The organism is Lutispora sp. (genome assembly GCF_041687175.1).
Lineage (GTDB): Bacteria > Bacillota > Clostridia > Lutisporales > Lutisporaceae > Lutispora.
In genome coordinates, this window is record NZ_JAWLCK010000012.1 from 1 (window position 1) to 41,665 (window position 41,665).

Annotated in this window: 40 protein-coding genes, 7 tRNA genes and 1 riboswitch; of the genes, 43 read left to right on the forward strand and 4 right to left on the reverse strand. The window is 36.6% G+C overall.

All coding sequences use genetic code 11. The features are described from left to right. From ACESM9_RS03550 to ACESM9_RS03640, 19 genes are all read left to right on the forward strand, one after another. Positions 1–861 (forward strand): MFS transporter (locus ACESM9_RS03550; protein WP_372995359.1); only part of this gene is annotated, 861 nt, incomplete at its 5' end. Positions 862–879: 18 nt separating this feature from the next. Further along, a complete protein-coding gene (locus ACESM9_RS03555; RefSeq protein WP_372995361.1) occupies positions 880–2,055 on the forward strand; it encodes a M20 family metallopeptidase in 1,176 nt (391 codons plus the stop codon). 8 nt (positions 2,056–2,063) lie between these two features. Continuing rightward, positions 2,064–2,903: a threonine/serine exporter family protein gene (locus ACESM9_RS03560; protein WP_372995363.1), complete on the forward strand. Its 840-nt coding sequence runs from the start codon at positions 2,064–2,066 to the stop codon at positions 2,901–2,903. Between the two features lie 23 nt (positions 2,904–2,926). Then, complete coding sequence (locus tag ACESM9_RS03565) at positions 2,927–3,385, forward strand: threonine/serine exporter family protein (RefSeq protein WP_372995365.1); 459 nt, start codon at positions 2,927–2,929, stop codon at positions 3,383–3,385. A 187-nt stretch (positions 3,386–3,572) separates the two neighbouring features. After that, positions 3,573–4,271 carry a VanR-ABDEGLN family response regulator transcription factor gene (vanR, locus tag ACESM9_RS03570; protein WP_372995367.1) on the forward strand — a complete coding sequence of 233 codons (699 nt, stop codon included), beginning with the start codon at positions 3,573–3,575 and terminating at the stop codon, positions 4,269–4,271. Then, positions 4,249–5,385: a vancomycin resistance histidine kinase VanS gene (gene vanS, locus ACESM9_RS03575; RefSeq protein ID WP_372995369.1), complete on the forward strand. Its 1,137-nt coding sequence runs from the start codon at positions 4,249–4,251 to the stop codon at positions 5,383–5,385. The genes vanR and vanS overlap by 23 nt, the downstream gene beginning before the upstream one ends. A 93-nt stretch (positions 5,386–5,478) precedes the next feature. Beyond that, positions 5,479–6,510 carry a D-alanyl-D-alanine carboxypeptidase family protein gene (locus ACESM9_RS03580; protein WP_372995371.1) on the forward strand — a complete coding sequence of 344 codons (1,032 nt, stop codon included), beginning with the start codon at positions 5,479–5,481 and terminating at the stop codon, positions 6,508–6,510. 114 nt (positions 6,511–6,624) lie between these two features. After that, a complete protein-coding gene (locus ACESM9_RS03585; protein WP_372995373.1) occupies positions 6,625–7,308 on the forward strand; it encodes an ABC transporter ATP-binding protein in 684 nt (227 codons plus the stop codon). After that, the gene (locus ACESM9_RS03590; RefSeq protein WP_372995375.1) at positions 7,305–9,302 is read left to right on the forward strand and encodes an ABC transporter permease; all 1,998 of its coding nucleotides are present in this window, start codon (positions 7,305–7,307) and stop codon (positions 9,300–9,302) included. The genes ACESM9_RS03585 and ACESM9_RS03590 overlap by 4 nt, the downstream gene beginning before the upstream one ends. 172 nt (positions 9,303–9,474) lie before the next feature. Next, the gene (locus tag ACESM9_RS03595) at positions 9,475–10,224 is read left to right on the forward strand and encodes a 4Fe-4S binding protein (protein ID WP_372995377.1); all 750 of its coding nucleotides are present in this window, start codon (positions 9,475–9,477) and stop codon (positions 10,222–10,224) included. Positions 10,225–10,343: 119 nt separating this feature from the next. Then, positions 10,344–11,894: a PAS domain-containing sensor histidine kinase gene (locus ACESM9_RS03600; protein WP_372995379.1), complete on the forward strand. Its 1,551-nt coding sequence runs from the start codon at positions 10,344–10,346 to the stop codon at positions 11,892–11,894. Continuing rightward, entirely contained in the window at positions 11,891–12,346 is a 456-nt protein-coding gene (locus tag ACESM9_RS03605; RefSeq protein ID WP_372995380.1) for a response regulator, read from the forward strand. The genes ACESM9_RS03600 and ACESM9_RS03605 overlap by 4 nt, the downstream gene beginning before the upstream one ends. Positions 12,347–12,552: 206 nt before the next feature. Beyond that, a complete protein-coding gene (locus tag ACESM9_RS03610) occupies positions 12,553–13,152 on the forward strand; it encodes a TetR/AcrR family transcriptional regulator (RefSeq protein ID WP_372995382.1) in 600 nt (199 codons plus the stop codon). 12 nt (positions 13,153–13,164) lie between these two features. Next, the gene (locus tag ACESM9_RS03615; protein ID WP_372995384.1) at positions 13,165–13,353 is read left to right on the forward strand and encodes an aspartyl-phosphate phosphatase Spo0E family protein; all 189 of its coding nucleotides are present in this window, start codon (positions 13,165–13,167) and stop codon (positions 13,351–13,353) included. Between the two features lie 4 nt (positions 13,354–13,357). Further along, the gene (locus ACESM9_RS03620; protein ID WP_372995386.1) at positions 13,358–15,346 is read left to right on the forward strand and encodes a methyl-accepting chemotaxis protein; all 1,989 of its coding nucleotides are present in this window, start codon (positions 13,358–13,360) and stop codon (positions 15,344–15,346) included. Positions 15,347–15,524: 178 nt separating this feature from the next. Then, a complete protein-coding gene (locus tag ACESM9_RS03625) occupies positions 15,525–16,538 on the forward strand; it encodes a DUF4434 domain-containing protein (protein ID WP_372995388.1) in 1,014 nt (337 codons plus the stop codon). Between the two features lie 226 nt (positions 16,539–16,764). Next, the gene (locus ACESM9_RS03630; RefSeq protein WP_372995390.1) at positions 16,765–17,364 is read left to right on the forward strand and encodes a nitroreductase family protein; all 600 of its coding nucleotides are present in this window, start codon (positions 16,765–16,767) and stop codon (positions 17,362–17,364) included. Between the two features lie 30 nt (positions 17,365–17,394). Further along, a complete protein-coding gene (locus ACESM9_RS03635; protein ID WP_372995392.1) occupies positions 17,395–17,712 on the forward strand; it encodes a MazG-like family protein in 318 nt (105 codons plus the stop codon). 48 nt (positions 17,713–17,760) lie between these two features. Continuing rightward, positions 17,761–17,853: riboswitch (THF riboswitch) on the forward strand. A gap of 61 nt (positions 17,854–17,914) precedes the next feature. Further along, positions 17,915–18,436 carry a folate family ECF transporter S component gene (locus ACESM9_RS03640; RefSeq protein ID WP_372995394.1) on the forward strand — a complete coding sequence of 174 codons (522 nt, stop codon included), beginning with the start codon at positions 17,915–17,917 and terminating at the stop codon, positions 18,434–18,436. Between the two features lie 44 nt (positions 18,437–18,480). On the opposite strand, the gene ACESM9_RS03645 is transcribed toward ACESM9_RS03640, so the two are convergent. Then, positions 18,481–19,584 carry an aminopeptidase gene (locus ACESM9_RS03645; RefSeq protein ID WP_372995396.1) on the reverse strand — a complete coding sequence of 368 codons (1,104 nt, stop codon included), beginning with the start codon at positions 19,582–19,584 and terminating at the stop codon, positions 18,481–18,483. 114 nt (positions 19,585–19,698) lie between these two features. On the opposite strand from ACESM9_RS03645, the gene cwlD reads away from it, so the two are divergent. The 7 genes from cwlD (at position 19,699) to ACESM9_RS03680 (ending at position 27,861) form a co-directional block, all read left to right on the forward strand. Continuing rightward, positions 19,699–20,421: an N-acetylmuramoyl-L-alanine amidase CwlD gene (cwlD, locus tag ACESM9_RS03650; RefSeq protein ID WP_372995398.1), complete on the forward strand. Its 723-nt coding sequence runs from the start codon at positions 19,699–19,701 to the stop codon at positions 20,419–20,421. A 333-nt stretch (positions 20,422–20,754) separates the two neighbouring features. Continuing rightward, the gene (gene trkA, locus ACESM9_RS03655) at positions 20,755–22,161 is read left to right on the forward strand and encodes a Trk system potassium transporter TrkA (RefSeq protein ID WP_372995400.1); all 1,407 of its coding nucleotides are present in this window, start codon (positions 20,755–20,757) and stop codon (positions 22,159–22,161) included. Continuing rightward, positions 22,112–23,563 (forward strand): TrkH family potassium uptake protein, encoded by a 1,452-nt coding sequence (locus ACESM9_RS03660; RefSeq protein WP_372995402.1) that lies wholly within the window; start codon positions 22,112–22,114, stop codon positions 23,561–23,563. The genes trkA and ACESM9_RS03660 overlap by 50 nt, the downstream gene beginning before the upstream one ends. A gap of 155 nt (positions 23,564–23,718) precedes the next feature. Next, entirely contained in the window at positions 23,719–25,326 is a 1,608-nt protein-coding gene (locus ACESM9_RS03665; RefSeq protein WP_372995404.1) for a spore germination protein, read from the forward strand. A gap of 21 nt (positions 25,327–25,347) precedes the next feature. Then, positions 25,348–26,451: an endospore germination permease gene (locus ACESM9_RS03670; protein WP_372995406.1), complete on the forward strand. Its 1,104-nt coding sequence runs from the start codon at positions 25,348–25,350 to the stop codon at positions 26,449–26,451. Beyond that, entirely contained in the window at positions 26,435–27,703 is a 1,269-nt protein-coding gene (locus ACESM9_RS03675) for a Ger(x)C family spore germination protein (protein ID WP_372995408.1), read from the forward strand. The genes ACESM9_RS03670 and ACESM9_RS03675 overlap by 17 nt, the downstream gene beginning before the upstream one ends. Next, positions 27,700–27,861, forward strand: coding sequence for a hypothetical protein (locus ACESM9_RS03680; protein ID WP_372995410.1), 162 nt, complete (start codon positions 27,700–27,702; stop codon positions 27,859–27,861). Before ACESM9_RS03675 ends, ACESM9_RS03680 begins: the two co-directional genes overlap by 4 nt. Before the next feature lie 118 nt (positions 27,862–27,979). Here the strand turns inward: ACESM9_RS03680 and ACESM9_RS03685 are convergent, their stop codons facing one another. After that, entirely contained in the window at positions 27,980–29,095 is a 1,116-nt protein-coding gene (locus tag ACESM9_RS03685; RefSeq protein WP_372995412.1) for a DUF362 domain-containing protein, read from the reverse strand. Positions 29,096–29,270: 175 nt separating this feature from the next. Between ACESM9_RS03685 and ACESM9_RS03690 the strand changes: the two genes are divergently transcribed. From ACESM9_RS03690 to ACESM9_RS03750, 13 genes are all read left to right on the forward strand, one after another. Then, a complete protein-coding gene (locus tag ACESM9_RS03690) occupies positions 29,271–30,443 on the forward strand; it encodes a M20 family metallopeptidase (protein ID WP_372995414.1) in 1,173 nt (390 codons plus the stop codon). A 109-nt stretch (positions 30,444–30,552) separates the two neighbouring features. Then, positions 30,553–31,482: a metal ABC transporter substrate-binding protein gene (locus ACESM9_RS03695; protein WP_372995416.1), complete on the forward strand. Its 930-nt coding sequence runs from the start codon at positions 30,553–30,555 to the stop codon at positions 31,480–31,482. A 110-nt stretch (positions 31,483–31,592) separates the two neighbouring features. Next, a complete protein-coding gene (locus ACESM9_RS03700) occupies positions 31,593–32,090 on the forward strand; it encodes a metallophosphoesterase (protein WP_372995418.1) in 498 nt (165 codons plus the stop codon). 60 nt (positions 32,091–32,150) lie between these two features. Then, positions 32,151–33,197, forward strand: a complete 1,047-nt coding sequence (locus ACESM9_RS03705; protein WP_372995420.1) for a GerMN domain-containing protein — start codon at positions 32,151–32,153, stop codon at positions 33,195–33,197. An 82-nt stretch (positions 33,198–33,279) separates the two neighbouring features. Beyond that, entirely contained in the window at positions 33,280–34,050 is a 771-nt protein-coding gene (rph, locus tag ACESM9_RS03710) for a ribonuclease PH (protein WP_372995422.1), read from the forward strand. Continuing rightward, on the forward strand, positions 34,025–34,639 hold the full coding sequence (locus ACESM9_RS03715; RefSeq protein ID WP_372995424.1) for an XTP/dITP diphosphatase: 615 nt from the start codon (positions 34,025–34,027) through the stop codon (positions 34,637–34,639). The genes rph and ACESM9_RS03715 overlap by 26 nt, the downstream gene beginning before the upstream one ends. 231 nt (positions 34,640–34,870) lie before the next feature. Beyond that, positions 34,871–34,944, forward strand: a tRNA-Gly gene (locus ACESM9_RS03720). Between the two features lie 5 nt (positions 34,945–34,949). Then, positions 34,950–35,026, forward strand: a tRNA-Arg gene (locus ACESM9_RS03725). Positions 35,027–35,040: 14 nt separating this feature from the next. After that, positions 35,041–35,117, forward strand: a tRNA-His gene (locus ACESM9_RS03730). A 12-nt stretch (positions 35,118–35,129) separates the two neighbouring features. Further along, a tRNA-Gln gene (locus ACESM9_RS03735) sits at positions 35,130–35,205 on the forward strand. 63 nt (positions 35,206–35,268) lie between these two features. Then, a tRNA-Leu gene (locus ACESM9_RS03740) sits at positions 35,269–35,352 on the forward strand. Between the two features lie 23 nt (positions 35,353–35,375). Further along, positions 35,376–35,450: transfer RNA gene (locus tag ACESM9_RS03745), tRNA-Gly, on the forward strand. A 38-nt stretch (positions 35,451–35,488) separates the two neighbouring features. Next, positions 35,489–35,565: transfer RNA gene (locus ACESM9_RS03750), tRNA-Arg, on the forward strand. A 199-nt stretch (positions 35,566–35,764) separates the two neighbouring features. On the opposite strand, the gene ACESM9_RS03755 is transcribed toward ACESM9_RS03750, so the two are convergent. Further along, a complete protein-coding gene (locus ACESM9_RS03755; protein ID WP_372995426.1) occupies positions 35,765–36,940 on the reverse strand; it encodes an ISL3 family transposase in 1,176 nt (391 codons plus the stop codon). A gap of 520 nt (positions 36,941–37,460) precedes the next feature. On the opposite strand from ACESM9_RS03755, the gene ACESM9_RS03760 reads away from it, so the two are divergent. From ACESM9_RS03760 to ACESM9_RS03770, 3 genes are all read left to right on the forward strand, one after another. Further along, complete coding sequence (locus tag ACESM9_RS03760; protein WP_372995428.1) at positions 37,461–38,615, forward strand: Fic family protein; 1,155 nt, start codon at positions 37,461–37,463, stop codon at positions 38,613–38,615. A 236-nt stretch (positions 38,616–38,851) separates the two neighbouring features. Then, entirely contained in the window at positions 38,852–39,466 is a 615-nt protein-coding gene (locus tag ACESM9_RS03765; RefSeq protein ID WP_372995430.1) for an N-acetylmuramoyl-L-alanine amidase family protein, read from the forward strand. A gap of 166 nt (positions 39,467–39,632) precedes the next feature. Continuing rightward, the gene (locus ACESM9_RS03770) at positions 39,633–40,154 is read left to right on the forward strand and encodes a PolC-type DNA polymerase III (RefSeq protein ID WP_372995432.1); all 522 of its coding nucleotides are present in this window, start codon (positions 39,633–39,635) and stop codon (positions 40,152–40,154) included. A gap of 91 nt (positions 40,155–40,245) precedes the next feature. On the opposite strand, the gene ACESM9_RS03775 is transcribed toward ACESM9_RS03770, so the two are convergent. Beyond that, positions 40,246–40,659, reverse strand: coding sequence for a hemerythrin domain-containing protein (locus tag ACESM9_RS03775; RefSeq protein ID WP_372995434.1), 414 nt, complete (start codon positions 40,657–40,659; stop codon positions 40,246–40,248). Between the two features lie 224 nt (positions 40,660–40,883). Here ACESM9_RS03775 and ACESM9_RS03780 point away from each other — a divergent pair. Beyond that, on the forward strand, positions 40,884–41,665 hold a 782-nt coding region (locus ACESM9_RS03780), incomplete at its 3' end, for a M24 family metallopeptidase (protein WP_372995436.1).

Consider the following 41,665-nt stretch of genomic DNA (forward strand, 5'->3'; position numbering starts at 1 on the left):
GCTTTAATGGTTGGATTCGCAGGAATAGCTGCAAACCTTGGAGCAATACTTGCTCAAACTCCACTTGTTATAGCAGCAAGCACCTTTGGATGGAGAAATACATTCATTTATTTAGGACTGGCCATGGTAGTTTTTGCTATATTAGTAGCCATACTAGTCAGGGATGATCCTACAGATATGGGCCTTCCGGGCATGGATGAACTTGAAGGCAGACCTGCAACTGCTTCAGATATAAAAGTTAGTGAAGCCTTAAAGTCGGTTATGGCAAATAAAAAAACCTGGATTATATCATTAGTATATACTGGTTTGTATACCGGATATATTGTACTCCTGGGTACCTATGGAGTATCATATATCATGGCACTTTATGGATTATCTAAGATAGATGCCGCAAACCTTATTATATCTGCGGTTGTTGGTACTATGGTAAGCGGTCTTGTGATAGGATATATTTCAGATAAAATCAAGAAGAGAAAGATTGTTATTGTTAGCCTAAGCATAGCAACTTTAATCTGCTGGATAATATTCATATACGTTAAGCTGACGATAGCACTACTTACAGTATTTCTGTTCATAATGGGATTCGCACTGTCATGCTTTACAATTTGCTGGACAGTAGCAAACGAAGTTAATGACAGAAGATATTCAGGTATCGCAACAAGTGTAGTAAATTGCGTAGGCTATGCTGTAGCTGCTGTAATACCTGTAATTATGGGCAGAATTATTGATGCCTTCAAGGATGCTCCAGTAGTTGGATATCAAAGGGCATACCTTGTATTAATTATACTGGTGGCTGTTAGCGCCTTATTATCCTTCTTCAGCGCTGAAACAAATGCAACAAATGTTTATAAGGCTAAATAAATGATTGGAGGAATATAAATGAACATTTTTATGAAAAGAGCAAATGAGCTGAAGGAAGAGCTGGTTCAAACAAGAAGGGAGCTTCATTCTATTCCAGAAATAATGACTGAGCTTCCCTTAACTACAAAGTACGTAAAAGAAAAGCTTGTTGAAATCGGATTAGAACCAAAGGAAATAATAAAATCTGGTCTTGTTGCTACAATTGGCGGAAAGAAACCAGGTAAGACAATTCTCCTTCGTGCGGACATGGATGCCTTGGACATGAGGGAGGAGAGCGGCCTGGATTTCGCTTCCAAAACACAATATGCTCATACTTGCGGACATGATCTTCATACAACTATACTTCTTGGAGCAGCAAAAATGCTAAAGGAACGTGAGGATGAGATAGAAGGAACCGTCAAGCTGATGTTTCAGCCTGGAGAAGAATACTTTATAGGTGCAAAGGCCATGATAGATGCCGGTGTCCTTGAAAATCCAAAGGTGGATGCAGCCCTTGGAATGCATGTTATGTTGAACGGTCCGGTTGGCAGCATTGGCTATCAGCATGGCTATACTTTATCCTCAGTTGATGGTTTTAAAATAACAATAAAGGGGAAAGGCTGTCACGGAGCTATGCCTGAGAAAGGAATTGATCCTATTAATGTAGGCGTACATATTTATCTTGCACTTCAGGAGCTAATTTCTAGAGAAGTATCAGCATTTGATAATGCAATAATTACACTTGGCCAGTTTGCAGCTGGTACTGTAGCTAATATAATTCCTGATACTTGTGTTCTTCAGGGAACAATGAGAACCTACGGTAAGGAACTTCGGGAATATTTGCTCAACAGAATGCAGGAGGTTATAGACCTAACTTGTAAAACATATAGAGCATCCTTCGAATATGAGGTGCTATCAGATGTTCCATCCCTTTATACAAATCCGGAACTTCTTGATGAGATGCTTGGTTATATAGATGAAATGGGAGAGGATTTTACCTTAATAAAGGATTCCAGGGCCACTCCAACCGATGACTTTGCTTTCATTAGTGAAAGAATTCCTTCAGCCCACTTTCAGTTCAATTGTAAAGTCCAGGACGAGAGGGGAGCATTCCCACAGCATCATCCTAAGGTAGTCTTTGATGAAAATGTACTCCCTATAGGTGCTGCAGTTAATGCTCAGTGTGCATTTAACTGGTTGAAAAACAATAAATAGTTGTATAAGTGGAAGCTGTATATGGCTTCCATCTTATTGTAGATTTAGAAGTAATCAAACACTTTGGAGAAGTAATAAGGATAGGAGGATTAATCTTTATGGATACTGACAGGGTACTCCGACTAGCTCTTTTGGCAGGAGAAATTCTGATGCAAAGCGGGTCGGAAATATATAGAGCAGAAGATACAGCAAGAATAATCTCCAAAAGCTACGGAGTTAATGCAGAATGCTTTTTCATGCCAACAGGAATATTTATATCAGGCTACGGCGAAGATAAAAAAGCAATTTCATTAATGAAGAGAATTACAAACCGTACTGTAGATCTTCACAGAATTGAAATGATCAATTCATTTTCTAGAAAGATCAATAAGGAGAGCATTTCAATTGAAGAAGCAGAAAGGGAGTTGCACAGAATAAGCGAGTATCCATATCGCAACTTATCATCAATGCTTATTGCTGCAGCCTTTACAGCGTCTGTGTATTCACTGCTGTTTAAAGGAACAATCATAGATGCACTGATAGCTGCTCCCATAAGCGCTGTCATATATCTTGCAAACTCCGGAATATCAAAGATTGGATTCTTTCAATTTTTTTCTCTTTTTGTGTCAGGAGTTATTGCAGGAGCATTAGCTATTTTTGCAAAAGAAGTATATCCTCTGGTTAATATAGATAAAGTCATTGCAGGGTCTATTATGATATTGGTTCCAGGGATTGCAATTACAAGCGCCATTAAGGATGCCCTGAAGGGTGATTTGGTTTCCAGTGTTGCCAGGATAGGAGAAGCTTTGCTGGTTGTAGTTGCAGTAGGAGTAGGATTAGGACTTATGATTATAATAGGATTGCACTAGGGTTGATAATATGAGGTGGTTTCATGAAAGAGTTATTATTGGCATTTTTCGGAAGTTTTTTTCCGGCAATATTGTTTAACACAGAGAAAAAAATTTTGGGGTGGGCTGGAGTTTCAGGATTAGTAGGATGGACAATATATAAAGCCCTCACCTATCTAACAGGCATGCCTGTACTTGCAACTTTTTTTGGTGCGGCTGCTATAGGATTTTATAGTGAAATGATGGCAAGAAGATTAAAAACTCCGGCATCTGTTCTTTCAATCTCCGGCATGTATCCATTAGTTCCGGGGATAACCGCTTATCTTGTAGTAGAAAATATTGTAACAGGAAATCTTTCAACTGCCTTGAACAAAGGTATTGAAACACTTTCATATGCAGGAGCTATAGCTTTTGGTATTATGTTTGTAACGGCATCCATACAGTTCCAGGCAAAATATAAAGAATTTTTTAGAAGAAAGAAAAAAAACACTTACAAACTGTAAAATGTAATTGGACTGTCTGTGAAAAGATAGAATTTCACATGGCAGTCCTTTATATTAGCATGGGAAATAAATTAAAGCCTATATTAATAAAATCTTAAGGTTTTCATAAGAAAATTATCATGGAATTAATTTTAGTTTTGAATTACTATAATAATGATTGCTTTATCAGGAAGAAGGGATAGAACTTATGAGTACCAATATTTTGATTGTAGATGATGAGCAGTCCATAGCGGACCTGATTGAAGTTTATTTAAAAAATGAAGGTTTTGAAATATACAAATTTTATAACGGTAAGGATGCCCTTAACTGTATTGAAAATGAAAAGCTAGACCTTGCCATTTTAGATGTCATGCTTCCCGATGCAGATGGTTTCTCAATCTGTCAGCAAATCCGGGAAAAGCATAATTTTCCCATTATCATGCTGACAGCCAAGGATGAAGAAATCGATAAGATTACCGGTCTGACATTAGGTGCAGACGACTATATCACCAAGCCATTCCGTCCATTGGAGCTCGTTGCTCGTGTTAAAGCACAGCTGCGAAGATTTACCAGATACAATTCTTCTAACCCATTACGAGAGGAAAAGTTTATCGCATTTGCGGGTTTAGTTTTAAACAAGGACACTTATGAATGCACATTGAACGAAAGGCCTCTATCTTTAACTCCCACGGAGTTTTCCATTCTATGGGTGTTGGCTTCTAACCGGGGACGGGTGGTTACTTCAGAAGAATTGTTTCATGAGGTATGGGGAGATAAGTATTTCACCAACAGCAATAATACAGTAATGGTTCATATACGGCACTTAAGAGAAAAAATGCACGATAACGCTGAACACCCCAAATATATAAAAACTGTATGGGGGGTTGGCTATAAAATTGAAAAGTAAAAGAAAAAATGATTATTCCAAATTAAAAAGAAAAGTATTTTTTCAAATGCTTCTTATTGTTTTTGCCACGGCTGCTACTGTTTTATCCTTACGTTTTGTAATTCAAAAAAACTTCAGTTTTGGAGATACCATAGTCCACATGCTAATGAATATATTTCATATACCTAAAAGACAAGCCTTAACGATTACTCATCTTCTATTTCTTAATAACATAGAAGCTATTACACTTATTGTTATCTTTATGTTCTTAGTTGTTATGCTTAAATTTTCTATTTCTTGGTTCACAAGATATTTTGATGAAATCAGCACTGGAATGGATAAACTTACGGAAGAATCCGATGATGAAATTACATTATCGCCGGAATTGGATTTTATGGAGAAAAAGCTTAATCAAATAAAAAGCAATTTGGAGAAGCAAAAAAAAGCTGCACTTGATGCAGAACAGCGGAAAAATGATTTGGTAGTTTACTTGGCTCATGATTTAAAGACACCTTTGACCTCTGTTATAGGATATTTGAGTCTTCTGGATGAAGCTCCTGACATGCCTCCTGAGCAGAAGGCAAAATATGTCGGTATTACCTTGGAAAAAGCTTATCGATTAGAACAGCTTATAAATGAGTTCTTTGAGATCACAAGGTTTAATCTTCAAACTATAGTTTTGAACAAAGAAAAAATAAATTTGCTTTTCATGCTCCAGCAGATGGCGGATGAATTCTATCCTATATTGACTCCACAACGTAAGCAGGTGTCAATCAATGTGCCTGACGGACTTACTCTGTGGGGAGATGCAGACAAGCTAGCCCGTGTTTTCAATAACATTTTAAAAAATGCGATAGCCTATAGCTATGAAAATAGCGTCATTGAAATTTCTGCTAAACTGCAGGACAATAATATTGTTATAACTTTTACAAATCAGGGAAATCCAATCCCTCAGGCAAAGCTTGAAACTATTTTTGAGAAATTTTACCGGTTAGATTCTGCACGTTCCACAAACACTGGGGGAGCAGGGCTGGGTTTAGCTATCGCCAAAGAAATTGTCAACGCTCACGATGGAACAATCTCTGTGGATAGCAACTCAGAAAATACTACATTTACCGTAAAGCTTCCGTTATAAGAAAATCTTAAGAAGTTTATAAGATAGAATTAAAACATAGCTCCTTATTTTATGATTCAATAATATCATCACAGAGTAAGGAGCTGTTTTATTATGGTGCGAAAAATAAAAAAGAAAAAGTCAGGAATACGCATATTTGTATTAGTTCTTTTGATGGTTGTATTTGCTGCTTTTGCTTACAGATCCATCATTACTCCAGGAAACCATCAAATATCTGAGAAGGAATATGAAGATGAAACCTCGCTAAATTCATATATAAAGATAATTCCCGATTCTTCTGGCGATAGAATGACAACTGTTCCTCCGTCGAAGATAGAAACTGATCACTCTGTTTCCATATCTTTATCTTCTAACAAACTGAACAGTACTAATGCGATTCTGATTCGTCTAAAAGATAATACCATCCTGATGCAAAAAAATAGCGAAGAAAAAATCTATCCCGCTTCTATGACTAAAATCATGACAGCAATTATTGCGATAGAAAATTTACCTGATCTTAACGAAGAAATAGAACTTACCCATTATACTTTTAACGGTCTATACAGCGCAGATGCATCTATGGCAGGTTTCAAACCAGGTGAGAGGGTTAGGGCAATCGATCTGTTATATGGAGTAATGCTGCCGAGTGGTGCAGAGTGCTGTATTGCACTTGCTGATCACATAGCGGGCTCAGAGCAGAATTTTGTAAAATTAATGAATCAAAAGGCAGTTGTTCTCGGCATGGGCAACACCCATTTTGAAAATACCACTGGACTTCATGATGAAAACCACTACACAACAGTTAAAGATCTTTCTATTCTTCTTATCTATGCTTTGCAAAAAGATACTTTCCGGGATATTTTTACATCGTCTCGTCATTCCACACAACCTACGAATAAGCACCCTGGCGGGATAACCTTTTACAGTACCATGTTTGAAGCACTTGGAGATCAAGACATTATTGGAGGTGAGATTCTAGGAGGAAAAACTGGATATACCGATGAAGCTGGTCTATGTCTCGCCAGTATTGCCAAAGTGGGTAATCAAGAATATATTTTGGTTACTGCTGGTGCAAAAGGAAGTCAATATTCGGAACAGTTTAATATTACCGATGCATTAGCCGTATACAACAGCATAAGAAAATAATAAGTTTTTAATAAGAATTTATTAAGTTTCTGATAAGTTAAATTTCCAACATCACCTGCCTGATTTCGATAAGATGAAAAGGAGTTACCCATATTAAAATTAGGAGGGCAAATAATGGCTATTTTAGAAGTCAAAGACTTGATAAAGACATATGGCAAAGGCAACACAACCGTTACAGCTTTAGGCGGCGTGAGTTTCAGTGTGGATAAAGGAGAATTTGTAGCCATCGTAGGCGCATCCGGTTCAGGCAAATCAACGCTTATGCACTTAATCGGAGGCGTTGACCGCCCAACGTCGGGAAGTGTCATAATTGATGGCAAGGAAATTTTTAAGCAAAACGAAAGCGCACTTGCGATTTTTCGCCGCCGTAATATAGGGCTTATTTATCAGTTCTATAATCTCATTCCGACACTTACGGCGGAAGAAAACATCATGTTGCCGTGTCTTTTAGACAATCGAAAGCCGGACGACAATAAATTGAGGATAATACTTGAAACGATCGGGCTGACTGACAGGGCAAAACACTTACCGAGCGAGCTTTCAGGTGGACAGCAGCAGCGCGTGTCTGTCGGCAGGGCGCTAATCAACGATCCCGTGCTCATTCTCGCGGATGAACCCACGGGAAACCTTGATAGTAAATCAAGCAGAGAGATTATTGACCTTTTGAAACTTTCTAATAAGCGATACAATCAAACATTACTTGTTATCACCCATGACGAAAAAATAGCAATTCAAGCCGATCGGGTCATTACCGTCAGCGATGGACAAATCATCGGGGATGAGGTGGTGCGCAGATGAAGCTAACAGCAGGATTGGCATACAGCCAATTAAAAACAAACCGAAGTCGCACCTTTTTGACCCTTATCGGAATAGTGCTGTCTACGGCAATGATAACTGCTGTTTTTGGTTTTGCCGCCAGTGCCCACATTATGTTTAAGGGGCTATTGGGCGAAAGCAATTATTATACCTCTATGTATAATGAAATGCTTTTGGGTTTAGGCGCTGTATTCGGTTCCATCATCATTGCCGCATCGGTTATTGTCGTGTCTAACGCTTTCCGCATAAGCGCGGGAGAGCGTATCAAGCAATTCGGTATTCTAAAAAGCGTCGGCGCTACAAAAGGCCAGATAGCCGATATTATCATGCATGAAGGCTTATTACTTGCAATAGTCGGTATTCCCATAGGTATAGCGTTAGGATTGCTCGTTAATTTTATCGGTATACAAATCATGAATGATCTTCTCGCTGCAGCGAATAAGAGGAATACCTTTCAAATCAACTTTGATTTCATTATTGCATGGCAGGCGATAATAATTTCCATAATACTATCATTTATGACTGTGTGGATGTCGGCATGGATTCCAGCCCGCAAGGCTGCAAATATGTCCGCAATTGACGCCATACGAGGAATAGGTGAGGTTAAAATTAGAGCAAAAAATGTCCGTGGCGGAAGGCTCATTGGAAAGCTGTTTGGTTTTGAGGGTACGCTTGCTTATAAGTCTCTGAAACGAAGCAGTCGAAATTTCCGGGCAACAGTTGTGTCGCTCACCGTGAGCGTAATACTGTTGATTGTCGCTGGATATTTCGGCGTGCAATATAAAGAAACCACACGGTTGTATTATCCAGCTGTAGGAAACGCAAATTTAGCATGTACATTTCTGTGCCCGGAAGAAACCAAACTTGATTACGGCAGGAGTGAAAAAACAGAGCATGAGTATACTACGTTAAACAGTGTACTTGCGGACGAAATAACCCGAAAATTACGTGAGTACCCAAATACCACCGTGTTCGGCATGGGAGATGATGTGGTGGAAGGCGGTTATAATTCATATAAAACAGTCATTTCGGAGGAAATGCTGTCATCCAAGATGATAGAGTTTTTCAACTCTAACGGATATGCCCCTACCAGAGACGGATATTTGCTACCAATTACCTTATGCATCACGGATGCTGAGAATTATAGAAAGTTGTGTAAACGTGCGGGTGTTCCCCTTGGCTCAAACATCCTTGTAAATTATGCTCGAATACCCGGTGACGATGGTGTTGGAAAATCTGTATTTGCACCATATGTATTCACCCCCAAAGCTTTATACTTAACAAATCAATATGATAATTCCATAGTTGAATTGCCTTTAGGTGGTGAACTTGATATCCGCCATGTACCCAATGAGATTGCAGCTACTTATGTAGGTAATGTTATGGTTATTGTTCCCCAGCTTGACGCAACGCGCTACACATGGTTTGTTAATGCAACCGATAAGAGAGGTTTTACTGACTATGCAAAAAAGATATTGCGTGAATCAATTGTATTTGAAGGAAGCTCGGAATATATAGAAGTAAAAAATAATGAAGAAGTACCTTTTGCAATGCGTGATATAACCCGTTTGATTATGGTGTTTATATATGGCTTCATTACAATGCTGACACTGATTGGGCTGACTAATGTAATCAGTACCATATCCACCAATGTACGCTCCCGTGGCCGTGAGTTCGCAGCTTTGCGCTGCGTTGGCATGACACCGGCAGGACTAAGGCGTATGTTAAATCTTGAAAGTATACTATGTTCGGCTAAATCCCTTATTATCGGAGTACCCCTTGGTATACTAGGGTCCTACTTACTTTATCGCGCTTTTTCGTCACCCGTAGAATTAGATTACGCGATACCATGGTTGCCTATAGTTCAATGCACGCTCGGTGTGATTGCCATAACATGGTTCACAATGCGGTATTCAATGTCACAGCTACGTCATGATAATATCGTTGAAACCATACGTTCAGAACACAGGTTATAAAAAAAGCGGTTAGAAATATGAAGCACACAACCGTCAAGGGAAATCAACCTTGACGGTTTTTAATATATATATTTACAAATTGTAAGCTTTTTAGTATACTAATTATATACCCCGTAGGGGTATAAATTTATGCAATTATTTATTTGAATTATTCACTTTCAAGGAGGCTCTTATGGAAAAATCGAACAACTATTATATTAAAACAAATCGTGCTTTTAGTCATATTAGAAAATATGGATGGATAATAACAGTATTGATAGCTATAGGTGGCCAATGGGAACCAAAACTAGGTTTAACTGTTGTTCTTATTATGGCTGGATTAACAATCACAGCATTTTTTAATGGGAGATATTGGTGTGGAAACTTTTGTCCCCATGGAAGCCTGTTTGATACGATTATACTACCTGTAACCAGGAATAAAAAAATACCTGACTTATTTAAATCTAAGGTGATGATAATTGGATTCTTTGCAATCTTCATGGTGAACTTTATGAGGAGAATACTTAGCGTATCTCGATATTGGGGGACTTATGATTTCTTTGATAAACTAGGTTACCTTTTTTCCAGTACCTATTTGATAGTATTGATTGTAGGCGGTATACTAGCAACACTTATAAATCCACGAACCTGGTGCCAATTTTGTCCTATGGGAACATTGCAGAAATTAGCATATAAACTAGGAAAGGCTATTGGTATTACTAAAAAGACTGAGAAGAAGATTACAATATCAAGCCAGGAAAAATGTTATAAATGTGGTAAGTGTGCTAAAGTTTGTCCTTTTCAACTGGCACCTTATCTGGAGTTTTCTAATGAAAATAAGTTTGATAATATAAATTGCATAAAATGTTCTACTTGTGTAGCGAATTGTCCTGCGGGAATTCTATCTCTTAAGAATGGTAATGAAACAGAAAAGGTATCATAGCAGTAAAAAATAGGATGTCAGATTAATAGTTTACAATATAATTTTTTATTAAAGGAATTGCCTGTATATTGTAGAAATATAAGTAATAAATTGTATATCCAGCAAGAAAGGGGATATATATGAATAATGATGGACAATTCATCAACCAAATAGAATGCTCGGTTAATGGAAAAGAATCCGAGAAATTATTTTCAATTTCATTGGATGTTTTTGACGATGCAATTATAGGTTTGACGAAGGATTTTGAAGTATATTTATGGAGTAAAGGAGCAAAAGAGAAATTTGGATTTAGTGAAGAAGAGATAATTGGCAAGAATGTAAGCATCCTTATACCTGAGGATAAATTAGCCGAATCAGCAAATGAGAGGGAAGCTGTTAAACGAGGAAAAGTGATTGAGAACTTTGAAACTGTTAGAGTTTCTAAAGAAGGAAAAAATATAGAAGTATCAATATCCATATCTCCTATATATGATTCAGATAAAGAGTTTATTGGCGCAATAGCTATCTATAAAGATATATCTGATAAGATAAGACTTGAAAAGAAATTAGCTGAATATGAAAAAATAGCAAGGCTCGCTCTTGAAGGTGGTCAATTTGGAATCTGGGATATGAATTTGATAACAGATGAAATTTATCATTATAACAATTGGAAAAGGATTCTTGGATATGAAGAGCAGGAAATAAGTGATTCATGTGATTCGTGGAAAAAATTGATTCATCATGAGGACTTACCTTATGTATTAGAAAAATTCCATAAGCAATTTGAGGGTGAAGATTATATAGTTGAATATCGTATTAAGTGCAAAACAGGTCAATATAAATGGTTGAGGACAAAGGGAAGGGTAGTCCAATGGTCAGAAGATGGAAAACCAATGCGAATGATAGGAACAAACGAAGATATTACAGACAGAAAATTAATTGAGCAGGAGTTAAAAGAAAAATGTAAACAATTAGAGCAGCTAAAGAAAGAAGCGGAAGCTGCAAATAAAGCAAAATCTAATTTTTTGGCAAACATGAGCCATGAGATAAGGACTCCGATAAATGGTATTATTGGTATGCTGCAACTATTAGAATTGACTTTACTAAATGAAGAGCAAAGAAGATATGTCAACAGAATGAAAGAGTCTACAGATTTATTAGTAGCTATAATAAACGATATACTTGATATTTCAAAAATTGAAGCGGGCAAGCTCAAAATAGAGAATAAGCCTTATGATTTGTTCATAACAATAAACACTATTTACAATAACCTGTTGTTGCAAGGCAGTTCAAAAGGATTAGAGATAGGTTTTTATTTTGACCCAAAGATTCAAACGAAAGTCATAGGCGATGAAATGAGACTAAAACAGATACTTACCAACTTGACTAACAATGCAGTTAAGTATACTGATGAGGGTTATATTACTTTGCGGGCAGAGCTGATATGCAGCGATAGCAGTTTTCAAAAAGTAAGGTTTGCAGTCATAGATTCTGGTATTGGCGTAGATGGCGAGTTAAAAGATAAGATATTTGATAATTTTGAACAGGGAGATTTATCAAATGAAAAAAAGTATATGGGTGTTGGTTTAGGTTTATCCATAGCAAAAAGGCTGGCTGAGGAAATGGGTGGAACCATAAGTTATGAAAGCGAAGTAGGGGTAGGAAGCTCATTTTACTTTATTTGTAAATGAAACTGTCAGCTGAGGTTAATAATCAAGATCTCCAGTGTTTTGGCAGCAATAGCATAGATAGAAAAGCTGATAATTTTAATAACAGAAAAACCATACTATATATCGATGACAACCTTATTGATCATGAGGTTATGCAGGGGATACTAAGTCGTAAGGGATATGATTTGATTTCGGCGTACAATGGTAAAGAAGCACTTGAAGTGCTAAGAAGCCATAACATAGATCTGATTCTTATGGATATACAAATGCAGGGGATGAATGGATATAAGATTACTGAGATGATTCGAAAAGAATTTGATAAAAAACATATGCCTATTATAGCTGTTACTGCCTATGCTATGAGAGAAGATAGAGATAAATGTATTCAAGCAGGAATGGATGATTATATAGCAAAGCCCTATGATATTAACTATTTGTATAGCATATTGGAAAAGAGACTAGGGATAAAATGAAAAGCTTCCAATGGGAGCTTTTCTTATTTTGTCATACTTATACATTTACCTTATCCAAATGCCAAGAAAGCAAATCAATATTGAACTAATAATATGCAAAAAATGTATAAAATATGTATATCAAAGGATATTGTGTCAAATAAAGGATAGTAGTATAATTAACCTAACAAACATTCGGTAGGTAAAAATGATAGGGGGGATGAGAAATGTCAAATAAAACAAATGATATGATACGCTATGTGGCGTTTAGATTGTTTGTCGAAGTAGGTTATGAAGCGACAAATATAAGGGATATCTGTGAAGAAGTAGACATAAAGCCATCTTCCTTATATTTTTATTACAAGTCTAAAGAGGATTTATTTTTCAGTATATATGATGAAGTCTGGGAGGATAAGATAAATGTCTTAAACAATGTTGTAGAACTTAAACATAATATATCGCCAAGTATGAAGTTATATTTTCTCTATAAAAGATTAATGGAATATTACTCGGAAAATATTATAAAGATGAAATTTTTACTCAGATATCACCTTTTTCCTCCGGAAGATGTTGCAGCCACTATTAGAGATAAGTATAGAGAATGGTCAAATAAAGAAGATAGAGTAATAGAAGAGATTATTATACAATGCATAGAAAGGAACATTTTACCATACGATAGGGACTTAAAAGATTATGTCCATGAGTATAAGACATTTGAAAGAGGACAATTGATTGAAATAATCATTAGCAATATTAGAAAGGAAGATAGAGAAATTGATAATTCATGGTTAAGGTTCTGGAACTGTAGTATGTCTAATTCCGTGTGAGGGGGTTATGACATGATGAAAGAGCCTATAGATGATAATGATATGAGCAGTGATATAAAATCTGAGATTGAAAAAACCAGACAAGCATTACATGACATTATAGAAAGTAGATATTCAAATGGTTTTGACGATGAAATAGTGGAGTTGAGTCAATATATGGATACACTTCTGGTAAAATATATGAAGAATAAAGGGGTATAGAAATATGAAGAGTATAAAAACAAAACTCATAGTATACTTTTCAATTTTGATGATGTTATCATCAATAATTTTAGGTATCTTTTCTATTCAAAGAGCCAGTGAATCTCTTACCGTTGAGGCAGAAAAAGCACTAAGGGCTTTGGCATTTGAAGCAGCAAGGTTAACAGAGAGCAGAATTGATACACAAGAAAAGACACTGGAAATGATAGCAATGAGAGAAGATATTCAAACTATGGATTGGGAAATCCAGCAGCCTATACTAAAGCAGCAATTAGAAAAATCAAATTTTCTTGATATTGGAGTAATTCAGCTTGATGGAACCGCATATTTCACAGACGGCTCAATCAGTAATTTAGCGGATAGGGCTCATGTTATTAAAGCTTTAAACGGAGAGGTAAATGTGTCAGATATGCTGATTAGTCGGGTAACAAATGAAATTGTCTTTATGTACGCCGCTCCTATAGAAAGAGAAGGCAAAGTAGTCGGAGCATTAGTAGGCCGCCGTGCAGGAGAAGCATTATCGGATATTATTAAAGATGCAGGCTACGGTGAGAGCGGTTATGCATATATGATTAACAATTCCGGAACAATAGTAGCCCATCCAGATAAAGAAAGGGTACTAAGTCAATGGAATCCTATTGAGGAAGCAAAAAACGACAATTCACTAGCTTCTGTAGCCAATCTCTTTGATAAGATCTTGAAAGAAAGAACAGGAATAAGTGATTATAGTTTTCAAGGGAAAGAATTATATGTCGGATATACACCTGTAAACGGTTCCAATTGGATTATGGTAATAACTGCTGATAAAAATGAAGTGCTGCATGAAGTGGGACAACTCCAAAAGGGTATTTTAATATTTGTTGCTGCTGTTTTGTTATTCAGTATGATTCTAGTATACATAATCGGCAACTCCATAACAAAACCTATAATTTTAACAGTTAAGCATTCGGAAAAAATTGCTGCTCTAGATATTACACAGGATGTTCCAAAAGCTCTTACCAGAAAGAAAGATGAGATTGGTGCTATGGCAAGAGGTATGCAGACAGTAACTGACAATCTCAGAGAAATAATTAGGCAAATAAGTGATTCATCACAACAAGTATCTGCTTCCTCAGAACAGTTGACAGCCACATCTCACCAATCAGCCACGGTGGCAGAAGAAATTGCAAAGACTATCGAGGACATATCCAGGAGTGCCTCAGATCAGGCAGTTAATACGGAGGAAGGAGCTAATAAAGCTTTTTCATTAGGTAAGTGTATTGAAAAAGACCAGGATTATATGAATGAACTGAACAATGCTTCAAAAAAAGTTGTGGAGGTTGTTAATGAAGCTTTAGAAGAAATTGAATATATATCTAATATGGCAGAAGAAAATGATGAAGCAGTAAAGGAAATAAACAATGTTATACTAAAAACCAATGATAGTTCCAATAGAATAGGTGAAGCCAGTAATGTAATATCCAATATAGCAGAACAGACTAACCTGTTGGCATTGAATGCAGCTATAGAAGCAGCAAGGGCAGGAGATGCGGGAAGAGGTTTTTCAGTAGTAGCAGAGGAAATAAGAAAACTGGCAGAGCAATCATCGGAGTCAACCAAATTGATTAATGAAATAGTTAATGAGCTTCAAAGCAATTCCCAGTCTGCTGTATTGACGATGAAAAGGGTTGCTGATATATCCAACAAGCAGAATAGTGGTATAATTAATGGTAGAGATAAATACAGGTTGATTGCAGAGGCAATGGACGAAGCGATGAGTTATGTAGAAAAACTTAATGCTTCCGGACAAGAAATGGAGGATATGAAAAACCAGATACTTAATTCTCTGCAAAATCTTTCAGCTATTGCAGAAGAAAACTCTGCTTCTACCGAAGAGATAACTGCAACTTTGGAGGAGCAAACTGCATCTATTGAAGAAATATCAAATGCCAGTGAAAGTTTATCGAATCTGGCACAGAGTCTGCAATCAATAATTATGCGGTTTAAAATATGAAATTAATTATTTTACTCCCATTTTATAAAGTAGACATAATATGATATAATTATCTAAGAATCTAAATAATTCTGTTCTATAGTTAGACATATATTATGTACAAGCCATCCATTCTATATTCATGGATCTACATTAGTATTATGTTTCAGCATCTATAATTATATCGAGGTAAAAGTCTATGCTAAGATGGAAGAAGATTAGTTTTATAATGTTGATGATAATTATAGCTATTGTATTTTCCTACTCAGCCCAAGAAGTCTCAACCACATTAGCCCAGCGAGATGAAGTTTTTAATGCTTCTTTCATCCAGTATTGGCATGCCAAAGATTGGGACAAGCCTAGATGGGTAAAAGAACTGCTGATGCTTAAGAAAGCAAAAGTAGAAGAGGTGATTATTCAGTCTATAGCTGATACTAAGGATAAGTTTGCCGTATATCCAACAAGCATCGAAGGATATAGATTTAATAGTATAGACATGCTATATAATGCTTTAAGTGCAGCTGATTTTGTTGGAATGAGAGTGAGAATCGGCTTAGGTTTCAGCGATGATTGGTGGTTCAAAAATGCAATGGATTTGGATTGGCTATTAAGAGAAGCCAATGACAATAAAATGATATTTAATGAGGTACTTGAGAAGTATGGAGATCATACTTCCATTGGAGGTTGGTATATACCTTATGAATTCTATCAGTTTACTGCTATAACTAAGAATTATCAGAACAACCTGAATATATTTCTAAAGGAAATAGCCAGAGAGATTAAATCCAAAAGTGACAAGGATATAATGATTTCACCTTTTTATAACTCAAATTATTCATGGGTTATGCCCCTTGCCGGATGGAGAAAGCTTGTTGAAAATGCTTTGAGAAATACGGGAATAGATATTCTTGCACTGCAGGATGGAGTAGGTGTAAGGCATAATGGTATTAAACAGCTGAATGACTTGTTTGCATACACTAAAGAAAGCACCGATAAACTGGGCATAAAGCTCTACGGAAATATCGAAACCTTTGAAACAACATCTAAGGGTAATATGCCTGCTGCTAAAGAGCGGATTTCAATTCAGATGCTTTTACAAAAACCCTATGTTGAAAGGTTCGTTGCATTCAGCTTGAATCATTATCAAAACTATGAAGAAAGAGAAGAGATTCACAATTTTATCAACTATCTCGAAGAAAGTTTATATTATTAGGAAGGCTTCGCTAGTTGTTACGTAACAAATAGGAAGCCTTTTTCATTGTATAGGAAAGTATACTTTCCTATACAATGGGGGATGCAAGGGGGAACTCCCCCTGCCGGCAAAGGAGGGTGCTCAGGATGCGAAGCTACCTTTTTCAATGTATATAAAAATTGTATAATAGTAAATAATAAGTCATGTACCAGCATTAGTTAACTGATAGAAGAGGAGATGAATTAAAATGTCAAAAGACTTCTATAGTGGGGTAAGAGATAGAAGAACCATATATGGAATAAGCAGTGAAACAACTATTCCTGATGAAAGGCTCGAAGAAATAATAAAAGAAGCTGTATTGCATGTTCCATCAGCATTTAACTCACAAAGTGCAAGGGTTGTTTTATTATTGGGTGATAAGCATCACAAGCTTTGGGACATTACAATGGAATCTTTGAGAAAAGTCGTACCTGAAGACAGATTTGCAAAAACTGAAGAGAAAATAAATTCTTTCAAGGCCGGATATGGAACCATATTGTATTTTGAAGAAATGAGCATAATCCAATCATTGCAACAGCAGTTTCCCAGATACAAGGATAACTTCCCCATATGGTCTCAACAATCTTCAGGAATGCTTCAGTACATAATCTGGACAGCATTAGAAATAGAGGGACTTGGAGTATCACTTCAACACTACAATGAACTTATAGAAGATGAGGTAAAGAAACAGTGGAATGTGCCAAATAGCTGGAAGTTAATCGCACAGATGCCCTTTGGAAAGCCAATAGCTCCAGCAGGAGAGAAAGAATTCATGCCAATAGAAGATAGATTTAAAATATATAAATAATAGGATATAAAAGGGGAAAGAGGTATTGAAATGAGGTCAACAGAGTACAAAAGCGTTAGTCTGCCAAGGCTTAACAATCTTAAACCTAATATTGAATCTACAGCCCTTAAGCTTATGGAAGAGGCAGGAGAACTGGCTCAACTCATTGGTAAATACAGAGGGCTAAATGGTGAAAAATGTACAATGGAAGAGACTGTGGTTATTAACAGGATAGCTGAAGAACTATTGGATGTTGCCCAGGTAGCTGTCTCAATGATGTATGTGCTAGAAGAGAATTACAACATTTCCATAGACGAGAAACTAAAACAGCATATTGAGAAACTTACGAAAAAAGGTTATATTAAATAGTTGTAAACCAGCATGAAAAGTATTAATATTAATATAAAATAAATAACTGACAGAGTAGATACTGCGCGTTAAGTGTTAGCGGATGGGAAGTTGCCGCTAAACGAAAGGTATATCCTGCGGTGCAGTATCGCATCCGCTGTCACATAGAGAAGCCAACTCTTCTTTAGTGTGACCTGTCAGGCTAAAGAAGGAGGAGGTTTTTTTGATTAAAGTAACCAAGAGAGTAAGCACAACTTCCCTTGCGGTTGGGGGATTGCTTGCAGGCATGAGTATAATTCTTACCAGATTTTTCGGTATCTATCTGGCAGGTGGTGCTGTGAGACTTAGCTTTGGAGAAATACCTATTTTGTTGTCAGGCATAATGTTAGGACCTGCCATTGGAGGGCTCACAGGAGCAATTGCAGACCTGGCAGGCATGATGATGTTCGGTGGTGGAGGTGGCCCTTACTTCCCGGGCTTTACAATAAGCGCCATGCTTGTGGGACTGATCCCGGGCTTAATATTTAATAAAGATAAATCTTATAGCCTGTGGAAAATTGCAGTGACTGTATTAATCACATCTTTATTAGTATCTCTGGGGCTAAGCACTTTATGGCTTACAATTCTGCTGAAAAAAGGCTTCTGGGTGCTGCTGCCTGCGAGGATAATATCAAAGTCCATAATGGCGCCTATTGAGGTAGCTGTGCTGTATCTAATACTATCAAGAGTAAGATATAAGAGATAGAATAAAAAAGCTGAGACTGCAAACCGTCTCAGCTTTTTTCACTATTATATGGTGAATTTCCCATCCTTATATATCAATTCTCCATCGGCGAATATTTCTCCACCATCCTTCATATCGCATATCATATCCCAATGGATGCTGGATATATTTTTCCCACCGCATTCTATCATGCCTGCACCTATAGCAATATGAATAGTACCACCTATTTTTTCGTCGAAGAGTATATTTTTTGTAAACCTCTGTATATCATAGTTGGTACCTATGGCAAATTCTCCAACATATCTTGAACCTTTGTCTACATCCAGCATTTGAAGCAGATAATCCTCTCCTTTTGAAGCCTTAGCATCCACTACTTTTCCATCCTTGAAGGTCAATCTTATATCTTCAACTTCTCTTCCACCGTATATAGCCGGATATGTATATCTAATATAACCGTTTATAGATTCTTCCACCGGCGAAGTGAATATCTCTCCATCGGGGAAGTTTACTCTGCCGTCACAGTTTTCCCAGGTTCTCCCCTTTGTGCTTAGCTTTAAATGGGTATCCTTTGAGATAACTTCAAACTCCGATTTTGTATTTAGTATCTCTACCAATCTTTCTTGCTCATCATGTACCTTTTTCCAATGGGCTACAGGGTCATCTGCATCTATATGCCCGGCTCCATAAACAAAATCTTCATATTCAGATAATGACATTTCAGCATCCATGGCACAACCATTGGTAGGGAATTCGGTACCACACCATCTAAGAGAGCCGTTACCTATTCTCTCCATGTAAATTTTATTATACTCCCCTAAAGCTTGAGATCTAATCTTCATTCTTGCCGGATCTATATTGGTAAGTGATTTGGTATTGTATTCACCCCATATTGAAAGAAAAGCATCGACGTTTTTAATCAAGTCAATGGAATAAGGTGCTACATAGGAAAGCTGCTCATCGCTTCCGTATTTATAAAATATTTCGTTTAAATCTTCCAGATTAGTGAATACCATAGGATGAGCGCCTGCAATAAGTGCTTCCTTATATACTTCCTTTACTAAAGGAGCACATGCAGTTTTGGACTGAATCATGAAAGTATCCCCTTTTTTCAGTCTCAGGCTATAGTTTACCAACAGTTTTGCCAGTTTGCTGATTCTTATATCTGTCAATTTAACCCCTCCTCTTTATATGTATAGTAATAATTATATCACAATGATATTTTCATGAATATTACAAACTTTATCTTTATATTTTATACTATAAGAGTTTTTGGGGGTGCTAGATTGAAACTTATCATTATTGATAGAAAAGCTTTGGTAGAAATAATAGCTATGACTATGGTACTTATTCTACTTTTCTTTTGTTCTTCACTGCTTTATACTGATGCTATGATTACAAACAGGTTGCCAATGAAAAACAAAGTAGTTATGATTGATCCTGGTCATGGTGGAATTGATCCTGGAGCAATAGGGAGAACTGGGGTATTGGAAGACAATATCAACCTGGAAATAGCACTTAAACTTAGAAAATTGATAGAACAGTCCGGTGGAGTTGGGTTGATGATACGAGAAGATGACAGTGGTCTCTACAGTGAAGGAAGAGCAAGGATAAGGGATAAAAAGAACGAAGACCTGAGAGAAAGACACAAAATGATAAACGAATCAGAGGCAGACATCCTCATCAGCATACACCTTAATTTCTTTCCCCAGTCCCAATACTATGGAGCCCAGTGCTTTTATAATAGCGGAGATGAAGAGGGGAAAAAACTGGCTGAGCTTATTCAAACCGAGTTGATAGATGTAATACAGAATAATAATACCAGAAAAGCCAAAAGCATAGATACTGTATATTTATTGAAAAATAATAAGATGCCTGGTGTTTTGGTGGAATGTGGATTCCTATCTAATTATGAAGAAGAAAGGCTCCTCCAAGATGAGAACTACCAGGAGAAATTAGCCTGGGCCATATTTATGGGTATGATGAAATATTTCGAAGGGAAAAATTGATTATTATGGATTTTAAAAATACCATAGAAAACATATGGTATTTTTAGTTATGTTAATAAAAGAAGAATATATAACCATATTTATAATTTGCAGCACAGTGATAAAATAGTATTAGATATATTTATAAGATTGATAATAATATTTTGAAAAAAATAGTATATGGGAGTTATTCCATTTATTTTGGATTTATTCATGGATTTTACAACCATATAAGCAGAAATAGGCTTATTAACAAGCAAAACGGCTTTTTCTGAGTTTGTAGTTATTTTACTATTAATGTAAAATGATTGATAATGGGTTAATCCACATGTAAATATACTTGGAGGTTATTCGATGAAAATCTTGATAATTGGAGCAGGTAAAGTTGGATACAACCTTGCTCTGGTTCTTTCGCAAGAAAACCATGATGTAACAATAATAGATAACTATTATGAAGCCTTGGCAAAAGCGGAAGAGAACTTAGATGTGCTTTGCATAAAAGGTAATGGTGTCAGCACTAATGTATTGATGGAAGCAGGCATAAAGGAAGCAGATCTGTTGATAGCTGTTACGGATAGTGATGAAGTAAATATGGTTTGCTGCCTTACTGGGAAGAAACTCGGAGCTGTAAGGACCGTTGCACGGATTAGAGACCCGGAATACGCTAGAGAGTTAACCATACTAAAGGAGCAAATTGGCCTGGATATGGTTATAAACCCTGAACATGCTGCAGCAGAAGAAATAGCCCTTAATTTGTCTTTCCCTTCTGCAATAGATGTTCTAAGCTTTGCCAAAGGCAGAGTGAAGATGATAGAATTGAAGATTACTGAGGATATGCCCTTGGTAGGCATGAAGTTAAAGAATCTCCCTAACAGAAATCTCCATCCTATACTCATTGGTGCTGTATTAAGAGATGGAAAGGCTATAGTTCCAAAGGGTGATTTCCAGATAAAAAAAGATGACTTGATATATATATTAGGGAATCCATCAGGAATAATGTATTTCCTTAAAACATGTAAAATCGTTCAAGTGAAAATAAAGAATGTTATGGTGGTAGGTGCTGGTAGAATTGCCTATTATCTGACACAGATGCTTAGCGAAATGGGTATAAGACTTAAAATAGTAGAAATAGATAGGCAAAAGTGTGAAGAGTTCGCAGAATTGCTGCCAGATACTCTCATCATTAACGGTGATGGTACAGATGAGGGATTGCTATTATCTGAAAATATAGGTGAGATGGATGCCTTCATTTCACTCACAGGTATGGATGAGGAAAACCTTATTGCAGCACTTGTAGCCAAGCAGAATGGAGCAAAAAAAGTCATAGCAAAGATTAGTAGAATGAACTATATGGCAGTCATTCAGAAACTTGGCATTGACAATGTAATATGCCCTAAGCTTACGACTACAGATCAGATTTTGAAATTTGTAAGGGGTAACTCTGTAGAAACTTTACACAGAATTCTTGAAGGGCAGGCTGAGATAATAGAATTAATAGCCAAGGGCGATAGCAAAATTATTAATATACCATTGAAAAAGCTAAAGATTTCTAAGGATGTAATAGTTGCTACTATAGTAAGGAAAAATGAGATAGTAATACCTCATGGTAATGATATGATCTATGAAGATGACAGGGTAATCATTATATCCAAGAATAGTAAGATAAGTGAACTGGACGATCTTATAGTAGAATCTTCAGGAGGTATTCAAGTTGAACTTCAGAATAATATTAAGAAGCTTGGGAGTATTATTAATATGTGAAGCAATTGCTATGTTACCCTCTATGGTGGTTTCAGGCGTATATCATGATGGAGTAATGGCTGCTTTTGCTTATACATTATTGATAATCATTTTATCAGGAATTTTACTAATCAATGTGAAGCCGGAAAGAAGAAGCATTTATGCAAGAGATGGATTTGCCATAGTAGGATTTGGATGGATTCTTATTTCTTTTTTTGGAGCATTACCTTTTTATTTGAGTGGGGCAATACCTTCAATTATAGATAGCTTTTTTGAAGCCATATCAGGATTTACAACAACAGGTGCCAGCATACTGAATGAAATTGAGAGCCTACCTGAAGGATTGCTGTTTTGGAGGAGCTTCACCCATTGGATAGGTGGTATGGGAGTTTTGGTACTAACTTTAGCTATACTGCCTTCTATAGGGGAAGGGGCATTTCAGATAATGAAGGCAGAAAGCCCGGGGCCAAGCCCCGGTAAGCTAGTTCCAAAGCTAGGCAAAACTGCTCAGATACTGTATGGCATATATTTGGCAATAACATTTGTTCAAATAGTATTGCTTGTTGCAGCTGGTATGCCCTTATTTGATTCTTGTATCCATACATTTGGCACTGTAGGTACTGGAGGATTTTCAAGCAAGAATATAAGTGTAGGTGCCTATAATAATATATATGCAGAAGTTATCATAACCATATTTATGTTGATTTCCGGAGCAAATTTTTCATTGTACTATCAGATGATGAAAGGCAATGTTAAAGCGTTGCTTAAAGATGAAGAATTCAGGTTCTATATAACTGTGGTATTTACATCTATACTATTCATAACAGTGAATTTATATAAATATTCATTATACTCATTAGGAGAGGCATTAAGACATTCTTCTTTTCAGGTAGCTTCTATAATTACTACTACAGGGTATAGTACAGTAGATTTTGATAAATGGCCTGTGTTTTCTAAGATGATATTGTTTTTCCTCATGTTCATAGGCGGATGCGCTGGGTCAACTGGTGGAGGTATAAAGAATATAAGAATATTGCTGCTTATTAAAGCTGTAAAAGCAGAATTAATGCAGATAATCCACCCCAGGGCTATTTACCATGTGAGGTTTGGTGGTAAAACAGTGGATGGGAAGGTACTATCAGGTATAAAAAGCTTCTTTTTTGCTTACTTTTTTATATTTGTAACAGCTGTTTTTTTGGTTTCTATAGACGGTTTTGATATGATAACCACTCTGTCTTCTGTAGCAGCCACTTTGAGCAATATTGGACCGGGTTTTGCTATGGTAGGACCTATGGGCAATTTCTCTCAGATGTCTGTATTGAGCAAGTTGGTATTATCATTGACCATGCTTATTGGAAGGTTGGAAATATATCCTATGCTGCTTCTTACTGTCCCAAGTTTTTGGAGAAAAGTTAATATATAAGTACTGTACCATGGCCTCTGAATGCTAATTCAGAGGCTTTTTGCATAGTTTTCAGAAAATTTATAGATAATAAAAAATAATATGGACATTTAAGAAGCCGGATTATTTACCGTCATTCTAAGGGCTATGTCCGAAAAATGAGGTGGTAAAGTACTATGCAAAAAAAACCATGGGATATTTTTATATATAAAGAAAAGCCTCAAAAGGAAAAGTTTGAACTTTTGGAGATTAAAGAAGATGACAATAATGAGCATAGCGATATTGAACATAGCAATATTGAACATAGGTCTGGAAAAGAAGCCTATATTTATTCTGATATAAAGGCAAATCTGAAGAGAATAAAGGAGGATTTCAGAATTCCTCAAAATGCCGATATCATCGTAAGAGAACTAAAAATATGCGGACACATTGATGCTTTTCTCGTTTTCATAGACGGTTTGATAGATAAGAAGATACTGAATGAAACGTTACTAAACAGTCTTATGTCAGGCACTAGAGGAATGGATTATGAAGAGGCGGATCTGATAGATGCACTAGCTGACAATATAATCAATATAGGCATTGTAAAAAAACATAATCTTTTCGATAAGATTGAAAATATGATTACAAATGGTTTTTGTGCTCTTTTTATTGATGGCTATAATAAATGCCTTCTGTTAGAACTCGTAGAATATGCAAAAAGAAGCATAGAGAAACCAGAGAATGAAAAGACCATAAGGGGTTCAAAAGAAAGTTTCATAGAGGATTTGCCTACAAACGTTTCTATGTTGAGAAGACTGTTCAGAAATAAAAATCTTATAGTGGAATATATGAAAATAGGGGCAGAGAACAATATAGGATGCGCAATAATATATGTGAATGGCATTATTAATCCAGAGATACTCAAAGAGTTGAAGAAAAGAATCAACAAAGTAAAATCAGAGTCTATCATAGGCAGTGGGATGTTGGAACAGAGGATAGAGGACAATAAATGGATGATTTTCCCTCAGATGCTGAATACGGAAAGGCCTGACAGGGCAGTTTCTTTATTAATGGAAGGTAAAGCTCTCATAATGGTAGAAGGTTCACCTTCTGTCAATGCGGTACCAATAACATTTTTCAACTTATACCATACATCTGAGGATAATAGCCTGAGATGGTATTATGGAAGCTTTATAAGCCTCATAAGATTGCTGGGAGTATTTTTGGCAGTATTTTTGCCCGGTTTTTATATTGCCCTGGTATTGTACAGCCAGGAGATGATTTCTTCTGAGTTGCTGGCATCCATAGCAGGAGCGCGAGAAGGTGTACCCTTTCCTACAATTGTAGAGCTTACACTCATGGAAGTGGCCTTTGAGCTTATAAGAGAGGCTTCATCCAGAGTTCCGGGAACCATAGGCGAGACCCTGGGTATAGTAGGCGCTTTGATATTAGGCCAAGCAGCGGTGCAGGCGGGTCTTGTAAGCCCCATACTAATAATAATAGTTGCTGCATCAGGTATTGCAAGCTTTGTAATACCCGATTACTCTCTATCATCGGCTGTTAGGATTACCAGATTCTTTTTTATATTGATGGGCTATCTGGCAGGATTTTATGGAATATCAATAGGGATGTTTGTATTCTTTGCCCTCATGAGTATAATGAAATCCTTTGGTGTACCATTCCTGGCACCTATTGCTCCTAAGCTGAGAACCAGTCCGGATATAATTTTAGTTAAACCTATAGATACGATGAAATACAGGCCTGATGAGTTAAATGCTGTTAAAAAACGAAAGAAGAAATAACAGATTATAGGAGGCTAACTTATGGATGAAGGTAAAATCGGTAATATTGAGATGATCTGTTTGGTAGTAAACGCCATAGTCTGCAAAGCTTTCTTTACAAGTATAGCGGCAGTGGTACAAAAAGTAGGTACTGCAGGATGGTATATGACTATTATATCTGCAGCTGTGGCAATGGGAATCTTCAGCTTAATTCACATGATGACAAAAGCATATGCGGGGAAAAATATTCTTGAGATATATGATGAGACAGTGGGGAAAAAAGCAGGAAGGCTGTTTGCTCTCATCTTCTGTCTAATACTGTTTCTATCAGCTAGCATCACTCTAAGGGAGTTTACCGATGCCACCAATGTATACCTTCTCCATGAGACTCCACCTGGTTTTATTGTAGGCATGTTCATTATAGCTATGACTGTTGTATGCCTTTTAGGTATCGAAGGGTTGGGCAGGGTAGCTAAATTATTTTCTTACATATTGCTGTTTAATTTTTTAATTGTAATGATATTATCATACCAGCGCTTTGAAGCCCACAGACTTTATCCCCTGTTGGGCTATGGCCTAGGCAATACTATAAAAAATGGAATAATGAGGAGCTCGGCATATGGTGAAATAATTCTTATAGGTGTTTTTGCAAAGGCTTTGAATGATACAAAAGATGCAGGGAAAATTGGTTATAAAAGCCTGATTTTTGGAGGCTTAACTATAGCAATCATACTGTTTTCCGTAATTGCATCATTTCCTTATTTTATTGCAGTTGAGCTTGCAGATCCTTTATATATAATGGTATCACTTGTACAATATGGAAGGTTTTTTCAAAGAGTAGAAGTAGTATTCATATTCACATGGAATCTGAGTACACTAATAGGTCTAACTTCAATTTTTTATGGTTCAATCAACTGCTATTGCCATGCATTTAATATAAAGGACAAGAAACCAATAATAATATCCTTTGCAATAACCATATATATAGCAACCCTAATAATTCCTTCTATTTCAATAATCCTGGATTATGTAGTTCCGAACCTTAGAGATTATGGCTGGATAGGGTTTTATTTTCCTATATTTATAGCCTGGATAATGTGGTTTTTCTTCAAAAGGGGGAAGCAGACTTATGATGAGAAGAATTAGTATAGTGTTTATATTATTTGCAGTAGTTTTTCTATCAACCTCATGCTTCGATGCCCATGAGGTTGATAATTATGCATATGTTACAACAATAGGAATAGATAAAGGAGTTGCGGATAAGTGGCGCTTTAGTTTTCAGATAACCAATATGAGAACTGGCGGGCCAAAAGAAGGGTCAGGAGGCAAGGAAGCCCCTGAGTATGTAACTATAACTATAGATGCACCATCTTTTTTTCATGCGGTCAATGTACTGGATACATCCATAGCCAGAACCCTTAACTTTAGACATACCAAATATATTGTTATATCAAGGGATATTGCAGAAGATGGAAAGTTTACTGAGAGTCTCGGTCCAGCAATAAGGTATAGGGAGATAAGAAGGACTACAGGGGTGTTGGTATCAACCTGCACAGCAGAGTCACTTATACAGGAGTTTAACCCTAAGATAGGGATTTCCATGGCCAGATTGCAGGAAGGCCTTATGGAGCAGTCTAAGGAAACAGGCTTCTTTCCTGAGATGAGGCTTAAGGATTACTACAGCGACTTAAAATCAAACTATAGGCAGCCTGTTGCTATTCTGGCCGGTGTAAACAACTTCAATCATCTGCCCTCCCAACAAGAAGGAAATAATATTTCAAAAAAAGAATTAGGAAAAAGAATAGCGGGCGAAATACCTAGAAAAGGAGGAAATACAATTGAATTTTTCGGTACAGCCGTATTCGATGGAGATAGAATGGTGTCTGAGCTTAACGGATATGAAACTAGAATTATGCTAATACTGAGAGGAGATTACAATAAAGGAGTTTTCACCATAAAAGACCCACTAAAACCTGAACTCTATGTATCCGTGCATCTAAGACAAAGAACAAGGCCTAAGGTTAAAGTAGAATTTGAAGATGGCAAGCCTACTATATATATAAAATTGATGTTGCATGGAGAAATACTGGCAATTCAAAGCAGGATAGACTATGAAGAAACAGGTAAAATAGGTTATCTGGAAACTGCTATAGAAGAAACCATAGAGAAGGAGGCAGAAGCTTTGATAGATAAAGCCAAAGAATTGAATGTGGACTTCCTGAACTTTGGTGCTCATGTGGTAAAGAACTTTCTTACTATACAAGAATGGGAAAAGTATAACTGGATTGGGAGGATGGAAACTGTAAAAGCAATAGTGGATGTGGATGTAAAGATGAGGAAGACAGGGACCATGATAAAAAGCGCACCAATAAGGACTGCGGAAGGTGAGGAAGAATGAAGAATTATCTACTGTTAATTTTTGTTCCTCCCCTTATATATGTTGGCAGCTATGGGTATTACTGCTGGAAAAATGGTGACAAACTGGCTGGGGCAGGGGGATTTATCGCTACAGCTATACCTTTTATTCTGGCTGTCATGATGTTTCTCTACCAATGAAAGGATTCACTACATAGTGTTTATAGTTTAAAAATAGAATAGAATAGAATAAGAAAAGACCTTGTAGAAAGGATTATGAACCTTTTTACAAGATCTTTTCTTTATGGGTCAAATATGATTATAGTTCTATAAGTTCGTACTCTCTGCTTCCCATACCAAGCTCCTCACCGTAGGATAGTTGCATCTCTCCTTTGGTATCCGGATGTATCGCCTTAAATTTATCTTCACCGCTTTCTAAACCACAGCCGCAGTCGCCTATTTTACTGAACATATTGCCTGATTGCTTGTTTACCAAGTCATAGCTGGCCTGATCGATAGCCACAGGATCAAAGGAGGCCAGAATACCGATATCAGGTACAATGGGTGCATCGCTCCATGGTACGCAATCACATAGGGGAGTAACATTCATAACGAAGTTCATGAAGGCGATTTTACCCTTTTTTGTTGCCCAGGCACCATAAGCATACTCAGTCATCCTCTCGATGAAAGCATCCATTGCAGTGCCCCACTGAGGCCTTATTACATTATAGATACACATGGAAACACATTCGCCGCATCCTATGCATTTCTCATCCTGGATAAATGCGGAGCCATCCACCATTATGATAGCATCTGCAGGGCAGTTTTTTAGACACATCTGACATGCTTTGCACATTTCCCCTACTTTTGGCTTAGCCGTTGAATGCTGTTGCTGCTTGCCCGCTGCCGGAGCGCAACCCATGGCCATGTTCTTTATTGCTCCACCAAAACCTGCTGTCTCATGACCTTTGAAATGGGACATGACCATCATGGAATCTGCATAATATATGGCTGAGGATATTTTCACATCCTTGAAATGTTTCTTACCAATATGTACATCCATTGAATCCTTGCTGTATATACCGTCGGATATGACTAAAGGTGCATTCACCACGGCATAGGCAAAACCATTTTCAATGGCAGTCACCAGGTGATCCACACCGTTGGATCTGCTGCCCTTATATAAAGTGTTGGAATCGGTCAAAAAGGGCTTGCCGCCTTGTTGCTTTATCTTATCAACAACATGCCTCACATAAATAGGATTTATGAAAGCATTATTCCCTCTCTCTCCAAAATGAATCTTTATAGCTGTTAGCTTATCTGGCTCTATTATATCTTTGAATCCTGCCTTATCAAACAGCTTTGAGACTTTTTGGGATATACTCTCAGAACGCCTTCCTGCCCTCATATTATAAAAATAAACCTTTGATTTCAAATTCATCCCTCCTTACCTAATTATACTATTTCTTAAGGTAATATGAAATATACAGTTTACCTATATTGAAGATGATACCGCACATTGCTATAATTTATTTTAATATTAATTTATCAGAAAGCAAATAAGCAAAACATAATGAAGCATGGCCAAATTATTGAGAGGAGAATATATAATGGATTTTTATAAAAAAGCGATGGAGTATAAACAAACGCTGATAAACATAAGAAGAGATTTCCATAGAGAACCGGAGCTAGGTTTCGAAGAGCACAAGACTTCCCAAAAGATTAAAAAATATCTTGAAAATATGGGAATTGAATATGAAAGTGTGGCAAGGACAGGTATAAAGGCAGTGATAAAAGGAAGAGGAAGCAAAACCATAGCCTTGAGAGCGGATATGGATGCCCTGCCTATTGAGGAAAAGGCACAGCACCAGTATAAATCCGAGATTCCGGGGAAAATGCATGCCTGCGGCCACGATGCCCATATGGCCATACTGCTGGGAGCAGCTATGATTCTGAAGAGCATGGAGAAAGAACTGAAAGGAAATGTGGTACTGCTCTTTGAGCCCGCTGAGGAAACAGTAGGGGGAGCAAGATTCATGGTAGAAGAAGGAGTTCTAGAGAACCCTCATGTGGATGCAGTCATTGGGCTCCATGTGGATGAAAGTCTCCAATGTGGCACCATAGGTTTAAAATCAGGGGCAGCATATGCGGCTTCTAATCCTTTCAGCGTGAAGATAAGAGGGAAAGGTTCTCACGGAGCTCACCCTGAAATGGGAATAGATCCTATAACAATAAGCTGCAATGTTATAAATGCACTGCAGACAATGATCAGCAGAGAAACATCTCCTACAGAGCCTGCGGTCCTTACTATTGGTGCTATACACGGTGGTACAGCCGAAAATATTATTCCTGATGAAGTGGAATTTAAGGGTACCATGAGAACAATGAGCAGTAAGCACAGGCAGTTCTTGAAATCGAGATTTATGGAAATAGTGGAAGGAGTATCCGCATCCATGAGAGGCAGCGCGGAAATCAACATGATTGACGGATATCCCAGTGTACACAATGATGATATTATGCTGGAATTTTCCCGGGAAACTGCTTTAGAGCTGATCGATAGTGATAAGATTATAGATTTGAAGAATCCCAGTATGGGCGTGGAAAGCTTCGCATATTTCTCCATGGAAAGGCCTTCAGTATATTATTTCCTAGGCTGCGGCAACAAAGAAAAAGGCATAATTCATCCAGCTCATAACAGTATGTTTGATGTTGACGAGGATTGTCTGACACTAGGCGCCGCATTACAGGCATTATTGGCATACAAATATTTAAATGATAAATAATGTAGCAAACTTTGGCAGTCTGTAATATTTTTATTAAAGCTATATATTTACAATAACATGGGAATACTATACAATGTAAATGCAAATGATTTGCAAATGGAGGTATAGTATGAGAAGAGCAGTAACAATATTTATTCTACTAATTGCATTAGTCTTTATAATAACAGGCTGTGAAAAAGATGTATCAAACAATGTTATAAATAATGAGGGGAAGAGTAAGCTAAAGATATTTACCAGCTTTTATCCCATGTATTTTATTGCAGAAGAAATTGCACAGGATAAAGCTGAAGTCATCAATATGATACCTGCAGGGGTAGAACCTCACGATTGGGAGCCTACTTTAAAGACTATGGCACAGCTTCAGGAAAGCGATATTTTCATATACAACGGTGCCGGCATGGAGCGTTGGGTTGACAGGGTCATTGAAAATATGGATACCGGCAGAACAAAAATAGTTGAAGCAAGCGAAGGCATAGAACTTATAAGCGGAGAAGAAGATCATGACCATGATCATGGTAACTATGACCCTCATGTCTGGGTAAGTCCAATGAATCTGAAAAAGGAAGCATTGAATGTACTAAATGCATTGATTGAAATGGATAGCTCCAATGAAGAGCATTATAGAGCCAATTATGATAAACTTGCAGCTCGTCTTGACGAGTTGGATAATGATATAAGAGAAGCTGCCAAAAACTTTAATACAAACATCATAGTAACTTCACACGAAGCCTTTGGATATTTTGCCAAAGAATATGATTTGAAACAGATTCCTATAAGGGGAATTTCTCCCCAGCAGGAACCGAGCACTAAAAAGCTAGGTGAGATTGTGAAAATTTGCAGAGACAACAATATCAGATATATATTTGTTGAGAAATTTGTTAATCCTAAATACTCGGAAACCATTGCAAGAGAAATAGACGGGGAAGTGTTAACTCTTAATGCAGCCCATGGCTTAACGAAAGAAGAGATGGATAAAGGAATGGATTACATAACTATAATGTATGAAAATTTGGAAAACCTAAAAAAAGCACTACAATGAAACACACGATAATCTGTCATTCTGAGCGCAAGCGAAGAATCTTATTATAAACATCGTATGGTAAACCCATTGAATGGTTTATCTAAATTCGGAACATTAACGGAGGAAAAATGATAAAAATAGGAGTTATATCAGATACCCATATACCAAGAAGAGCTAAAGCTCTTCCTGATTTTGTATTTGATTCTTTTAAAGGAGTAGACTTTATACTTCATGCTGGGGACTTGTTGTTGGAGGATGTAATAACAGACTTAGAGACTATAGCACCTGTATACGCGGTGGCAGGAAACAATGACAGCTTTGAAATATATGAAAAGTATGGAGAAAGAAGAATTATTGAAGCAGGAGGCAAAAGGATAGGTTTAACCCATGGATATGGCCGGGATAAGACATATTTAAATGCCTACGCTGAATTCATGGAAGATAAAGTTGACTGCATAGTGTTTGGTCATAGCCATGCGCCCTATAATGAAGTATTTGAAGGAGTCCTTCTTTTTAACCCTGGTTCTCCGACAGACAGAAGATTTCAACCTAGTTTCTCATTGGGTATTCTATATATAAATGATTCCATAGAAGGCGAGATACTGTACTTCGACCCACTTAAATAAATGAATATACCTTGTAGCCCTCTAATATATATAATATAGAACTTTTAGGGGGTGAAAAGGTTGAAAAGAAAACTTTTGGTGGTAGCAGTTGTCCTATTATGCATAACTCTTACAGGATGCACCAATCCACTAACCTCTCTCAGGGAATTTTTCAACAAGAAAACAGCAGTAGAAATGGAGCCTGTGGAAGAGGAGGAAAGGGTAACAGAAGACTTGAGTGAAGTTTCAGCAGAGCAGCCCAATGATACAAGAGCAACAGTATTATATTATAAGGACTATGAAAATTTATTGGTACCTGTAATGAGATACATACCCAAGGGTGATTTGGGATTGGCTAAGGCTGCAATAAAGGGCATAATATACAGTCCTGAACTGATGGAAGACTTGAAGCCTACAGGATTATTGCCAACATTACCTCAAGGAACTAAGATAAACGGGGCTGTAATAAAGGATGACGGTTTAGCTATTTTGGATTTTTCCCAAGAATTTTTAAATTTTGACAGCGCAGAAGGAGAAGCTTTAGGTGTTAAGGCGCTGGTATACACTTTGACAGAGTTTCCCAATATTAAATCCGTACAAATAAGGGTTGATGGAAAAACCATTGATGAAATGCCCTACGGAACAAAAATTGGCGAAGCTTTAAAAAGAACAGAAATCAACTTAGTAAAACCGGAAAATTTAAGTGATAAATTATCAAAGGTTATGGTATACTATCAAAAGAAGGGAAAAGGAAATTATTCATATTTTGTTCCATTGACAAAACTTGTTTCAGGGTACACAAACAGTGCCCAGGCAGCTTTGGATGTGTTGCTGGAGGGACCAAATCCAGGCACAGGGCTTGTAAATCCTTTCCCTGCAGGCACCAGACTTTTGGATGTGGAAGTCAATGATGGTATCGCCTATGTAAACTTTTCGAAGGAAATACTCAATGTAAGTTCTGCTGCAGAAGAAAGAGCTATAATTAAATCTGTGACATTAACTCTAAAGGAGTTTCCGGCTATAAATAAGGTTAGACTGTATGTAAACGGACAAACCATAGACGACACTGACAGCATCGGCTCAAATGAATATCTGGATGTGCCCGTATTCGTGAATTTTTATGAATAGAATTTGATATCCACTTGGGTTAACTCAAGTGGGTTTTATTTAAAGTACATAAGGTAACTGCTGTATGAAAGGATGAATGAAAATGGAGAGAATAGATGGAAGAGAATTAAATCAACTAAGGCCTGTTAAGATCACCAGGAATTATTTAAAGCATGCTGAAGGATCCGTGCTGATAGAAATGGGAGATACAAAGGTTATTTGTACTGCCAGTGTTGAAGAGAGAGTACCTCCTTTTTTGAAAGGACAGGGAAGAGGCTGGGTTACAGGAGAATATGGTATGCTTCCTCGCTCTACGGAAGTCAGGAAGCCTAGAGATTCAAGCAGAGGTAAAGTTGACGGTAGAACCATGGAAATACAAAGGCTTATTGGAAGAGCATTGAGGTCAGTGGTAGATTTGGAATCATTAGGAGAAATAACTATCTTTATCGATTGTGATGTAATACAAGCAGACGGAGGTACAAGGACTGCCTCAATAACGGGGGCTTTTGTGGCTTTGGCAGATGCTTTTGGCAAGCTTCTGGAACAGGGAAAAATCTCAAAGATGCCGTTGAATAGCTTTGTCGCGGCTGTCAGTGCGGGAATAAAAGATGATACTGTAATGCTGGATTTGAATTATGCAGAAGACTCTACATGCCAGGTGGACATGAATATCGTCATGACAGAAAAGGGTCAGCTGGTAGAGATACAAGGTACAGGAGAAGAAAAACCATTTACCAGACAAGAAATGGACCAAATGCTTACATACGCAGAAAAGGGCATAATGGAATTAATTAAAATACAAAAGCAAAGCCTTGGAGAACTGGCTGATAAGATAGGAGTTGGAAATATTGGAAGTAGTAGCAGCAACCAATAATCAGCACAAGCTGGAAGAGATAAGAGCTATACTAAAGGACATTGGGTATGAGGTGCTTTCTCTGGATGATGTAGGAATAAAAATTGATATAGAGGAAAATGGAACTACTTTCAGAGAGAATGCACTGATAAAAGCCAGAGAGATATGGAGACTAACAGGAAAGGCCAGCATCGCAGATGATTCAGGCCTTGAAGTCTTTGCATTAAATGGAGAACCCGGAGTATACTCAGCAAGATACGCAGGAGTAGAAGGAAATGAAAAGGATAAGGCAAACAATAAAAAACTTTTGCAGAATATGAAAGATATTCCGGAGAACAAAAGACAAGCCAGATTTGTCAGTGCAATAGCTTTTATATTTTCTGACGGCAAAGAAATAATTACAGAAGGTTATATAAATGGAGCTATTGGACATGAAGAAAAAGGAGATAATGGCTTCGGATATGATCCTCTTTTTATAATCGATGGATTGGACAAGACCATGGCTGAATTAACTTCAGAAGAAAAGAACAAAATAAGTCACAGAGCCAATGCATTGGAGAAATTAAAAAAGGAATTAATTCAATCAGCATCACAAAACACGAATAAATAAAGAAACAATGTAGAAATTAATAGATAGAACAAAACAATACTTTTAAATTGTGCTTTTTTGGTTATTGACTGAAAGATAAAATTCTTATATACTAAGAAAGGTTTCTGATTTAACATTAACAATTAGAAATAATATACGCTATAACCCTTTGGAAATCATGTAAAAATTGTTATTGACAGACCATAAAACAGATGCTATAATTTATAAATGTCGGTAACAATTAAATAACAAGCGGGTGTAGTTCAATGGTAGAACGTCAGCCTTCCAAGCTGATCGCGAGGGTTCGATTCCCTTCACCCGCTCCATACATGCGCCTGTAGCTCAGTTGGATAGAGCAACGGACTTCTAATCCGTGTGCCAGGGGTTCGACTCCCTTCAGGCGCACCATTTATATAATTGTGGTGGGTATAGCTCAGTTGGTTAGAGCGCCAGATTGTGGCTCTGGAGGCCGTCGGTTCAACTCCGACTATCCACCCCATAAATGACATCCTGGGGTGTAGCCAAGGGGTAAGGCACCAGACTTTGACTCTGGCATTCCGTTGGTTCGAATCCAGCCACCCCAGCCAATTTTTCTTTGACTGGTTGGCTGTTAAATATGTCGACCATGTAATATGCAACAAACTAAATATGCGGGATTGGCGGAATTGGCAGACGCGCTAGACTTAGGATCTAGTGTCAACGACGTGGGGGTTCAAGTCCCTTATCCCGCACCATTTACAAGCAATCAATGGAGTACGCGGGTGTAACTCAGTGGTAGAGTGTCACCTTGCCAAGGTGAAAGTCGCGAGTTCGAATCTCGTCACCCGCTCCATTTATTTTTATTTTTGAAAAGTTAAGAAATATACATAAGCGCCCATAGCTCAGTTGGATAGAGTCGCTGACTTCGAATCAGTTGGCCGGGGGTTCGAGTCCCTCTGGGCGCACCATAAGAAACTGTAGGCACTACATAACAATGTAGTGTTTAAGACTCTTTGTCAATTGTTGGGGTGGGAATCTTAAAAATTCCTACCCTTAACTTGTTTTATGAGCATTTTAGTGTTATGTAGATGAAGATGATGTTTTTTTGCACACTTAATAAGCCAACTCCCGTTGACTGCGGATTTTCTATGTATTTTAATTGTTAATTTAGCATATATGTAAAATTCTGTTTCTAAATCTATTGAAATTTCTTATGCCATAGGATATTCGTTTTAATACTTTAATCTTGTTGTTGTACCCTTCTGTTGCTCCATTTGTATAGCCATACTTAAAGGCATTTAAGATTTCTTTGTGCCAGTTTCTAAATGTACCAATACAGGACTCAAATTCTTTGATACCAACTGATTCAGCATATTTTATCCAGTCTAAGAATGCTTTTCTTTGTTCTGAGTACTTATTCATATTGCATATATCATAGAATAACTCTTTAAGTAAATATGCTTGTCTTAAATCATCGTTATATAAAAGCATCAAATCAAGGGCTTGTTTATCTTCTTCAGTAAGTTTATGATTTCTTTTGAGAATAAGACTTTTACTTCGTTTGTAGTACTTCCTTAATGCTGCTGGCATAGTCTTTTGAATTCTTTTTCTAACGTTTTCAATAGCCCATGTAACTTGCCTAATAAAGTGATACTTATCTATGATTATTATTGCATTTGGAAAAAAGATACAGGCAATATCAGCATATTGATTCCACATATCACAAACAAAGAACTTAACCTTAAGCCTTTCGTGCCTTGGAATTGATGAAAAATATTCAATAAGACAGTTTTGTTTTCTGTCTGGCAGAATGTCCAAGACTCTATTCTTCTTTGCGTCAACAAGTATACACTGATATTTCCCAGTCTCTGCATTACCTTTAAACTCATCAATAGAAAGTACTTCAGGTAACTTATTGAGCTTTGGGTATTGAATTCTATCAAATATCCTTATTACTGTTGGTACAGATACATTTGATTGTTCAGCAACAAATGATAAAGAAACGGACTTTGTTAATTCATCGCAAATATAAGCAGCCATCCTATTTGTCATACGGTAATATCTTGGCAGGAAGTCATATTTCTCATAGAACCTCTTGCCACAGCTGCAGACATATCTTCGCTTTCTAAGTACCAGGTATACATATTTTGCGGAGATAGGTAGATCCTTGATTATTTGATTTCTATAATCATGAACTTTTGAAGTTACTAAACCGCAAAGAGGGCATTTAGTTTTCTTTGGCTTGGTAGAAATAAATATTTTGATGCTTTCATAAGAATGGGAAACCTTATTTACAAAAACCCCTTTTAAATTTAATAAATTTGCAGTAGAATAAGAGTGCACTTATATCAAAACTCCTTTCAATGTTTTTCTCCGCAATTAACATTTTAGAGAGTTTTGCTTATAAGTGCATCTTTTTTTGAAAAAATGTTAGAGATTTTACACCCCAATATTAATTATAGAACCCTTTATGTTTAGGTAGCTAGTAAAGGTACTCGAACGGGAGTATTTTTCCACCCTTGCGTGATAGGGAGCGAAGCGACTGAAGCAGGTAGACGCGCATCTATAGAATAAGTCAAAACTAAATTTTAATAATTTGCTATTACTTAACATAATAGAATGTTAAGGTGTACTCTGTGAGCAAATAGTATTTAAAACCAATTATACAAAAAACTACATATAAGTTAGCTATAATAATTGCTTTATTAAAAAAAATAAGCTAAAATTTTAATAAGGTTGCTTCTTTAATGTTCTTATTAAAATATATGTAAATAATATTTAGTTTAGCGGGATTTTATTAAAAAAAATATATAAGTTTTAATATGATATTAATTATCTATATTTAAAGGAGTTGTTGTATGCTATGAAAAGTCAGAATCGTTCAGGCAGGTTTATAAGGCAGATATCTAATTACGCTGCATTTATTCCAAATCCTTTGCCGCCAGATCCACCTATACATATAGACAGCGAAATGATAAATCTATTGTCTGCTGCAGACAGAAAATTAGGTAGATTGGATGGCATAACTCAAACTCTACCCAATCCTGATTTATTTGTTGCAATGTATGTAAAAAAAGAAGCTGTTTTAAGTTCACAGATTGAGGGTACGCAAGCATCATTAATAGATATACTTGAAAATGATGAAGAAAACCAAGAATACAAAGAAAAAAGTGTTGAAGAAGTAGTGAATTATGTAAATGCTATGAACTATGGTATAGAAAGACTGAAGGATTTACCTTTGTGTTTAAGACTAATAAGAGAAATCCATGGTGTTTTACTTAAAAATGCTAGAGGTGGAGAAAGAAATCCGGGGGAATTCAGAAAGTCACAAAATTGGATTGGACCTGCTGGATCTACTCTTTTAGATGCAGCATTTGTTCCCCCGCCAGTACCAGAAATGCTAGATGCCATGAATAATTTGGAGATGTTTATAAATGATGATGATGACATACCACCACTGATAAAGATAGGTTTGATCCATGCTCAATTTGAAACGATACATCTATTTCTAGATGGCAATGGGAGAATGGGAAGATTGTTAATAACTTTTTGGCTATACCAACAAAAAATATTATCAAAACCTCTATTATATTTGAGTTTTTATTTCAAAAAAAATCGTGTTGAATATTATGATCGTCTAATGGATATAAGATTAAAAGGTGATTGGGAAGGATGGTTAAAGTTTTTTCTTAAAGGTATAGCTGAGGTGTCGGATGAAGCAATTGATACTGCAAAACGAATTCTTGAAATGAAAGATCATCATGCATTAAAAATAAATCAGCAATTAAGAAACCCATCAAACGGATTAAAACTTTTAGAAAGGCTATTTGAGAATCCAATTGTAACTGTTAATAAAGTTTCTCAAATGTTAGAAGTATCATATCCAACAGCAAGTACACTAGTTAATGAGCTCTGCAATATAGGTTTACTGAGAAGTAACTCGAATGCTCAACGTAATAGAAAATTCTCTTATTTTGGATATATTAATATTTTACAAGCAGGCACAGAGCTGAAATAAACAGTTTTGATATCCTTATTAAAATCATAAACGCGTCGTTGTATTCTATACTGCCCTTTATATCCAGAAATAAGCATATGAACTCAAGTGCGAAAGTCGAACTATATGGAGATTCAGGGAAAATTATAGTAACTATAGTTATTATATAATTAAAATAAGATTATGAATTGCTTGTATGATGAAATATTGAACAAGTATTCTAGAATCGAATAAGATATAGTGGGGTGGTGAAGAGTATGGAATATGTTATAAATCACATTCCTATAAGAAAAGGAAAAAGGCCTGGAATAAAAGCAAATATGACATCTATTACTGTACACAATACAGGCAATCCTAAAAGCACTGCAATGAACGAAAGAAATTGGTTAGTGAATCCTGATAATAAAAGAACTGCTAGCTTTCATATTGCAATAGATGAAAAACAGGCAGTTGAATGCATACCTTTAGATGAAGTAGCCTATCACAGCGGAAAAGCCGAAGGGAATAGTACCAGCATAGGCATAGAGATATGCGAGAGTGGCAACTACAAACAGAATGAACAAAATGCTATAGAATTAATAGCAAAAATGCTTGTTGAGCGTGGATGGGGTATAGATAGGGTACGCACTCACAAGAGCTGGTCAGGAAAACAGTGTCCATGGAAGATACTACCCTATTGGAATGATTTCTTAGGCAGAATTCAAAAGGAAATGGATAAGTTATTAAAGCAACAAGAAGAAGATAAAGTAAGCGATTGGGCAAAGGATGCATGGAAATGGGTAAAAGAAAATGGAATAAGCGATGCTACTAGACCAAAGGATGTTGTAACCAGAGAAGAAGTGTGGACAATGCTGTATAGAATGAGAGGGTAGTTGAGAGGCTATCCTCTCGTATTTTGTAATGCACAGTATCCTCTGATACTTCTACAGCATATAAATATTGGATTTGAGCATGAATATCTGGCGAAAAACTAATGATTTTGGAATAGAATTTATGTTAAAATTTGAATAACTACTTTATGGATTGTGAGGTATAAATATGATCAAGATACCGAAGGATTTTGTAGCATTTGATCTGGAGACCACTGGTTTCGCTCCACCATGCAAAATATTAGAAATTGGAGCTGTCAAGGTGATAAACTATAAAATTATTGATGAGTTTCAGACCTTTGTTGATCCATGCTGCATTATTCCAAAACACATAACAGAGATAAATGGCATTAACCAGCAAATGGTGAGTAATGCCCCTGAAATAGGAGATGCTTTACCTTTATTCTTAAAGTTTATCGGAAGTCTGCCTATTGCTGCTCATAATGCTTCCTTTGATATGAAATTCATAAACCATGAGGGTATGAAATTGGGATGTCGTATAACCAACAAGGTAATCGATACCCTTGCATTATCCCGGAGGCATTATCCTAGATTGGAGAATCATAAGTTGAATACTGTTGCTCGCCATTTAGGTGTTATAAACAAGCTTGAGCATAGGGGACTTTATGATGCTATGGTAGTTGCTGAGATAATGATAAAAATGTCTCAAGATGATAAACAAGTTGTTTAGTGTTATGAGTTCCTCCTTGATGAAATCAACAACCACGTATTATTTTTTTATTGCCTCCCATATTGTGATGTTTAGGCAAAGCAATAATACATTAATATTCAAGCAAAGGATATAGCTTATCGTCTTCTTTATTTATTCTGTTTTTTATCATGTCAAAAATTATCTTGCTTTCTGCAATAAAACCTTCTTTGTTATTAAGAATTTTACCAGGTACATTATATCTTTGAACAAAAGAAGTAAAGCTTTCAGCAACGCTGCCCATTTCATAATTAAATGCATGTGCAATATTCCATACATCTTCTTTGTTGCTATTCATGAGTTGAGGGTACAAGAACTTGTCTTCAGAAATCAAATGCATTTTTAATTTACCTGCCAAGATATTTAAATTATATGAAATATCTTTTGCGTATACAGCCAGATTATCATTCATAATCAAGGTTTCAATATTGTTGATAATTGTTAAAATATCTCTATGTTGTCTCTTAAGCAAATTCAAATTGCTCATTTAATTCTTCCTTTCTTTTTCATAGTGTAATTGTATAGATAATATAAAATTGCAATCCTTATATTGATATTGTAATGGTAAGTATTGCTTTTTTCTGTAACAAATATTACGAAATTTAACTATATAAGGCTCAGAAGCTAAACTTCCTGGCATGAAAGAGGACATTGTATGTGATATACTATGAGCAGTGATGATACAATAATAAGCCCATGAGGAGTGGTAATATGAAAAAACCTATAGAAGACCTGAGGAAGCGAATGAAAGATGAGAATATAGATGCATATTTATCAATGAACCCAATCAATAGAAGATACATAAGCGGTTTTACCGGAAGTACCGGATATGCTGTGGTAAGTGAAAAGAATGCTGATTTTGCTACAGATTTCAGATACTTTACACAAGTCAAGAAAGAATGTCCCGATTATGAGCTTGTTTCAATCCATAAGGATTACACCATTTTTGAATATTTGAATGAAAGAGGATATAAAACTATTGCCATAGAAGAGGACTTCATGACTGCAGGATTATACAAAGAGTTTGAAAAGAATGTGCCTTCAGCAAAGTTTGTAAATGGTTCAAGGATGTTAAATGAAATAAGGATGATCAAATCCGAAGAAGAGCTGGAACTATTTAAAGAGGCATGCAGGATTACAGATGAAATAATGATGGATGTTATTAAAAGTATTAAGGCAGGTATGACTGAAAAGGAAGTCAATGCATTGATATTGAAGGAAATGATAGATAAAGATGCAGAGACCTACTTTTTCATGCCTATAGTAGCATCAGGTGCCAGATCCTCAATGCCTCATGGAAGGCCGACTGATAAAAAGATAGAACCAGGAGATTTTGTTGTTATCGACATGGGAATTATCTATAAAGGGTATTATTCAGATATGACAAGGACAGTAGTTATAGGAAAGGCTTCAGAAAGGCAGAAGGAGATATATGATACTGTGCTTAGGGCTCAATTAAGGGCAACAGAACTAATAATGCCGGGTATGACTGG

Bases quoted from the DNA above. Each gene is read 5' to 3' on its own strand.
- ACESM9_RS03555 (WP_372995361.1), top strand. From the start codon at position 880: ATGAACATTTTTATGAAAAGAGCAAATGAGCTGAAGGAAGAGCTGGTT.
- ACESM9_RS03565 (WP_372995365.1), top strand. From the start codon at position 2,927: ATGAAAGAGTTATTATTGGCATTTTTCGGAAGTTTTTTTCCGGCAATA.
- vanR (WP_372995367.1), top strand. From the start codon at position 3,573: ATGAGTACCAATATTTTGATTGTAGATGATGAGCAGTCCATAGCGGAC.
- ACESM9_RS03580 (WP_372995371.1), top strand. From the start codon at position 5,479: ATGGTGCGAAAAATAAAAAAGAAAAAGTCAGGAATACGCATATTTGTA.
- ACESM9_RS03585 (WP_372995373.1), top strand. From the start codon at position 6,625: ATGGCTATTTTAGAAGTCAAAGACTTGATAAAGACATATGGCAAAGGC.
- ACESM9_RS03590 (WP_372995375.1), top strand. From the start codon at position 7,305: ATGAAGCTAACAGCAGGATTGGCATACAGCCAATTAAAAACAAACCGA.
- ACESM9_RS03595 (WP_372995377.1), top strand. From the start codon at position 9,475: ATGGAAAAATCGAACAACTATTATATTAAAACAAATCGTGCTTTTAGT.
- ACESM9_RS03600 (WP_372995379.1), top strand. From the start codon at position 10,344: ATGAATAATGATGGACAATTCATCAACCAAATAGAATGCTCGGTTAAT.
- ACESM9_RS03605 (WP_372995380.1), top strand. From the start codon at position 11,891: ATGAAACTGTCAGCTGAGGTTAATAATCAAGATCTCCAGTGTTTTGGC.
- ACESM9_RS03610 (WP_372995382.1), top strand. From the start codon at position 12,553: ATGTCAAATAAAACAAATGATATGATACGCTATGTGGCGTTTAGATTG.
- ACESM9_RS03615 (WP_372995384.1), top strand. From the start codon at position 13,165: ATGATGAAAGAGCCTATAGATGATAATGATATGAGCAGTGATATAAAA.
- ACESM9_RS03620 (WP_372995386.1), top strand. From the start codon at position 13,358: ATGAAGAGTATAAAAACAAAACTCATAGTATACTTTTCAATTTTGATG.
- ACESM9_RS03625 (WP_372995388.1), top strand. From the start codon at position 15,525: ATGCTAAGATGGAAGAAGATTAGTTTTATAATGTTGATGATAATTATA.
- ACESM9_RS03630 (WP_372995390.1), top strand. From the start codon at position 16,765: ATGTCAAAAGACTTCTATAGTGGGGTAAGAGATAGAAGAACCATATAT.
- ACESM9_RS03635 (WP_372995392.1), top strand. From the start codon at position 17,395: ATGAGGTCAACAGAGTACAAAAGCGTTAGTCTGCCAAGGCTTAACAAT.
- trkA (WP_372995400.1), top strand. From the start codon at position 20,755: ATGAAAATCTTGATAATTGGAGCAGGTAAAGTTGGATACAACCTTGCT.
- ACESM9_RS03665 (WP_372995404.1), top strand. From the start codon at position 23,719: ATGCAAAAAAAACCATGGGATATTTTTATATATAAAGAAAAGCCTCAA.
- ACESM9_RS03670 (WP_372995406.1), top strand. From the start codon at position 25,348: ATGGATGAAGGTAAAATCGGTAATATTGAGATGATCTGTTTGGTAGTA.
- ACESM9_RS03675 (WP_372995408.1), top strand. From the start codon at position 26,435: ATGATGAGAAGAATTAGTATAGTGTTTATATTATTTGCAGTAGTTTTT.
- ACESM9_RS03680 (WP_372995410.1), top strand. From the start codon at position 27,700: ATGAAGAATTATCTACTGTTAATTTTTGTTCCTCCCCTTATATATGTT.
- ACESM9_RS03690 (WP_372995414.1), top strand. From the start codon at position 29,271: ATGGATTTTTATAAAAAAGCGATGGAGTATAAACAAACGCTGATAAAC.
- ACESM9_RS03695 (WP_372995416.1), top strand. From the start codon at position 30,553: ATGAGAAGAGCAGTAACAATATTTATTCTACTAATTGCATTAGTCTTT.
- ACESM9_RS03700 (WP_372995418.1), top strand. From the start codon at position 31,593: ATGATAAAAATAGGAGTTATATCAGATACCCATATACCAAGAAGAGCT.
- rph (WP_372995422.1), top strand. From the start codon at position 33,280: ATGGAGAGAATAGATGGAAGAGAATTAAATCAACTAAGGCCTGTTAAG.
- ACESM9_RS03760 (WP_372995428.1), top strand. From the start codon at position 37,461: ATGAAAAGTCAGAATCGTTCAGGCAGGTTTATAAGGCAGATATCTAAT.
- ACESM9_RS03765 (WP_372995430.1), top strand. From the start codon at position 38,852: ATGGAATATGTTATAAATCACATTCCTATAAGAAAAGGAAAAAGGCCT.
- ACESM9_RS03770 (WP_372995432.1), top strand. From the start codon at position 39,633: ATGATCAAGATACCGAAGGATTTTGTAGCATTTGATCTGGAGACCACT.
- ACESM9_RS03775 (WP_372995434.1), bottom strand. From the start codon at position 40,659: ATGAGCAATTTGAATTTGCTTAAGAGACAACATAGAGATATTTTAACA.